This is a genomic window from Cohnella kolymensis (assembly GCF_000829465.1).
GTDB lineage: Bacteria > Bacillota > Bacilli > Paenibacillales > Paenibacillaceae > Cohnella > Cohnella kolymensis.
The window spans coordinates 115,344-173,014 of record NZ_JXAL01000034.1 but is presented as its reverse complement, the minus strand read 5'-3'; the positions used below and the strand labels follow the sequence as shown (position 1 = coordinate 173,014).

General features: G+C 46.7%; 60 protein-coding genes, 6 pseudogenes and 1 riboswitch (2 of these 67 cut by a window edge). Of the genes and pseudogenes, 12 read left to right on the top strand and 54 right to left on the bottom strand.

Annotated features, from left to right (window positions below; translation table 11 throughout):
- The 12 genes and pseudogenes from SD71_RS21610 to SD71_RS21565 form a co-directional block, all read right to left on the bottom strand.
- A protein-coding gene (locus tag SD71_RS21610) for an NUDIX hydrolase (protein WP_041067957.1) crosses the window boundary here: on the bottom strand, positions 1-149 show its 5' portion. It extends 259 nt beyond the left edge of the window; only the first 149 of its 408 coding nucleotides appear in the window; it begins with the start codon at positions 147-149; its stop codon lies off the left edge, out of view.
- A gap of 394 nt (positions 150-543) precedes the next feature.
- Positions 544-927, bottom strand: coding sequence for a DinB family protein (locus tag SD71_RS21605; RefSeq protein WP_326998803.1), 384 nt, complete (start codon positions 925-927; stop codon positions 544-546).
- A 132-nt stretch (positions 928-1,059) separates the two neighbouring features.
- Positions 1,060-1,458, bottom strand: coding sequence for a tyrosine-type recombinase/integrase (locus tag SD71_RS23385; protein ID WP_407637565.1), 399 nt, complete (start codon positions 1,456-1,458; stop codon positions 1,060-1,062).
- Positions 1,385-1,852, bottom strand: a complete 468-nt coding sequence (locus SD71_RS26350; RefSeq protein ID WP_407637564.1) for a phage integrase N-terminal SAM-like domain-containing protein — start codon at positions 1,850-1,852, stop codon at positions 1,385-1,387. The genes SD71_RS23385 and SD71_RS26350 overlap by 74 nt, the downstream gene beginning before the upstream one ends.
- Positions 1,761-2,081, bottom strand: a complete 321-nt coding sequence (locus SD71_RS24280; protein ID WP_165418328.1) for a hypothetical protein — start codon at positions 2,079-2,081, stop codon at positions 1,761-1,763. The genes SD71_RS26350 and SD71_RS24280 overlap by 92 nt, the downstream gene beginning before the upstream one ends.
- A gap of 80 nt (positions 2,082-2,161) precedes the next feature.
- Positions 2,162-2,869, bottom strand: a complete 708-nt coding sequence (locus tag SD71_RS21595) for a DNA alkylation repair protein (protein WP_041067951.1) — start codon at positions 2,867-2,869, stop codon at positions 2,162-2,164.
- A gap of 72 nt (positions 2,870-2,941) precedes the next feature.
- Positions 2,942-4,440, bottom strand: a pseudogene (locus SD71_RS21590) (Lsa family ABC-F type ribosomal protection protein).
- Between the two features lie 436 nt (positions 4,441-4,876).
- A pseudogene (locus tag SD71_RS23375) lies at positions 4,877-5,176 on the bottom strand (HAMP domain-containing protein); the annotation flags it as partial.
- 88 nt (positions 5,177-5,264) lie between these two features.
- Positions 5,265-6,092 carry a hypothetical protein gene (locus SD71_RS25335; protein WP_235427314.1) on the bottom strand — a complete coding sequence of 276 codons (828 nt, stop codon included), beginning with the start codon at positions 6,090-6,092 and terminating at the stop codon, positions 5,265-5,267.
- The gene (locus SD71_RS21575) at positions 6,085-7,839 is read right to left on the bottom strand and encodes a sensor histidine kinase (RefSeq protein WP_041067944.1); all 1,755 of its coding nucleotides are present in this window, start codon (positions 7,837-7,839) and stop codon (positions 6,085-6,087) included. Before SD71_RS21575 ends, SD71_RS25335 begins: the two co-directional genes overlap by 8 nt.
- Positions 7,836-8,517 (bottom strand): annotated as a pseudogene (locus tag SD71_RS21570) (response regulator transcription factor). Before SD71_RS21570 ends, SD71_RS21575 begins: the two are co-directional and overlap by 4 nt.
- Before the next feature lie 273 nt (positions 8,518-8,790).
- Entirely contained in the window at positions 8,791-9,711 is a 921-nt protein-coding gene (locus SD71_RS21565; RefSeq protein WP_041067940.1) for an AraC family transcriptional regulator, read from the bottom strand.
- A gap of 164 nt (positions 9,712-9,875) precedes the next feature.
- Between SD71_RS21565 and SD71_RS21560 the strand changes: the two genes are divergently transcribed.
- Both SD71_RS21560 and SD71_RS21555 read left to right on the top strand, forming a co-directional pair.
- Entirely contained in the window at positions 9,876-10,133 is a 258-nt protein-coding gene (locus tag SD71_RS21560) for an Atu4866 domain-containing protein (RefSeq protein WP_041067937.1), read from the top strand.
- A gap of 25 nt (positions 10,134-10,158) precedes the next feature.
- A complete protein-coding gene (locus tag SD71_RS21555) occupies positions 10,159-11,349 on the top strand; it encodes an MFS transporter (protein ID WP_041068114.1) in 1,191 nt (396 codons plus the stop codon).
- Positions 11,350-11,612: 263 nt separating this feature from the next.
- Here SD71_RS21555 and SD71_RS24275 read toward each other — a convergent pair whose 3' ends face one another.
- The 10 genes and pseudogenes from SD71_RS24275 to SD71_RS25310 form a co-directional block, all read right to left on the bottom strand.
- Positions 11,613-11,795: a zinc-binding dehydrogenase gene (locus SD71_RS24275; protein ID WP_268747781.1), complete on the bottom strand. Its 183-nt coding sequence runs from the start codon at positions 11,793-11,795 to the stop codon at positions 11,613-11,615.
- 24 nt (positions 11,796-11,819) lie between these two features.
- Positions 11,820-12,684 (bottom strand): annotated as a pseudogene (locus SD71_RS21550) (IS30 family transposase); the annotation flags it as partial.
- A 185-nt stretch (positions 12,685-12,869) separates the two neighbouring features.
- Positions 12,870-13,682: a response regulator gene (locus SD71_RS26345; RefSeq protein ID WP_082034405.1), complete on the bottom strand. Its 813-nt coding sequence runs from the start codon at positions 13,680-13,682 to the stop codon at positions 12,870-12,872.
- A gap of 18 nt (positions 13,683-13,700) precedes the next feature.
- Positions 13,701-15,344, bottom strand: coding sequence for a GspE/PulE family protein (locus SD71_RS21540; RefSeq protein ID WP_041067933.1), 1,644 nt, complete (start codon positions 15,342-15,344; stop codon positions 13,701-13,703).
- A 64-nt stretch (positions 15,345-15,408) separates the two neighbouring features.
- A riboswitch (cyclic di-GMP riboswitch) is annotated at positions 15,409-15,500 on the bottom strand.
- Positions 15,501-15,999: 499 nt separating this feature from the next.
- A complete protein-coding gene (locus SD71_RS21535) occupies positions 16,000-16,254 on the bottom strand; it encodes a BsuPI-related putative proteinase inhibitor (protein WP_041067931.1) in 255 nt (84 codons plus the stop codon).
- Positions 16,255-16,256: 2 nt separating this feature from the next.
- Complete coding sequence (locus SD71_RS21530) at positions 16,257-16,670, bottom strand: stalk domain-containing protein (protein WP_041067928.1); 414 nt, start codon at positions 16,668-16,670, stop codon at positions 16,257-16,259.
- A gap of 105 nt (positions 16,671-16,775) precedes the next feature.
- Positions 16,776-17,159, bottom strand: a complete 384-nt coding sequence (locus SD71_RS25325) for a VOC family protein (RefSeq protein ID WP_235427325.1) — start codon at positions 17,157-17,159, stop codon at positions 16,776-16,778.
- Between the two features lie 78 nt (positions 17,160-17,237).
- A pseudogene (locus SD71_RS25320) lies at positions 17,238-17,942 on the bottom strand (NYN domain-containing protein); the annotation flags it as partial.
- A gap of 1,436 nt (positions 17,943-19,378) precedes the next feature.
- Complete coding sequence (locus SD71_RS25315; protein WP_235427311.1) at positions 19,379-19,819, bottom strand: hypothetical protein; 441 nt, start codon at positions 19,817-19,819, stop codon at positions 19,379-19,381.
- The gene (locus tag SD71_RS25310; RefSeq protein WP_235427309.1) at positions 19,749-20,156 is read right to left on the bottom strand and encodes a class I SAM-dependent methyltransferase; all 408 of its coding nucleotides are present in this window, start codon (positions 20,154-20,156) and stop codon (positions 19,749-19,751) included. The genes SD71_RS25315 and SD71_RS25310 overlap by 71 nt, the downstream gene beginning before the upstream one ends.
- 463 nt (positions 20,157-20,619) lie before the next feature.
- On the opposite strand from SD71_RS25310, the gene SD71_RS21515 reads away from it, so the two are divergent.
- Positions 20,620-20,991, top strand: coding sequence for a hypothetical protein (locus SD71_RS21515; RefSeq protein WP_041067926.1), 372 nt, complete (start codon positions 20,620-20,622; stop codon positions 20,989-20,991).
- Position 20,992: 1 nt separating this feature from the next.
- Positions 20,993-21,166 carry a hypothetical protein gene (locus tag SD71_RS24110; RefSeq protein WP_161793431.1) on the top strand — a complete coding sequence of 58 codons (174 nt, stop codon included), beginning with the start codon at positions 20,993-20,995 and terminating at the stop codon, positions 21,164-21,166.
- Between the two features lie 483 nt (positions 21,167-21,649).
- Here the strand turns inward: SD71_RS24110 and SD71_RS21510 are convergent, their stop codons facing one another.
- Both SD71_RS21510 and SD71_RS21505 read right to left on the bottom strand, forming a co-directional pair.
- A complete protein-coding gene (locus SD71_RS21510) occupies positions 21,650-22,111 on the bottom strand; it encodes an SDR family oxidoreductase (protein WP_041067923.1) in 462 nt (153 codons plus the stop codon).
- Positions 22,112-22,127: 16 nt separating this feature from the next.
- Complete coding sequence (locus SD71_RS21505; RefSeq protein ID WP_052476514.1) at positions 22,128-23,255, bottom strand: YheC/YheD family endospore coat-associated protein; 1,128 nt, start codon at positions 23,253-23,255, stop codon at positions 22,128-22,130.
- Positions 23,256-23,372: 117 nt separating this feature from the next.
- On the opposite strand from SD71_RS21505, the gene SD71_RS21500 reads away from it, so the two are divergent.
- On the top strand, positions 23,373-23,975 hold the full coding sequence (locus SD71_RS21500) for a YheC/YheD family protein (RefSeq protein WP_041067920.1): 603 nt from the start codon (positions 23,373-23,375) through the stop codon (positions 23,973-23,975).
- Positions 23,976-23,994: 19 nt separating this feature from the next.
- Here the strand turns inward: SD71_RS21500 and SD71_RS21495 are convergent.
- The 9 genes and pseudogenes from SD71_RS21495 to SD71_RS21465 all read right to left on the bottom strand — a co-directional run bounded on the left by SD71_RS21495 (position 23,995) and on the right by SD71_RS21465 (position 32,357).
- Positions 23,995-25,473 (bottom strand): annotated as a pseudogene (locus SD71_RS21495) (protein adenylyltransferase SelO).
- Positions 25,474-25,533: 60 nt separating this feature from the next.
- Positions 25,534-25,962, bottom strand: coding sequence for a dihydrofolate reductase family protein (locus SD71_RS21490; RefSeq protein WP_052476513.1), 429 nt, complete (start codon positions 25,960-25,962; stop codon positions 25,534-25,536).
- 11 nt (positions 25,963-25,973) lie between these two features.
- Complete coding sequence (locus SD71_RS21485; RefSeq protein WP_041067917.1) at positions 25,974-26,456, bottom strand: SRPBCC family protein; 483 nt, start codon at positions 26,454-26,456, stop codon at positions 25,974-25,976.
- Positions 26,457-26,617: 161 nt separating this feature from the next.
- A complete protein-coding gene (locus SD71_RS21480; RefSeq protein ID WP_041067915.1) occupies positions 26,618-28,813 on the bottom strand; it encodes a S8 family serine peptidase in 2,196 nt (731 codons plus the stop codon).
- A 242-nt stretch (positions 28,814-29,055) separates the two neighbouring features.
- Entirely contained in the window at positions 29,056-29,319 is a 264-nt protein-coding gene (locus SD71_RS25305) for a hypothetical protein (protein WP_235427308.1), read from the bottom strand.
- The gene (locus SD71_RS25300; protein WP_235427324.1) at positions 29,282-29,689 is read right to left on the bottom strand and encodes a Gfo/Idh/MocA family protein; all 408 of its coding nucleotides are present in this window, start codon (positions 29,687-29,689) and stop codon (positions 29,282-29,284) included. Before SD71_RS25300 ends, SD71_RS25305 begins: the two co-directional genes overlap by 38 nt.
- Positions 29,664-29,969, bottom strand: a complete 306-nt coding sequence (locus SD71_RS25295) for a Gfo/Idh/MocA family oxidoreductase (RefSeq protein WP_052476511.1) — start codon at positions 29,967-29,969, stop codon at positions 29,664-29,666. The genes SD71_RS25300 and SD71_RS25295 overlap by 26 nt, the downstream gene beginning before the upstream one ends.
- A gap of 15 nt (positions 29,970-29,984) precedes the next feature.
- On the bottom strand, positions 29,985-30,779 hold the full coding sequence (locus SD71_RS21470) for a helix-turn-helix transcriptional regulator (RefSeq protein ID WP_041068104.1): 795 nt from the start codon (positions 30,777-30,779) through the stop codon (positions 29,985-29,987).
- 42 nt (positions 30,780-30,821) lie between these two features.
- Entirely contained in the window at positions 30,822-32,357 is a 1,536-nt protein-coding gene (locus SD71_RS21465; RefSeq protein WP_407637563.1) for a carboxypeptidase M32, read from the bottom strand.
- Between the two features lie 287 nt (positions 32,358-32,644).
- Between SD71_RS21465 and trhO the strand changes: the two genes are divergently transcribed.
- Complete coding sequence (trhO, locus tag SD71_RS21460; RefSeq protein ID WP_407637562.1) at positions 32,645-33,553, top strand: oxygen-dependent tRNA uridine(34) hydroxylase TrhO; 909 nt, start codon at positions 32,645-32,647, stop codon at positions 33,551-33,553.
- Between the two features lie 21 nt (positions 33,554-33,574).
- Positions 33,575-34,213: a helix-turn-helix transcriptional regulator gene (locus SD71_RS21455; protein WP_041067911.1), complete on the top strand. Its 639-nt coding sequence runs from the start codon at positions 33,575-33,577 to the stop codon at positions 34,211-34,213.
- Here the strand turns inward: SD71_RS21455 and SD71_RS21450 are convergent.
- The 4 genes from SD71_RS21450 to SD71_RS21435 form a co-directional block, all read right to left on the bottom strand.
- A complete protein-coding gene (locus SD71_RS21450) occupies positions 34,183-34,482 on the bottom strand; it encodes a nitroreductase family protein (RefSeq protein WP_082034402.1) in 300 nt (99 codons plus the stop codon). The two genes, SD71_RS21455 and SD71_RS21450, sit on opposite strands and share 31 nt — an antisense overlap.
- Positions 34,483-34,531: 49 nt before the next feature.
- Complete coding sequence (locus SD71_RS21445) at positions 34,532-35,848, bottom strand: NAD(P)-binding domain-containing protein (RefSeq protein WP_082034401.1); 1,317 nt, start codon at positions 35,846-35,848, stop codon at positions 34,532-34,534.
- A 54-nt stretch (positions 35,849-35,902) separates the two neighbouring features.
- Positions 35,903-36,106 (bottom strand): hypothetical protein, encoded by a 204-nt coding sequence (locus SD71_RS21440; RefSeq protein WP_041067909.1) that lies wholly within the window; start codon positions 36,104-36,106, stop codon positions 35,903-35,905.
- Positions 36,107-36,211: 105 nt separating this feature from the next.
- Positions 36,212-36,559: an ArsR/SmtB family transcription factor gene (locus SD71_RS21435; protein WP_041067907.1), complete on the bottom strand. Its 348-nt coding sequence runs from the start codon at positions 36,557-36,559 to the stop codon at positions 36,212-36,214.
- 196 nt (positions 36,560-36,755) lie between these two features.
- Between SD71_RS21435 and SD71_RS21430 the strand changes: the two genes are divergently transcribed.
- Genes SD71_RS21430 through arsC form a run of 3 tightly spaced genes read left to right on the top strand, consistent with a single transcriptional unit; the run spans position 36,756 to position 38,827 of the window.
- A complete protein-coding gene (locus SD71_RS21430) occupies positions 36,756-37,070 on the top strand; it encodes an ArsR/SmtB family transcription factor (protein ID WP_041067905.1) in 315 nt (104 codons plus the stop codon).
- A 13-nt stretch (positions 37,071-37,083) separates the two neighbouring features.
- Positions 37,084-38,376, top strand: coding sequence for an arsenic transporter (locus SD71_RS21425; RefSeq protein WP_041067903.1), 1,293 nt, complete (start codon positions 37,084-37,086; stop codon positions 38,374-38,376).
- Positions 38,377-38,404: 28 nt separating this feature from the next.
- A complete protein-coding gene (gene arsC, locus SD71_RS21420) occupies positions 38,405-38,827 on the top strand; it encodes an arsenate reductase (thioredoxin) (RefSeq protein ID WP_041067901.1) in 423 nt (140 codons plus the stop codon).
- A gap of 39 nt (positions 38,828-38,866) precedes the next feature.
- On the opposite strand, the gene SD71_RS21415 is transcribed toward arsC, so the two are convergent.
- The 3 genes from SD71_RS21415 to SD71_RS21405 form a co-directional block, all read right to left on the bottom strand.
- Positions 38,867-39,058 carry a hypothetical protein gene (locus SD71_RS21415; RefSeq protein WP_041067898.1) on the bottom strand — a complete coding sequence of 64 codons (192 nt, stop codon included), beginning with the start codon at positions 39,056-39,058 and terminating at the stop codon, positions 38,867-38,869.
- 79 nt (positions 39,059-39,137) lie between these two features.
- A complete protein-coding gene (locus tag SD71_RS21410) occupies positions 39,138-40,016 on the bottom strand; it encodes a DUF5667 domain-containing protein (RefSeq protein ID WP_041067896.1) in 879 nt (292 codons plus the stop codon).
- A gap of 106 nt (positions 40,017-40,122) precedes the next feature.
- Positions 40,123-40,563, bottom strand: coding sequence for a kanamycin nucleotidyltransferase C-terminal domain-containing protein (locus SD71_RS21405; protein ID WP_268747779.1), 441 nt, complete (start codon positions 40,561-40,563; stop codon positions 40,123-40,125).
- 253 nt (positions 40,564-40,816) lie between these two features.
- Between SD71_RS21405 and SD71_RS21400 the strand changes: the two genes are divergently transcribed.
- Complete coding sequence (locus SD71_RS21400) at positions 40,817-41,461, top strand: metal-dependent hydrolase (RefSeq protein ID WP_041067894.1); 645 nt, start codon at positions 40,817-40,819, stop codon at positions 41,459-41,461.
- Between the two features lie 110 nt (positions 41,462-41,571).
- Positions 41,572-41,988, top strand: coding sequence for a hypothetical protein (locus SD71_RS21395; protein WP_041067892.1), 417 nt, complete (start codon positions 41,572-41,574; stop codon positions 41,986-41,988).
- Positions 41,989-41,998: 10 nt separating this feature from the next.
- Here the strand turns inward: SD71_RS21395 and SD71_RS21390 are convergent, their stop codons facing one another.
- The 14 genes from SD71_RS21390 to SD71_RS21330 form a co-directional block, all read right to left on the bottom strand.
- Positions 41,999-42,982, bottom strand: coding sequence for a VPS10 domain-containing protein (locus SD71_RS21390; RefSeq protein WP_041067890.1), 984 nt, complete (start codon positions 42,980-42,982; stop codon positions 41,999-42,001).
- A gap of 93 nt (positions 42,983-43,075) precedes the next feature.
- On the bottom strand, positions 43,076-44,692 hold the full coding sequence (locus tag SD71_RS21385) for a glycoside hydrolase family 13 protein (RefSeq protein ID WP_041067888.1): 1,617 nt from the start codon (positions 44,690-44,692) through the stop codon (positions 43,076-43,078).
- Between the two features lie 12 nt (positions 44,693-44,704).
- Positions 44,705-46,789 carry an amylo-alpha-1,6-glucosidase gene (locus SD71_RS21380; RefSeq protein ID WP_041067886.1) on the bottom strand — a complete coding sequence of 695 codons (2,085 nt, stop codon included), beginning with the start codon at positions 46,787-46,789 and terminating at the stop codon, positions 44,705-44,707.
- 55 nt (positions 46,790-46,844) lie between these two features.
- Positions 46,845-47,669 carry a carbohydrate ABC transporter permease gene (locus SD71_RS21375; RefSeq protein WP_052476507.1) on the bottom strand — a complete coding sequence of 275 codons (825 nt, stop codon included), beginning with the start codon at positions 47,667-47,669 and terminating at the stop codon, positions 46,845-46,847.
- A gap of 6 nt (positions 47,670-47,675) precedes the next feature.
- On the bottom strand, positions 47,676-48,626 hold the full coding sequence (locus SD71_RS21370; RefSeq protein ID WP_235427303.1) for a carbohydrate ABC transporter permease: 951 nt from the start codon (positions 48,624-48,626) through the stop codon (positions 47,676-47,678).
- Positions 48,627-48,704: 78 nt separating this feature from the next.
- Positions 48,705-49,949, bottom strand: coding sequence for an ABC transporter substrate-binding protein (locus tag SD71_RS21365; protein ID WP_041067880.1), 1,245 nt, complete (start codon positions 49,947-49,949; stop codon positions 48,705-48,707).
- 171 nt (positions 49,950-50,120) lie between these two features.
- Positions 50,121-51,452 (bottom strand): response regulator transcription factor, encoded by a 1,332-nt coding sequence (locus SD71_RS25715; RefSeq protein WP_268747776.1) that lies wholly within the window; start codon positions 51,450-51,452, stop codon positions 50,121-50,123.
- Complete coding sequence (locus SD71_RS25285; protein ID WP_268747775.1) at positions 51,434-51,655, bottom strand: response regulator; 222 nt, start codon at positions 51,653-51,655, stop codon at positions 51,434-51,436. Before SD71_RS25285 ends, SD71_RS25715 begins: the two co-directional genes overlap by 19 nt.
- Positions 51,652-53,463, bottom strand: a complete 1,812-nt coding sequence (locus tag SD71_RS21355; protein ID WP_041067877.1) for a sensor histidine kinase — start codon at positions 53,461-53,463, stop codon at positions 51,652-51,654. Before SD71_RS21355 ends, SD71_RS25285 begins: the two co-directional genes overlap by 4 nt.
- A gap of 317 nt (positions 53,464-53,780) precedes the next feature.
- Complete coding sequence (locus tag SD71_RS21350; protein WP_052476506.1) at positions 53,781-55,001, bottom strand: YeeE/YedE family protein; 1,221 nt, start codon at positions 54,999-55,001, stop codon at positions 53,781-53,783.
- 171 nt (positions 55,002-55,172) lie between these two features.
- Complete coding sequence (locus SD71_RS21345) at positions 55,173-55,871, bottom strand: PepSY domain-containing protein (RefSeq protein ID WP_041067874.1); 699 nt, start codon at positions 55,869-55,871, stop codon at positions 55,173-55,175.
- A gap of 106 nt (positions 55,872-55,977) precedes the next feature.
- Positions 55,978-56,250 (bottom strand): PepSY domain-containing protein, encoded by a 273-nt coding sequence (locus SD71_RS21340; protein ID WP_052476505.1) that lies wholly within the window; start codon positions 56,248-56,250, stop codon positions 55,978-55,980.
- A complete protein-coding gene (locus SD71_RS21335; RefSeq protein ID WP_041067871.1) occupies positions 56,244-56,771 on the bottom strand; it encodes a PepSY domain-containing protein in 528 nt (175 codons plus the stop codon). The genes SD71_RS21340 and SD71_RS21335 overlap by 7 nt, the downstream gene beginning before the upstream one ends.
- Before the next feature lie 74 nt (positions 56,772-56,845).
- A protein-coding gene (locus SD71_RS21330; RefSeq protein ID WP_041067868.1) for a sensor histidine kinase crosses the window boundary here: on the bottom strand, positions 56,846-57,671 show its 3' portion. It continues 530 nt past the right edge of the window; 826 of the gene's 1,356 nt are visible here — the last part of the coding sequence; its start codon lies beyond the right edge, outside the window; it ends in the stop codon at positions 56,846-56,848.

Here is a 57,671-nt window from a genome sequence, read left to right as displayed (position 1 = left end):
CTGATTGCTGCTTGAGCCAATGACTCGCCAACTTCAACATGTCCACCTGGCATTTCCCAACCTCTTTGCGGACCTCGAATAAGTAATATTTCATTTTGATCATTCAAAACAATTGCAGCAGCAGAAATAAAATGTTTAGGTGGGTTCATACTATTACTCCTTTGAATTAAATCTTAGTAAGATGTCTGCGTAGGTTTCGTATAACGTTCTGCATATTCACGAACTCGAGAACCTTAAGCCCCAACGGGGCGGCCGCGACGCGGTTAGGTTCGCAGGGTTGTCCGCCTGATTCAGCTTCCTTGAAATGCTCAGGCGGACCGAGCAGCCGTCAGGCTGCGAAGCGTGAAATCGGTGTTATGCGTAGTTACTGCCATCTCGAAATGCCTACAAATCTGCCGTATTCTTACCATCCTTTCCAGAGTATTAATGATTTTATTTGCGCAATATGGTGCCGGTTATGCCAAACAAATCTTTGGAGGGCAATATCAAGTGTGACAGCTCCTAACACTTCAGTCCTTAATTTTCTTTCAAAGTCACTCGGGTTTAAGCCATTAAGCAATATGAAAATCGACTGTGGAGTAATTCTAGAAGTGAAATCGAGGTTTCTATGGGGACATCTTTGTAATCACTTAGTTCTGCCCATAAATCTTCGCGATAAGAGTGGGCAAGGGGGTCGTCTTCGGTTAACGCCCGCTTGAACCGTAAATAAGCATTCATATCATTATCAGCCAAGTGATGTACTATTTGTTGAATTGTCCAAGCATCAGGGCGATAAGGGATTTGAAGTTTATCTGAATCTAATTTCTTTAAAATATTTCTAAGGGACTTTGATAACTCTGGGATCTGAAGAATGAAATTTCTCCGCTCCTCAACAGAAGGATTCGGTATTGGCACAAAATGACCTATAGGGTAACGTACTTTGTCCACTGAGTGATTAACCTCCTTATCCAATCTGCAGAAATTACGCATAACGTCTATTCTCTGTACTTATATAACGTCCTTCATATCCTTTTTATACGAACTCACAATAAATGCTCCATTAGTTGTTATGCGAACAACTCAAAAATTATCTGGTTCGATAATCCGATCTAATGGGCTTTTGATCCTCCTCACATCTTTGACACTCACATGTGTATATATTTCAGTTGTCTTTGAACTGGCATGACCCAATAACTCCTGAATGTAGCGCAGGTCCGTTCCTTCCTCTAAGAGATGTGTTGCAAAAGAATGCCTCAATGTATGCACAGTTGCTTGTTTAACTATGCCGGCGGCTCTCCTGGCTCTTTCGAACACCTGTTGAATCGTTCGGACATGAATGGGTTTGTGTGGTCCCTCCCCACTTGGGAACAGATAATGTTCACTGTGCGAACTTTTCAAATATTGTTCAAGTACCATGTAGGCAGATGACGACAGCACAGTATAACGGTCCTTTTTTCCCTTCGACTGTCGAACATTCAGTAGATAACACGGCAGGCAGCTTTTGTTCTCTCTTCGGCATGATCCAAATCTTCTGAAAACCGACACGGGTCTCCACTTCACATATCCAAAATCTTAAAGCACTTAATGTTTGGCTGATATACGTATTTGAGCGATGTTCTTGAAACAAGGCATCGATGTAACTTTGAACATGACAAGGCTCGACTTGGTTAAATGGAACAACCAATTGACGAAGAAATCGTAAGGCATGGCCTGTATATGCCCTCTCAGTGTTTGAGCTATAACCTTTTCTTTTGATGTGCGATGCTAAACGTTGAAGTGCCTCATGGTCGGACAGTCTTCTTAACTCGACGAACTGCGGGATCTCTGTGATCAGCTCCGGCGACACATGAACCGGAGTCTCTTTGAAAGTCATCGGATTTTTCAATGATTACAGTGTTCATTTTCGCTGCCTCCCCTTTATTTCCTTCTTTTCCACAACATAATACAAAAAGAGACAGCCGATAAAACCGACTGTCTCCGATGCTTGCGGATCTTTCAACCCATATTATCTCTTGCTCCACCAAAGCGTCTTCCAATACCTGCTTGCTAATAGTTTTTACATATATTCGACTTTTTTTTCCTTTTTCCAGCTTGTCCTTCACTTCTGAGTTCCCAATTAAGTTTTTTTGGGTATTAACATTATCGCTTGTCTGCCCAAATCTTTTAGTGGCAAAGCAATGGTCTAACACCTTACATATTTGCGCTTGAAACCATGTTGCCCTCTATCTACTGCCTTTTGAATATTTTCGGAAGCGAGCAGGAACTTGCTTTTTGCCTTGTCCCGGTTGACTTCTACTGGTCCTACTGCCTTTGCGGTCTCGACCGCCTTAACATGAAGCGGCAAATAGGATACCCCCACTGTATAAATAAAATTACTCATAGCATATTTAGTTCGTTCAGGAGAAACGTGAATCGTATTTTTCACAATTTCAAGCATATTGGCAATTTTGCTTTCAGAAAATTCACTGTCCGGCCGATTTCCCAAAAGCCAGCAGTAACAGCTCCAGCCCGCTGACATTCTCAGCTCTTCGCCGCTTGCGATCCATTTATCGGCAACTTCTTGTGCAATATCCGTTTCTGCCAAGGTTACTGCAACCACAAAATCGGACAGCATATAAAAATAAGCCCCATCCATCCAACGCTCGAAATCCGCTTCAGTCATTGATTCTGGGTCTGCAATTACGCCGGCAAAGTACATTGCATCGTAGTTCCCTGTGGTGTAAAGCTGCTCAGCCAAAGGTTGATTTTTTTTAATTTTCTTGGCAATGGGCTTCATATTGCCTGTAGCCACGCCAAAAAGCGGTTCGTGCGCGCCATTGGATCCGTAAATTTTCTTTGTTCGTTCTTTGCCGAGAGCTTCAAGCTCCTGCATAACCATTTCTAAATTCATTGTGTAACACTTCCTTTCAATCGCCTGGTTGTATGGATACTTTGAATTATAATATACGCTCCTTAACCCCTTCTAGTATTTTATGGAACAGTATTTTAGTTCCACGATTTTTGTTGCGATATTTTTGCAAAATTTGTTGTCATGCTCTACAAAAAGCATTGTTGGCGAATGTTGAAGCAGTAGTTCTTCGATTTGCATACGGGAAATGACATCGATAAAATTCAGCGGTTCGTCCCAAATATGCAAATGAACGTTCTCGCAAAGGCTCTTCGCAATCAGTACCTTCTTCTTTTGACCACCACTGAAAGTGGCCATGTCCTTTTCGAACTGAACGCGTGAAAAATCAAGTTTCCTTAAAATCGCTTTAAACAGGCTTTCGTCAATCCCGTTGCTTCCGGCGTAGTCTGACAAATTGCCTCGCAAATGCGAAGTGTCTTGCGAAACGTAGGAGATTTTCAGCTGGCTTCCTTTTCGGAAAGTCCCTGAAAAGGGAATCTCCTCGCCGTAAATCAGCTTGAGAAGGCTTGATTTTCCGGAGCCGTTCGGACCGACAAGCGCAATGCGGTCCCCTTGCTCGACGGTGAAACTGACGTCGCGGCACACCGTCTTCTCGCCGTACTGGATCGAAACGTGATCAACCTCGACCAGTTGGGATTTGTGGTAAGTCAGTTGCGAAATTTTAAGGCTTTCCGAGCTTTCGACATTTTTTAGAAGCTGGGATCTTTCTTCGATCGCGGATTTCTGCCTGTGCTCTATCGACTTGGACCGTTTCATCATTTTCGCAGCCTTGTGACCGATGTACCTTTGTCGATCTTGGATCCGGAATTACGGGTGCCGTTTTTTGTTTTCTCGACTTCGTGCGACCAGTTGCTCGTTCGTTTCGCCGCTTCGTTCAACCGTTTGATGTCTTTACGCAGCTTTTCGTTCTCGGCCATCTCATAGTCGTCCTGCTGTTGTTTATTCTCCCACCAATCAGAAAAATTTCCTTTCTGAATTTCGATAGTGGTCTTGTTAATCGAAAGGATATGATCCACGCAGTTATCAAGAAATGCCCGGTCGTGAGACACCAGAATAAATCCTCTCTTGGCGTGCAGATAGTCGCTGACTAGCTTCCGGGCATGGATGTCTAGATGGTTCGTCGGCTCGTCGATTAGCAGGAAGCTGTTTTCCTTTAGAAACAAAGCCGCAAGCTGTACCTTCGTTTGCTCGCCATTGGACAAGGAATTGTAGGGCCTGTACAAAATGTCCTCCGACACCTTCAGCAATGAAAGCTCGCGCAGGAGCTGCCAGTGCTGATAGTCCGGGCAAATGTCACCGATCACTTCTAGCGTATTGTTTTCCTTCCGTTCGACATGGAAAGGGAAATGTTCAAAGCTGACACTGGCCGAAATGCTTCCGCTGTATTCGTATTTGCCGAGCAACAGGTTGAGAAACGTCGTCTTTCCCCGGCCGTTTCTTCCCGTGAATCCCAATTTCCAGTCGGTGTCGATCTGAAAGCTTACATTCTCGAAGATGTTATCGTAGCTGCCGTCATGGGCAAACGTCAGATTCTTCACCTTGATCAATGACATAATCGGTCCCTCCTGTTAAAAAATAAAAAAAGCTACAAGAAAGTTACCTTTCTTGTAGCTCAAAGAAATACGTCAAATCCATCCATCCCAATGTGGTCGGATAAAGATATATTTTTTGAGTGAAAAGAATAAGTAACTTTCTTGCCGGTAAGAGCAAAACAGAGGTTGTTTTGATCTTTAAACCTTAAGCAAGAAATATTACATTATCCTCTTCATCTCCCATCGTTAAGTGTAGCGAAATTTTAACATACCCATTTTTTCATTGCAACCTATTGCGCAATATCGCTAAATCGCCCTAGAAGACGTTGTTGCAAGCGCTTTTCGTCTTGTTTGAGTTCCTGCATGACAGGAATACTCATGTCGGTGTTGGGGTTGTACTTGAGACCCCAGTGCATAATGGCAAACAACAGGCAACATATCTAACGCTTTTTGCGGTGAGCTCGTGGATCACATTGTCGAAAAACCGTTTGCGATGATGATTCAATTCTTCGAGCCGATCCCGATCCTTCTCGATGATCGCGAACTGTTCCCGAAGCTTCTCAATCATGCTGCTGAAGTTGGCCGCCAGCCTACCGATCTCATCCTTTCGTTTGAAAGCTATGCGAACGAAGAGGTTACCGTCCATCACCTCAGTGGAAGCTTGCGTCAGCTTTACTAGAGGAACGGTGATATGCCGCGAGAGGATGTAAGAGAACAAGAACGCAGCGGCAAAGACCGCCAGTGCAATCGAAAAAATGGGACGCTGCATAACTTGTAAACAAAATGTCTCTAAGACTGAGTTGAATAAAAAGCAGCCACAATCGGCTGCTCTATTTGTGCGTTCATTAGGCTTGATATGGAGGTAGTTCCATGATTTTCAGTTTATCGTCAACTCTTTTAACTGTGTAGGTAAACTTGTCGGTGATCTTGTCGAACTCCTTTGTTTGGAACAAGGTTCCATCTTCCTGCTTAAGCGAAATCACGAACTTATATTCGCCCTTGCTTCCTTCTGATTGACTAATAATCTCCTTAAGAGCAATTTTAGGCATCAGTTTTAGATACTGCTCAAATAATTTGTGCTTGTCACCAGCGTCCGTTTCGGGGAATAGATTGGACAAACCCTTGTAGCTGCCGCCGTATAACTCAACCATTTTTACAGCATCGCGATTGGTGACAGCCTGGATATATTGTTCTAATGTATTTTGCGGGTATTCAACCGAAATTCCACCGGCCAAAGTTAATTTCTTTTTCCAAGTTAAGTCTTTGCCTTGATCATTTTTGAAAATAAAAACAACCTGACCTACCTGGCCTTTCATGGTATCCGGATAGATGAAGCCTGAGTATTGTCCGTTTCCGCTAATGTAGAAACCATCTTCGCCGTTTGCTCCATGTTGAATGGCTTCTGCCGTCGTATTTATAATCTTGCTCTTGTCGGAAATCCACTGCATTTCAGTTAGGGAATATCCTTCCGGGATTTGCTTCACGACAAAATCGAAACTATTTCCCTCACTCGGTTTGGGTGTCTGATCGATCACAATCAATATTTGCTTTATTTCCGAAGGCTGAGTATCTATGGTAGGCGAGATTCCGGATTTTGAAGTTGTGCCGCACGCGCTGGTCAGAATCAGCACGAACAGAGCTGAAACGAGTAAGACGAATTTCATTTTATTCATTGGGTTTTCCTCTGCTTTCATTTAATGTAAAAGAAAATGCAACGCCTTGATTCGTGTTCACCACGCCATACTCGCTTTCATGAAGCTCCAAGATATGCTTGACGATCGCGAGTCCCAGACCGGTCCCTCCGGTTTTACGATCCCGGGAACGTTCCGCCCGGTAGAAGTGATCCCAGATCCGGCTCAGATCCTCCTCGGCAATGGGAGCTCCAACGTTTTCGATTACTGTGGCTACCTTTCCGTTAGAGGCTCGTTGGACGGTAATGGTAATGACACTGTTTTCCACTGCATGGCGAATGGCATTGCTCAATAAATTCATAACGACCTGCTCGATCCGTCTGGGGTCTGCCTTTACGAACAATTCTTCCACTTCACCTATGTTTATCCTGTATTGAAGGTGCTTGCTCTCTAACTGCTGTGAAAACGAATCCGCCGCCTTTTGAACAACGTCTGTGATGCATAGGCTCCTAGGCTGCAGCTGTATAGCTTTGGCTTCGAATTTGGAAAGCTCCAGCATATCCATGATTAATGCATTCATCCGATCCGTTTCATTCACGATTAAAGCAAGGTAACGCTCTTTTTTATCGTCCGCCACCCCGTCCTGCAGTCCTTCCGCGAAACCTTTTACAATCGCCAGAGGGGTTTTCAATTCATGGGAGATGTTGGCGATCAGCTCCTTGCGAAGCTGCTCGGACCGTCGCTTTTCCTCCATATCCTCCAGCAATTTCACATTCACGCCGCTAAGCTCCTTTAAAGCTGCATCCAAATTCCGAGATAACGCAACCATATTGCGTGACAGATCCCCGAATTCGTCCTTCGAATGGATCTCAGGCTGAACGGTAAAGTCTAACTTGGCTAACCGCGTTGCCGTGCGGCTTAACTTAACCAACGGACGGGAGACGATTCTGGAATAGATCAAGGACAGAACGATCACAAGTACAAAAATGATCGGCGCCATATAAACGAAATATTGCTTCAGGATCCCGACTGCTTCCCCGACAGGCTGCAAAGAGGTCATGACGAATAAATAATGATTACCACCGTTACCCTCTGAAAGCGGTCGAATGATTACCGCATATTGAACACCGCTCCATTTGTCGCTCCACTCCACCTGAACAGGCAAACCGTTCCGTAAACGAGACTGATCTTGTTCCGCATGCGGCATCCAGTCCCGAAGCGCATCATGAATTAGGGCATCTTGATAAAGAGGGTTGTATGATCGCCGCTCAGGGAGCATCAAATCCGTTATCTTCCCTTTTACTCGTATCAATCCTTTTTCGAGGTCCTTGTTTTTCTGCTGTATGACCACAGGATTCATGATGGTATCTTCCTGATCCATGAAGATCCCATCTATCACCAGCATATCGCCGATTCCTATCCCTTGCGGTATTTCATCCATTGTCGTTCCATCAGTTGAAATGCGAATTTCAATGGTCTTGCCATTCGCTTGCAGCTCCAGGAAATAAGGATTTAGGCTTGTTCGTTCAAACCGGTTATTTAAGATGGAGGTACTTGCATCATTATCATTCATAAATGCGCCGAGCAGCCCCGATCTCTTCCGCTCATTTGCCGTCTGATTGAATTCATTCGCGAAATGATCCATATTCCGTTCCAGGGCGTTGATCTTCGACGCCCGGTAAAATCGCTCGAAATACAATCCTTCTGCAAACAGCACCAAGGAAAAAACAATCAAAATCAGTATGGAGGTTACCATGAAAAGTTTGAGGACTACACTATGCCTTCTCATGCTTCCATCTCAAATTTATAGCCTGAACGAATGACCGTGCATATAGATCGGCCTTCATCTCCGAGCTTGGCTCTTAATTTTTTTGATATGGGTGTCTACTGTACGCAGATCCCCAAAATAATCGTAGCCCCAGACCGAATCCAGAATATATTCGCGTGATAACACCTTGCCGTAATGTTTAATTAGAAAAACTAGCAGATCGTACTCTTTTGGTGAGAGATTAATAGCAGTACCCGCCACGGATACCGTATGGGCATTCCTATTCAGCGATAGCCCGCCATAGATTAGCAGGTCGCCTTCACGCCCAATCGTCCCTTCGGTTCTCTTCAATAATGCGGTAGCCCGAGCGACCAACACCCTTGGGCTTAAGGGCTTTGTCACGTATTCATCGGCTCCAAGCTCGAACCCCAGAACTTGATCATCGTCATCCGACCTTGCCGTAATGATGATAATCGGTACATCCGACTTCTCGCGAATGCGCCTGCATACCGACCATCCATCCATTTCCGGCATCATAATGTCAAGAACAACCAGGTCAACGGAGGTCTGATCAAAAATATCAAGCGCGATTCTTCCGTTGTCCGCCTCATAGACTTTCCATTGTTCTTTGTTGAAATAATCCGTGATAAATTCACGCATAAGCATATCATCTTCGACCAACAATATACTTCTTTTCAATACAGCACACTCCACACGTATCCACATCTTTTGTACTTGCTTCAAGTTGTGACATGGATTCTCATTTACCCTCATGTTATCACAACTGCGGCCATCTTCCCGCCGATTGATCCGATCCACATTTCACCATCACCTCCGTTTGTTCTTTCAAGACCAAGCATAGAATACTCCTGTGTACATCGTGTGTACGTTGTATGGCCAACAACACAAAAAGCAATAAGCCTAATCCCCCGCGGGACTGCGCTTATTGCTTTTCCATTTATCGACTCTCTACTAAGCTAAAGACTCACGAAGACGCTTGATATCGCTTAGCGGGGGCAGACCAAACATTCGACCGTATTCACGGCTGAACTGCGAAGGACTTTCATAGCCGACTTGGAATCCGGCATTCGCGGCTTCCGGCATATCCTGCAGCAATAGACGTCGAGCTTCTTGCAATCTGACTTGCTTTTGATATTGCAGGGGGCTCATTGCGGTAACCTCTTTGAAATGAAAGTGCAAGGAAGATGGGCTCATGTTTGCCGCTGCTGCCAGGTCATCGATCCGCAGAGGCTTAGCGAAATCGCGGTTGATGAGACTAATCACTTTCGCGATCCGCTGAGCATGACTGCCGGCCACGGCGAACTTTCGAATTGAAGCCCCTCCCTGTTCATCCTGCAAAATCCGGTAAAGAATTTCACGAATGATCAGAGGAGCAAGAACGGGAATATCCCGCTGCGTATCTAGAAGCCGAACTAATCTCAATACTGCGTCAAGAAGAGACGGGCTCGTTTGGCTCACCAACAGGCCGCGCTCCGAGCCATCCTTATGACCCCATTCCGAATGAGACGCTTTGATAATATCTACAATCTGATCCGTACTAAAATTCAGCTGAAGGCTTAAGTAAGGATGCTGCGGAGCAGCTTGAATGATTTGTCCGGTAATCGGCAGATTTACGGAGGCAACCAAGTAGGATGCTGGATTATAGTGATAGTATTCTTCTCCTAACATCACCAATTTCGATCCTTGCGCGACAATGCACAACGCAGGATCATAGACCGAATAGATCGGCTGCGATTCTCCGTCATAACGAAACAACTTTAAAGAAGATATAGGTGTATCATACGTTCCTGCGCTTGGTGTATGGCGATCGATAAGACTTGCCAATTCCTGTTGTTGTCTCGTGATTTCGTCATTCATTTTCATAGTCATCATTATACACTCCTTACATTACCTCCGATAGCTCGTAGCTACATTTTATACGTTTTGGAGGATTGTGCAATAACTCTTCACGAATCGGCTACCGTATCAGCCTCTGTATGCCCCATACTTGGTTCAAGGAGACGATCACAATCTACTGGAAAAAGGAGCAAACCGAGATGGAGCAAACAAACAAGGCAAAACAAACATCTTATGTAGGCATGTGGGTGACTAAGGATGGATATATCCGCCATGAGCTACTGCCTAACGGGCGTTACGATGAGGCGCGCGGTAATCGAAAAAGCGCCTATCAAGGCCGCTATATTCTGAATGGAGATCATATCGACTATGTCGACGATACCGGATTTACGGCTGACGGTGATTTTCGTAATGGCGTTCTCTACCACGCAGGCATGATTTTATATCGAGAAGAATAAAGGAATGGGAAAGGAATTGAACAGCATGTCGAGCACCTTAAAAATCTACACCTTAGCGGTTCTAAGTTTTCTAGTCGGCACATCGGAATATATCATCGCAGGTATTCTAGATAAGATTGCGGAGTCAACGGGAGTCACCTTGGTGACGGCGGGTCAGTTAATTACCATTTTTTCGCTCTCTTATGCTTTCGGCACTCAGATTGTTATGGCTTTAACAGCACGTATGGAACGACGGAAACTGTTGCTTTCTGCTCTAACCATATTTGTAATCAGCAATGTATTCGCCTGTACGTTACCGGGATATGAGCTTCTTATCGCATCTCGGATCCTCATGGGGTTAAGCGCAGGGGTCACGATTGTTGCATCCCTTTCGATCGCGACCAAGGTCGCCCTGCCAGGCAGGCAAGGAAGCGCCATTGCGGCGGTCCTTATGGGCTTCACGGCTTCCTTAATTCTCGGCGTTCCGATTGGGAGAGTGATTTCCTCGGCTTACGAATGGGAGGCCATTTTCGGGGGAATCGCTGTAGTCGGGCTATTAGCCATATTCATTATTGCCCTCACCATTCCGAGAATGGACGGGGAAGAGCCGGTACCCTTCCGTAGTCAGCTCGCATTACTGAAGCAGCCCAAAATGGCGATTGGCTTATCTATATCTTTCTTCTGGATCGCGGGATACTCTATTTTCTACTCCTACATTTCACCGTTCCTTCTTACCGTAACCGGAATGAGCGATAAAATCTTGAGTATCACGTTATTCGCGGTTGGTATCGCAAGCTTGATCGGGTCTAAGTTCGGAGGTTTCAGCACGGACAGATGGGGTATTCACCGTACCCTGATCGGAGGATTATCGCTGAATGTCGCGGCATTACTTCTGATCACGCTCTTCGCCCAATCTCCAGTGATTTTGCTCCCGATGTTGATGCTATGGTCTTGCGCAACGTGGTCTCCGGGTCCTCCGCAGCAATTACACTTAATCACGCTCGCACCTGAATCTTCGGGAATCATGCTTAGCTTGAACAATTCGACCATTCAGCTTGCTATGGCGGCTGGCGCTGCAATCGGCGGCGGCGCCGTAGAGCAAATATCGCTGTCCTCTATTACCTGGGTCGCGGCGGTGGGAACCGCTTTGGCGGTGGGAGCAGTAATCTTATCTCGTCGATATGCGAGGTCTTCTTCCCGCCAAGCGCTGAGTGGACAAGCCATTATAGACGCATAAGAATCTGTAGAAACGAAAAAGCGTCGAAGAACTGGCTGTTCTTCGACGCTTCTTATTATATATTTTGAGCTTACGACATCCAGTGATTTAATAGAAGGTTTAACATTTTGCTGTTTCGCTGCTATGAATTCACGGCGATGATTACATTTCCCTTTTTATGTCCTCTTCTACATATCGATGAGCTTCGGCAATATGTTCAAGCGAATAGCACCTGCATATCATCGCTTTCATGGGTTTCCTCCCATTCTCATGGTCGCCAGCAATCAAGCATCCATACGGATGACGATTTTCCCTTTGGCGCGCCCTTCTCCAAGATACCTGATCGCTTCCGCGGTCTCACCTAACGGGTAACGCCGATCTATGACAGGTGTTACTTTGCCGGCTTTGAAAAGCTCCTTCAGAACATCTTGATCCACACGGTTTGCTTTATGTATGAGGAGCGTTATTTTCTTACTCTTAATCAGGTTAACTAGGCATTTACGGGGGCGGTTGTTAATGAGTTGAACGGCCTGAGCTAGTTCTTCGTCCGTGACGGATGCTAGGTCATGTCTCATTGGAACCGCGCTGCCACGACGAATAAGGATCCGCAAAGTATACCTTTATGCCGAGCAGGTTCTCCACGTCGTTGAAACAAGCAAACTCCTTGCCGCGGTCTACGGTTGCACTTTGAAAGGCTGCATTCGGGTACTGGCTAGCTATGACTCCACATGCAATTTCCATGGAGTGTGCGGTTCGATCCGGGATCTTCAAAGCGATGTACATACGTGACTTGCGTTCGATAAATGTCGCAGCACAAGCCTTGCTTTTCCCGCGACTGGACACTACGGTATCTAACTCCCAATGGCCGAATGTGGTCCGTTTGCGCACGTCTTTAGGCCGCTGGCTGATGGGAGTGCCGACCATGAAGCGCCCACGTGTTTCAACGGGTTTACGGCGTTTGCCCTTGTGCCGCAGAACCTGTACATCTCCAGCAACAAGCAAACCAGCGTAAATCCATCGGTAGATGGTTTTGAAACAAACGAAGGGTTTACCCTCGGTTCTCCGCTTCTCTGCAATTTGCTCGGGAGACCAGGTATGACAGAGCTTCTCCTGAATGGCATTCGCCATTTCCTGCGTGTACTTGCCACGAGATGCGTTTGCCTTTCTGCGGCATTGATACGCCAGCTCAGACGATAATGCTTCGTACCCGTTGCTTGCCTGTCCCCGCTTTATTTCTCGGGAGATGGTTGCGTGATGCCGTCCTAGGTGAAGCGCTATGGCCCTCGCTGACCAGCCTAGCTTGTACAGCATTTCTAGTTGTCCTCGCTCAATTATGCTAAGATGGGAGTAGCTCATGTTGGGTTCTCCTGTGATAAATGGTGTTGTGGTGACTTCCATTTTACACGAAACCAGCATGGGCTTTTTTTGTGTTTCTAGGTGTCGCACTTCATATTACAATCCGTCAAATAGAAAAGAACCGGCTTAAGCTGCCGGTCCGAGTTCAACACTATGTTCGGAGTATCCTTTCAAATTGTCGCAGGTTAGACATTCGTTGTATTTTTATCCAGCCGGGCTTCCAGCCAATCTGCCAATTGGCGGAAACCGTCAATTGAGAATTGAACGATTTGTTTTTCACTGCTTGGCCCTGTAACTTCAATCATCAATTTATTTTCGTTTTCAGTGCAAATCACGATATAGTTTGTAGTCTCGCCGTTTATCTCTTCCTGCCAATTGCATAAGAGGCTGCTGACAAAGGATCTCATTTTTTTGTCTCCCCTTTCAAGTAGGATCGGCTTACTCTCCAATTCTTCTTCCGTCTGCACAAGTTGCACTGTGTCCGGCTCTTGCTCTTCCTCTGCTGTATCCGTTTCTACATGTATTTCTGTATCCGTTTCTAACTCTATTTCTGTATCCGTTTCTGCAACTATTTCGGACTGATTTGATTGAATCTCCTCTGCCGGGTGTTCTTCGGGCTCAGTCGGATTGATATGCGGTTCGGCATATTTTTTGATGATCTCCTCCAACCGCTTCGGGTTGAAAGGCTTCATAATATAACCTTTTGCACCGGCCTCCATGGCGTCGAAGATCATATCCTGCTGATTACTTGCGGAACAGACTAATATGACCGCTTTCGGATGGATTGCGAGTATTTCCTTAATCGCATCGATCCCATTCATTTCCGGCATGGTGAGATCCATGACAACGAAATCAGGCCGCAATTGCTCGTACATTTGAATGGCCTCTCTGCCGTTCGCTGCTTCGCCGGCTACGACATGACCGGATTGATTCAAGCAATCGGCCATCATTTTACGCATGAAATTCGTATCATCCACTACAAGAACTCGATAGGACATAGGGTTTTCTCCTCCTGTTTAGTTGATCGCTTTCAATACTTCTTCTACTGAAGTTACGCCTTCCCGGGCTTTTAACAACCCGTCATACAGAAGAGTTCTATGACCCGTTTCTTCCAAATGTTTCTCAAGCTCTTGTACGGGGCGATCTTGGTAAATCATTTCGCGAAGCTTATCGTCAACAATGAGCACCTCGTGAATTGCCGCATAACCCCGATAACCGGTATTCCCGCATATGGAGCAGCCGTTGCCTTTCGTCAGTGTGATTTTCCCGCTAATATGCGAAGATACGAAGGAACGGAAATTACCCATCATTCCTTTACTGCCTTTATTCTGATCCTCGGATTGCAGCAGTCCATGGTAATCCAACAGTTTGAGCTCTTCCTCGGTTGCCGGCACGGATTGGGTGCAATGGCGGCATATGCGTTGTACCATTCGCTGAGCCACAACACACGAGAGAGATGCAGCGATTAAATAGCGATCCATTCCCATATCCACCAGCCTTCGGATGCCTTTCACCGCACTCTCCTCGTGAATGGCGCCGAGTACAAAAATTCCCGAAACCGATGCCCTGCCCGCTATCTCAGCGGTCTTCAAGTCGTGGATGTCCCCGATCATAACCGCGTTGGGATCCTGACGGAGCACCGTTTGCAGCACGTAAGGAAACGTCAGCCCGTTTCGTTCATTCACTTCAACCTGCACAATACCGGGAATCCTCCGCTCGGCAGGATCTTCTACCGCAATTATCTTTGCATCCTCTTTATTCAGCAACTGGATGACGGAGTAAAGGGTCGATGTTTTGCCGCTATGCGGCGGACCGGAGAAAAGAATCGTTCCCTTCCTCTTCTCGATCACTTCCTGGAGCGTGCTTAAATTTGTTTCGCTCAACCCGAGATCTTCCAATTTGGAGATAGATTCGGACATATCCACTAGTCGCAAAGTAAGACTCTCACCATTCACATTCGGCAATACAGAGACGCGAATATCGAACGTTTTGGAGTTAATTTCAACCTGCATTCGACCGTCCTGGGGCAGCAATTTCTCGTTCGTTCTCAAATTGGATAGCAGTTTAATCCGCTCGATAATGGATGTCTTCAGGTTTTTAGGAATGTTTCTTTCTGTTTTAAGTTGGTTGTTGATGCGGTATTTGATGACTAGTCCATAATCCAAAGGATCGATATGTATGACAGTGGCGTTCAGCTGAACGGCGGATTCCAGAATGGCATTCATCTCTTCAACAGACTCTTCCAACCCGTAACAGTCGATGATTACCTGTTGAATCTCAGTATGAGTGGCTAGAACAGGCTGAACAGTCATTCCTGTTTCCTTCTGGACTTCCATGATCGCTTCGCTATTTAGCGGATCCATCATAGCTACCCTCAATTTTCCGCTTTTACGGTCAACAGGTATGAGTCCATACTTTCTTGCTATGGCTTCGGAGACAAGTTCAACCGTTTCCCGATCGAGAACGGTTTCGTTCATATTCATAACCGGAACTCCAAGCTGGAATTCAAGAGCTTCCACCAGCTGACGCTCAGTTATGAAACCTTGCTCAATCAGGATCTCGCCTATCTTTTTTGGAGTTTCTTTCTGTAGTGCCAATGCTTGATCAAGCTGTTCTTGAGAGAGAAAACCATTCATAATCAGGAGTTCGCCTAATCGCATATATAATCCACCTTTTCCCTCAATAAAAGAGGCAATCTATATTAAGACAGAAAAAGCCAAGCTGCTGAGCAACCCGGCTGTCATACCATCCTGATGGATGGGTTAGACCCGTGGCTTTGCGCCCCCACCTTTCGCGTGGTTTTGCCTTTTTTCGTTCACTTGACCTACTATCTGATAAGATTCTCCGAATTGTGGCAAATCCCTTCGGTCAATTAGCCTTATTTATTCGCCATATTTCTAGCCGTAACAAGCCTTTAGCGTTAGTTCAATAAGCATAAGTAGTTAGGTTTGTGATAGGTCTTTAAACCCAGTGTTCAACTGCGAACAGGCTTCCTTATATACAAACAGCCAAAGCGTGATGCTTTATAACGTTCTCTGTCTTTCATCATCTGGTTTGATTCATAATTTCTTTGTGTTATCATATTAGTTAAGAAGCCGAGTGCTGCGAACACTCGGCGACACAATTGGCTTGGATGGGTTTATCCCTACTAGGTCCTAGACGGCAAAAACCCACCTCGGCGGACAACCTTGGGGTGGGTTTTTACTTTCTCTTGTAGTTATTTCCGATGTACGTTAAAAGAGCAATTACAGGCCAACCCAAGATTCAAATGTATTTTAATTATACCATTCAGTTCCAGTGAAAACTTAAAAAACGTTAGGCAACAACAAATGGTACTTCTACGCTACTGGATTTCCCTTCTTTAGGTGTGAGCCAAATCTCAAGAGTATACTCCCCTTTTTCAAGACCGAGCCCGGTTACATCAATTTCATACGACAGTGATTCACCTTGTTTAACAATTTCCTCCTCCATGACTGTGAGAAAAGAAGTAACAGAAGAGTACAAGTAGACAGTTTCCCCTTTGCTGTTTTTGACTGCAAAATCATAAACGTTGTGAAGAACTGAATACAAGTTTAACTTTCATGTTCTGTCTGATTTTGCACTGAGTAAGTATACTTACCCTTTGACGTTTCAGTTAAGCTTGGCTGCATTTGACCTTCCCATATACCCCGTGGATTATCGGTAAGCGCAATTGTTCGAGTTGAACCTTCCCATGCGACATTTTTGTTGAGTTCCTTCGCTATCAAGCTGAGCGGTACATAAGTTGTGCCTTTGTATTGGAATGTGGTAGGTACATACACCTTACCATTATGATACTGGTCTGCCTGAGAGCCTGACACTATAGACTCACCATTTAACGTAATCGTTAGCGGCTTTGTATAAACGTCGATCTTTTCCCAAAAATCGCTGGCATACCCGACACCCCCCGTTAAGACGCTGCCGAGAATCATTCCGCCAACTAACATTTTTGCCATGTGTTTTTTCATCTGATCTCCTCCATTACCTCTTTTGTCTAATCAGACATTCATCATTAGGAAAATGTTGCAATGGAATAAAAAAAGATGCTATTACAGCATCTCATCGTCGATTTCTTATAACGGTTCCAGTTCACGATGTAATGGTTTGATACACTCTACTCTGTTGCCAAATGGATCTCTGAATTCAAATCTCTCGTATCCTGGAATAGGTACTGATTCAAGTATTTCTATACCATTCTCTATTAGAAGTTTTTGAATGGCTTTTACGTCCGTTACTTCATAAGCTAAGTGTGCTTTAGTTCGTAATCGATCTACTCCATCTTCTGTTCCAATATGTAATTGTTGATTTCCGACTTGAACCCATAAACCGCCTCTGCCGAGCAATGATACTGGTTTGGCAATCTCCGTCAACTGCAAAAGCCCACAATAGAAATCTCGCGCCTCTGCCTCTTTTCCTTTAGGTATAGTGATTTGAGCATGATGAAATCCAATAATCATACCAATTCTCCTTTTCCATTTTATTTCGGTTTTTTTCTTTTTCGTACATATAAGAGTTTTTTTTGAATTACCTGTTTCTCGCTCTTGAATGTCAAATTGTTTCATACTTTTTATAAGAAGTGTCAACTTCTGATATCCATAATTTCTTGAATCGAAATCGGGTTTCTTTTTAATAATTATATTTCCAACTTTTGAAAGAGAGGCCCACCCATTTTCATCAGCATCATCAATAGACGTTGAGATTAAGTTAATAATATCTTTGTTTAGTTTATCTGTTGGTTCCTTCTTCTTTAATATTGGTTGAAGATTCGGCTGGTTATTCTGTTCTTCCTGAGAAGCAGATACATGTAATATTTCGAAGTAAGTGAACTTGTCGCAAGCAGCTATAAAAGGATGAGGAGTCTTCCTTTCACCAAAGCCAAACACTGTCATCCCAGCTTCGCGGAGTCTGGTTGCTAATCTGGTAAAATCACTATCGCTAGATAATAGGCAAAAGCCTTCTACTTTTTGTGAATACAAAATGTCCATCGCATCAATGATCATTGCTGAGTCCGTTGAATTCTTGCCAGCTGTATAACTGTATTGTTGAATTGGTGTAATGGCATTCTTAAGGAGAAGAGACTTCCAGCCTGAAACTGTAGGCTTCGTCCAATCGGCATAAATTCTTTTTATCGTGGGAGTTCCATATTTTGCAATTTCCTCTAATACTCCTTTTATATTTTTGTAAGGAACATTATCTGCGTCTATTAGAACAGCAAGCCTGAGTTCGTTGTTCTCCGACATCCATCTCATCCTCCAAATATAATCCGTGGTGATTATCAAATACAGTAATGGCGCAAAACGTTCATATATTCACGGCGCCCCACCTAAAAACTAATTCAATATCTAAGCTTAATTTCCTTTTCTTGACCTGATGTTAAACTGACAAAGTTCAACAAAAAGGTCGCAATGCATGCGACCATGTGAAATGACGATTTTAATCAGCACTGCAGCAAGTGCTCATAACGTTTTTTTTATTCACGAACCCGAGAACCTTAAGCCCCAACGGTAGGCGCGCCGCGATTAGGTTCGCAGGGCTAGTCCCCGTGGATCAGCAGTTTTGAAATGCCCCGCGCGGACCGAGGGACGGATTGCAAGATGCGTGAAAACGGTGTTATCGGAAGTTCCCACTCCTTACTACCTCAGATCTTTAATCCAATCATTTATAAAGTTCTGGGTACTTGCGATTTCTAGGAAATTACTAATTGAGTATTGTGATCTGTAGCTCACGGACATTTCTTTCTAAGGTTTTTTAGTGACTGCACCTATTGATCCGAATGTCCAAATAAATGCCATTAAAAAAATAATCTTAGGGTCATCATGATATATCATTAATGCTAGGACTAAGACTATTCCTGCAAATACTTGTAGCTCAGATAATATACGTCTTATAATCTAGGAATAAGAAATAGAAGGATGCAAGCTAGAAAAATAAATGGTTCTTCAGCCATAATAACCTTCATGTAATCATCTCTTTAAAAAACACTCGGCAATTTCACCAAACGTTCTGTGTATTCACGAAACCGAAAACCTTAAGCCCCAACAGGCGGCCGAAGCGCGGTTGGGTTCGCAGGGTTGCCGGCCTGCGCTCACTCGTCGCAAATGCTGAGGGCCGAATGGCCCAATGCGTGAATAGGTTGTTAGATGAAGTGACTACCTCTTTGAATTGCTTACAAAATAGGTTCTAGCCGTCTTTCCAATATGAGTAGCCTCCACCTGAGGTGGAGACTACTAAAAATTGTCCTGGTCCTTGAAGTTGCCATCCTTCATACCACGAACTGTCATGAAACAAATCAAGAAACACCTCCCCTTCAAATGCCACAGAAAGATCTGAAATAATGTATTACGTCTTTTATTGTGTTACCGAGTAGAGTCTTTTCAAATTCTAAAAATGCCTTGTCCTTTTTGTCCTCTATTTCTGTTTCTGTTTGTCCGACAATTACTCTATTTGCCTTCCTTAATCTCCAAGGGCACTCAATAGTTAAATGTCTTTCCAAGAATAAGTATTGGATACATTCGATTTATCTCAGTAATTTTCTGTCCAATTATTGGAGAAAAATTTACGCTGCTTGTGCTTCTTTGCATGATGTCACCTTCTCTCTTTCAACATATTCAGCCATCTCATCTAACGTTATGCGAGAATACGATGTTAGATGGAGTCAATGACATCGGTGAACAGCTTACACATATCTTAATACAACTACTGAAAACCTATGTGGTACATTTAATACTTCTTCAAGGTTCTCTAGGCTCTTCATTAGTTCATTAGTGATCTTTATTTTTATATGGTTAGAAGCATTTGTCATCCATGAAACAGATCTAATTTTTCCACACCATTCTTCGTGTGTGAACTGAAGATAATAATCATATTGCCACTCATCTATCACTTGAAATGAATTTTCTTCCCATTCATCAAACCAATTAACGGGAAACCCGTTTCTACGTTCCTTCACCTCAGCATTTGAGCCAGCCGGTTTTAGTTCAATATTATTATCTGTTAACACAGAGAATGTTAGCTGTGCTACTTCAGAATTTGGAATAAATATTGAGTTAATAACAATTAGGTACCCCTTGTGTTCTAAATATTTTTTTAATATTCTGAATTGTTCTGTTTCGTTCAAACCAATGCCAAGATCTCACCGCAGTGAAAACTGGATAAGTGTCGTTCAATGTAAATTCTTCTGCCTTTGCTTGAAAATACTTATTCGAACTGATACCAGATAAATGATCAAGCCTCAGTGCTTCTTTGATTAATTCCGAAGAAGGTTCTATTCCGATAACATTGGCACCCTGTATTGCTAAATCCCTGCTAAATATCCCACTTCCGGAACCAAGATCAATTACATTTAAACCATAAAAATTAATACCCCTATCCTTCAATTGATCAAAAAGTATTACTGGTAAATGATCACGGTACTTTGCATAATCATCGGATACATTCCCAAAATTAATGGTCATTATTATCACCTCTAAAGTGAGATTACAACAATAACCAATTGAGGTAAAAACGAATTTAATTAATCATAAGAATAATGATTTTCTATCTGGCTCTGCATTGATTTCATCTAATGTCTCTTGTATTAAATTTACTATATTGCTGTTCTGAAAACTCATTGAAGATACAATTCTTTATTATTGATGCCAAGCATACGCTATTGTATCTAGCAAAAGGGTGGTGTATGTGTAATGAAGAAAGAACAAAGACTATATGAGCTATTAACAGAAGAAGAGTATAAGGAATATACAGAACTTAGGAGAAAATTAAATAAAGCAAAAAAATAACTTAGAGGCTGATTCCTATTACACACAAGCAAAAGACATATTAAATAATGCGATTCAGCGAAAAAACAAAGAGTCATGATCCTATCTATTTATTTCCACCTCTCTTATGCTATAATACAGGAAACAAAGGATGTGCTTCATGATTGAATTTGCATGGTTGCTACTCTCAATTTTTTTAGGATCGATCGGTGGATATCTAAATATATTATTGAGCAATGAAGGGTATTTAAAACCATACAAATTTAAAGACAAAGACGGTAGAGAAAGAACTTCCCGAGGGTCTCAAAGAGAAATTATTCTCGGTGCAGCGGCTGGTTGTATTTCTTGTGTAATTGCAATATCCACTTCAGAGCCTACTATATGGACCATTATCCTGTATTCCTTACTGGCAGGAATAAGTGGTGGTTCATATCTTAATAAACTGGTTGAGAGAAATACTCAAGCTAGAATCAATGAATATAATAAACAGTTAGATGAAGCAGAAGAAAAAATTAGTGAAAGGGGAAATTAATATGCTTGGAATCGGATTGAAGGAAAAAAGAGAAGCCATTCATATTGAAACTCCAATTACTTTGACCAAGAGTAAAATGAATACCTATCGTGCCTTACGCAAGAAGTTAAATCTTGCAAAGTCAGTTCAAGAGGCAGATGCAATTTATGAAGAAATCAGGAAGCTATTAAAATAAGAGCCAATTGGCTCTTTTTTATTTTTACGGTGTTTTGTCACTGATTGACGGGTCATCTCAAGGTGGTCACAGAGTTCACATAATGCTTTAATATCGGCAGCCTTTATAAGCCTTGGACTATGCCCAATCATCGGTTTTCTCCGTCACATATCATGATCCCAATAGAGGGGACGATCGATGAGTAAAAAGAGCGCTGAATTGAATCATATAGCCGCCGCTCTTGCCTTAATCGGAACAGGTATATTACTATTGGAACTGCTTTCAGGTTTAAGGCCACATCAATTGAGGTCAAAAGGTTTCGGTGATCTCGGTTACTCTTTTATCGTCCCATCCAATTATGTTTAGATAAGCGGTCAGGAAACTTATGATAAAAAACTTGATCAATATGATTTTTTTCATGACGTTCCCCTCCTATCTTTACTTTGAATATTTTAAATAAAAATGACGGCCAATTTGGCCGTCATTTTACTAGCTTGTACCGGTTTAGTCCATGATTGAGCCGCAGGTCAGGTTCGCGATCGTACCGGTCATCGCGCTGGCCCGATCGGAGGCCATGAAGACGGCTGCATTGGCAACCTCATTCAGTGTTGGGAGACGTCCAAGTACGGTGCCGTTTTCCATGAACATCTTCACGGCATCAGCTTCCCCAGCCCACGTCTCCGGAATGGCGTCGGATCGCAGACAGACGACGCGGATCCCCTGCGGACCAAGCTCGCCCGCCAAGCTGCGGGACAGTCCTTCAATGGCCGCGCATGCTGTAGCGAAGCCTCCAGTCAGATGGTATTTGCGATCACGGGACAGTCCGGCCGAGGATGCAGAAAGAGTAAGAATGACGCCAGATCTATGTCGCACCATGTGTCTGGCTGCTGCCGTCGCTGTAAGGAAGTGCGTTGTGACGCCTGCTCCTGCCCCATAGATGACAGCGTTCTTGTCCTTGAGCAGCATATGTACTCCTCCTCCTTCATGTTTGCGCTTTTTTTTCGCTGCTTTTGATTGATAATAACCCTAATATATAGCGTAAAGGTGACGAAACAGCTTTGCGGTAAAGATTCATTCGATCCATTTGCTTGAAAATTTGGCGGCCGGGCATGCCATTGACCTCAATCAGCCACACCTTTCCTCTTGTATCTATACCAATGTCCAGACCCATCTCTACCATTTGACCGCAGTGCTTCTCAATAGTTCGGCCAACCCGATAAGCCAGTTTAAGAAAACGTTGGCGGATACGCTTCGAGCGCTTCTTGCCAAATCTTGAATATAAGAGCTGTACAGGCTTCCCTATTCCACCGCCGTGTAAATTCGAAGTTGGGCTGTTCTTTGCGCCTACACGCATACCGTAACCCGTAACCGACCATTCCCCGTTTTCAGTTTTTTGCAGCAATAACCGCATATCCGTAACCCGATTTTCAACAAGACTGAGATCAAGCCCTTGTTGGACCAAGTAGGCATGACCCAGCGTAATCTTTTGGATACGAGCAAGTAATTCCTCCAGGCTGGTCACCCGGCTATATGACTGGACACGGTGTAAATCCCTTGCATACAATGAGTATCCCTTTCGTTTGTGAGTAATCTTTATAATTCCACGCCCCCCTGTTTCATGCAGAGGCTTCATGTAGACCGTCTCGTACCTCTTGATCATCTGCCGCAAGGTTTTGGATGAATATAGCCGTGTTGTCGGCAGATTCTTTACGACCGTCGGTTTTGCTTTAAGAATCTGATACACGTTCCATTTGTCAGGAAGACAGGAGTTGACTATACGGAACGCCGGATTCTGCCGGATTTCTTGGTACTTTTGGAGCTCATCGAATGATTTGCGGTATGGGAGGTACCGGTCCAGAATGAGATTCGGATTTGTAAATGTATCCTCCTGATAAGTTAAGGTTATAGGGTCGGGGATGAAGCCCCGAATACTGCCGTCAGACAACTCTACATCATCGGGCGAAAACAGAAACAGCTGCGCTCCCAAAGCGGCAGCCGCTATCGCAAGGTCTTGAAAAAACACCGGCGTATCGAACTTAAGTTCTTTACGTGCAGTTAAAACCCCGATGGTCGGACGTTCACTCGGTGAAACGGTTTCGGATTCTTTCACAGTACCACTACCTTATGAGATCCATTTGATACAAGCAAAATATTCTTGTTGATCAAAGTTGGACACCTGCAAATACACTTTCATATGTTTGACGAGATCATGGATTGAGGTGCTTGCATGAAGAAGACTTCAGGCATCATGACATCTCAACTGGGTTCCCTCAGACGGTTTTGCCCTTATGTGAGAGCTGCCGAAATCGAAGGCTTTGACAAGGTCTTTGTTTTCACTCCAGATCACGTAGATTTACGAAGCCGTCGAATAAATACACAAACAAATAGAGGCGGTAAATGGGTGCCTGCGGCAGCAGTCTACCCGTCCCTCGTCTACGACATCGGTTATTACAGAAACATCCGCAATTTTAGAAAAGCTGAAAAATTCAAGTCCACATCAGGTGTCCCTTTTGCAAGTGATTGGCTGGGAAACAAGTGGGTCGTACATCAAGCATTAAAGGCTTCTCCAACTCTTTCGCCCTACCTAATAGATACGCGCCCTTTATTAAGTGACACTGATATATCCGCAATGATCTCCGAATACGACAATGAAATGAAAGAAGGTATTGAGCGAGTCGGGCACGTCGGCATCTATTGCGCAGATGAGAAGTTTCTCCACGCCTGCAGAGCGGAAGGAGTTACCATAATGGATTTATCACATCCGCGATGGGGTCCCTTTTATATGCATGCCTGCAGAATTGTATCCGACGACGAACCCCGTGAACATTAGATGGTCCAATGCTTCTAGATCAAGTACCGCAAAAGGTTCGGAAAGGACGGGACGATGGCGCCGGAAGTACGGCGTAATCTGCTTGTTCTGGGGAATGCGCGTAGGGGCTCGAAACGAACATGAAGAAGCCGCTCCATCACGCTGTAGTCTCCTTCTTTTACCGCTGCTTCTAGTGCCTCTTCCACCCGGTGGTTGCGGGGGATTACAGCCGGATTGCTGTTCCTCATCAACTCATGCGAGGAGGCTTTCGGCTCCTGCTGCCTGCCTAGTCTCTCCTGCCACCGCTCATGCCACTGAGCAAATTCCGTGCTGCCGTAAAGGTCCGTATCCTCGGGCTTATCGAAAGTTAATGCGCGGAAGGTATTGGTGTAATCCGCACGATACTTCTGCATCATACTGAGCAGGTCTTCGATAAAGGATTCATCCTGCGGCTCCTCGTTCAAGATTCCGAGCTTCTCCCTCATTCCCGCGAGCCAATTACGGTGATATAACTCGGTAAAATCAGATATCGCATCCTCGGCCAGTTTCACAGCCTGTTCCTCGTTGTCGTGCAGCAGCGGCAATAGTGTTTCAGCGAATCTCGCGAGATTCCACGCGGCAATATGCGGCTGATTGCCATAGGCATAGCGGCGGCTTTGAATGTCAATCGAACTGAATACCGTTGCCGGATCATAGACATCCATGAAGGCGCAAGGACCGTAATCAATCGTTTCTCCGCTAAGGGCCATATTGTCGGTGTTCATCACGCCATGAATAAAGCCAACGAGCTGCCATTTGGCAATCAGTACGGCCTGACGCTTGATCACTTCCCTAAGTAGGACAAGATAGCGGTTCTCAACAGCGTCAATTTCTGGAAAATGTCTGTGCAATGTGTAATCCGCCAGAGCCCGGAGATCTTCAATAGTGCCCCAATTTGCAGCATATTGAAAAGTGCCGACGCGCAGATGACTGGCAGCCACACGTGTCAGAACCGCACCAGGCAGCTCCGTCTCACGCATTACTGACTGACCGGTAGCCACCACTGCCAGACTGCGTGTGGTAGGAATACCGAGCGCATGCATGGCTTCGCTGATGATGTATTCGCGCAGCATCGGCCCGAGTGCCGCTCGACCATCTCCTCCGCGGGAGTATGGCGTTCTGCCTGAACCTTTAAGCTGAATATCAACCCGCTCACCTTGGGGAGTGATCTGCTCTCCAAGCAGCAGAGCCCGTCCGTCCCCTAACATGGTAAAATGACCGAATTGATGCCCCGCGTAAGCTTGAGCGAGAGGCAAAGCGCCTTCGGCAATCCGGTTGCCGGCAAGCACCTCTATGCCATCATGCTTTGCAGAGCTTGGACGTGCAGTCCCAGGGATGCTGCCAACCGTTCATTAAGAATGATCAACTTCGGTGAGCGTACAGGGGTCGGGTCCAGCTTCGTAAAAAGTGATTTCGGCAGACGTGCATAACTGTTGTCGAAGTTCCATCCTGTTTCAATTGTTGCCTGTTCCTCTGTCATCGTAATCTCCTTTATTTGTTTCTTTGTTTTTTCTATTACATTAAACAAAAATCATAGCCATTATACGGACATCTCCGATCGACGATATCTCTCGTAGTGCAGAGCAACCACACCGTTCCCGAATCGCTTGCAGTCGAGCAACTCCAAGCGGCAGGCCGTCCCGGCATCATGAAAAAGCTTGTCCCCTCTTGCGGCGATAACCGGATGAATAAGCAACCTCAGCTCGTCGAACAGCTCATGCCGTATGAATGATTGCCATGTTCGCACGCCGCTCTCCACCGAAATCTTCTTGCCATCCCTTTGCTTGCGAGCTTTCACTTCACGCGACAAGGAGTCGCTGTCCCGCACGATGATCTGCCTTGAATTTCGCCAGTCAAGCTCCAACTCCTTGTTCGTCAGCACCACTTTCTCGATCTCGTTGATTCTTGCTGCGAAGGTACGTTCGAGAGCTGTCGTCAAGTGATACCTGTAAATAACATTTCGGGTCATAGTACCTTCCTTCATTCGTTATTATTTATGTGGGCGTCAGGATATTTATCCGAAACAAGATTCAAGATGATGTTGTGCTCGAGAAGCGCCTTAAGCCCGCAGAGCACGATCGTAAATCCTTCCGTTGAATCTATGGCTTGCTTTACGATGTCGTCCCCATCTCCCTGAAACCCTGAGTTCGTCACCGTGACGTAAGTTTCGTGATCTGCTCGCGGAGTAAAAATCCATTCGACAGTGGTGTAGCCATATGACGCCTCCCATTCTATGAGTATTCGCTTGTTTTCCTCGATTTCTTTTACGTTAACGTTGGTGGATACACCGTACATCTCCCAATCCCACCGGACAGACTTTCCAGGTTCTAATCTTCCGCTGCTTTTGGTGAACCAGAACCTTGTAGTGACCGCAGGTTCGATAAAAGCTTCAAAAACCTCTTCAACCGGTTTGCGAATAAGCATTTCTGCCTTTGCAGCCGGTATATGATTAAAGGTCGTCATCGCAAAATTCTCCTTTCGTTAAACGCAAGTTCTTCAAATATAACATGTCTCATATGTTAGGATTTCTTATTAACTGCGATTTTACGATCGAATGCGATAATGTGGACAACAAAAACCTTGCGATCGCATTCATCGCAAGGTTTTTGTTCTGTCAGTGAGTCTTAACGATTGTAATCGATAACGTACAGGTACGGAACCCGGATATCACCGGCATCGGACTTAACCATGATGTATCCGCGGATCAGTTGAGGAGTGCCGCCTTGCCCCGGGGATTGAACTCCACGGTTCACCACTGTTACGGTAATATCGGTACTTGAGCCTTTGTCAATGTCAACACTATTCTGGCTCAGTTGTATATTAGCGTCAGCTTGCAATTCATAATTTTGTGCATCCTCTGTCGGATTCTTTAAAGAGAAAGTCATTTGATAGGTTTGGTTTCCTACAGGTCTGACTAAGCCGAAGCTGAGCGATGATGGGAAAGCCATTGCCGGCGGGTTCATAGCACGGGTGAGATTAATGATTCCTGCCCCTACTTTCAGTGGGTCCTTTACATCTCCTCCAAGAACGCTACCTGCAGCATCGTGCGCTGTCGCCATGAGTGCTGCTTTTACCTCTGCCGGTCCCCATCCCAGGTTTTGTGCACGGCTGTTTGCAAGAAGTATCGCGGCAGAACCCGCCACATGAGGCGCAGCCATAGAAGTACCTTGGAAGAGTTCAAAACCGCCGCCCACGACGGACGAATAAATATTCACCCCTGGTGCGGCAACGTCAGGCTTCAGCGTATAGTTTGGCGTCGGACCCCAAGACGTAAAGTCTGCAGCCAGATTCGATTGCTCCACCGTCTCGCTCGGTGGATACGTGATCGATACTTTATGATCTTGGGTATCGTTCAGTTCACTCAAGGTCACACCGGCAGCTTTGCCGATCATTACGGCCGGAATCGTTACTCCGTCAGTAGACATCGGGATCGGATTGCTGTCTACGTTCTGATAGAGTATAGCCGCAGTTGCGCCAGCCGCTGCAGCGTTACTAATTTTTTGCGAAAACGTGCATGATCCACGTTGGATAAGAGCAATTTTTCCTTCAAGCGGCTTACCGGAAATTGCGGAGCAAGCCAGTTTGTCGCCGCCGGCGAAATTGGACCATACAGCGAATTCACCGGTTAACGGTCCGGTCACTTTACCGTTACCGTCGCCCGTAGTGGCCATTGTACGACCTTCCGCCCCCAGGGCGGGATTTTCTAAAAAGATGGCAAAGGTATGGCCGTTTGTCGTTGCAGCTACGGTGATCACATTGTCTGAGGTACCGGGAGATCCGACTGTGTAGTTGCCTGGGCCTTCGTTGCCTGCTGAGATTACGACCACAACGCCTGCATCCACTGCTGCGTTGACGGTCATATCAAGCAGACTGGCACCCTTATGCGGTGTTCCGCCAAGGCTCAAGTTCAGAACGTCCATTCCGTCGGCCACTGCTTCTTCAACGGCCTTCGCAATAAAGAGGCTCTTCGCATCCTCGACATGGCCAGGGAAGACGTTATAGTTACCCAGATAAGCCCCCGGAGCCACACCGCTTAACGGAGAATTGCCCAGTGTCGGCATCGTTCCGGCTTTACCGGCAATGGTTCCTGATACGTGGCTGCCATGGCTCTCAATAGCTTGAGCGGTTTGCCGCGGTTCCTGATGAAACACTTTCGCAACGATTACCTTATTGGAAGTGAATCTCTCATCGCCTTTAGGGAATCCTTCGGGCATCGCCATTCCGTCATTCGGCTGCAAGAATGGGTGGGTGTTATCAATACCGCTGTCAATCACCCCGACCTTCATTCCGGCACCAGCGTTTGCTTGGCCGCCAAGAACGTCCCACAAGCCTTGTGCTTCGATTAAGCCTGTGCTGCTGCTCATTGCCTTATGATAAGTCTCACTATAACCGCTGTCCGCTGCGCCCGGACCCGACTTGATATCTTTCAGAGAGGCGCCGTTCAGCTTCAAGCCGAGACCGTTATAAGTCACACTATACTCGGTGACTACCTCTACCTGTGGAAGATGCTTTGCGAGCCACTTGATGTAGTTTTCCCTCTGGGCTTGCAAGCGGTTACCATATTTCTTAGCAGATGGGGAGTTTAGCTCTAGCTTCTGTCCCTTAGCGGGTTTTGTTTGTTCATAACCGCTGACTGTTCCGTCATAGGAAGCGATCGGCGCGTCGGAAAAACGCACATAAGCATATTCACTATCCTGTTGGTCAACGGTTAAGCTGTCATCCGTTACTTTCACCATGCCCTGAACAGGATTGACTGCTGCTAAAAGGAGCATCAAGGAAAATAGAATGCTGATCATATTCCGGCGTTTAAGTAAATTCATTTGTATCCCTCCATGGACATATTAATCTTGCTGACTAAAGACCGGCCTCCTTTATGAACGATGTGAACTGCTTGGGTTTTACATGTATTTTCCATTCGACCCAAAGCTATTAGATTCCTTCATCCGGCAGTCAGATCGACAAAAGATGTTAAAAATCTAATATAAAAGACAAAAATCCCTCTGCTGTCACAGCAGAAGGACTTGGCGGTTCTCGATTGATATTCATGATGTTGTCGAGCTTTTCATGCATTTCGTATATTATCTAGTTCAACCTTGCATCCTGAACGATGAGATTCAGCTGCCGCCTCGTTAATCAGAGTCAGCAGTACTGCGTCTCGCTTCCCTATGGAAGGTTGATAGCCTTCTTCGATTGCCGAAGCCCACTGTTCCATCGGCATAGAGAGCCGTTCCGGCAGCTTCACTTCTTCCCACTCACCGCCTGCCGGCTTTTGACGGACACGCCCGTCTTCAATTAGAATGCTGGCTTTCGTTCCGTGAAGTTCCATCAGAAACAGGCCGACACCTGATGTAAATGCCGAGCGCACCGGATTCATACTCTACGACTGCGAGAGCATGAACATCTACGTTGTAACCTTCCGGGATGACGAAATGCGCGGATACGGATTTCGCTTTACCGCCCAACCGGTTGCTCAAATATATGGGATGGGCTCCTAAGTCGATAAACGCCCCGCCGCCGCAAGTAACAGGATCATAAAAATGCTCGGGGAGCCAGCCCCTTGGGTCTTTGTTTGTAGACACGGAACCGTTGTGAGCCACCCGACAACGAACGGTGTTAAGCCTGCCTAGCATTCCTTGATCGATCGCCGCTTGAGCGTACAAATAATAGGGTTCAACCAGACGAGGAAGTGAGATCATCAGCTGCACATTGTTTCTTTTGACAGCCTCGTAAATCTACAATGACATCTTTGTGCATGTTGGTAGGCGTAGTAACGATAACTCCATCAATGGTCGGGTCCGCCAGAAGCCGTTCCAAATCCGGCTCGAAGCCGACACCGAGATCTTTGGCCCATGCTGCGCCCCGCTCGGGTTGTTCGTCCCAAATTCGCACAATCTGGATGTTCGGATTTTGCTGCGCTTCCTTCATATAGTCAATCCAATGAACATGCCATTTGCTTAGCAATGCAACGGATATCATGGAATACCTCCCGTCTTATCGATTGCTATATTGCATCTTCCGTTTGAGGAAATTGTTCATCAGTAAGGGCAGAGAAATCAGAATCGGAGGGTCGTCCGGTCGAGGTTCGTGGAGAGTGACTTGCTGATGCGGGACGGTGGAGTAAGGTTCGACGATGATGGGCTCTTTCGAGCGGGTGCGTAAGGTTGCGTGCGGAAGCAGCACATCTAAGGCATTCATTTCCCAAGACACTGATGTGGCCATCAAATAATAAGTGCCTGGTTTAACACCTGTGAAACAGAAATCGCCCAAGCAAGAAAGCAGCGTTCCATGCAAGGGAAGTCCTTCCGGAATCGGCTTGGCGAACAATCCGATGAGAATGACGCCTTCGAATGGAACTTCCGCTTGGACGGTTCCTTCTATTCTGGCGTGGCGAGTTGAAGTCGGTATTTCTCTCGGCCAATCATCAAGCTTTTGCAGTGAACGCAAATGATTGTCGGCTTGGAGTGCTGAATCCCGAAACTCGGAGGGAGACACCCCTACCCGTTCGGTGAAACGGGTGGTGAACGTTCCGAGACTTTGTTGTCCGATTTCAAGTCCGATATCGCGAACGTTCCAATTGGTACGCAGGAGAAAATCCTTCGCTTTTTGCAATCTAAGGGAAGAAACATAATAGAGCGGCGGCAGACCGATTCTTTCTTTGAAAATTCGCGTGAAGTGGTAAGGGCTGTAGGCGACATGATCGGCCAATCGGGCAAGAGGAAGAGGATCGTAAATATGTTTATGAATATAGGCGATCACTTCGTCAATTTCGGAATACCGCTCCGTCATCATTCCACAGCACCTTCCTTCCGCACATGCTTCATTAGGAACTCAGTCCTGCAGACGATAAACGTCAGAATACTTTTCTTGCAAATACCGGACGAGATACTCCGGATTTAACGGCTCGCCGGTGACGCGCTCAATCAGATCCGACGGCAAATACACACTGCCATGCGTGTGAATCTGCTCCCGAAGCCATTCGCGGATCGTTGCAAATTCTCCTCGACGTATGATGTCGTAGAAATCCGGGAACTGCTTCAGAATCGTGTTGCGAAGCTGCGCCGAATACAGATTTCCCAGCGAGTACGTAGGGAAATAGCCGAATGCCCCATATGACCAATGGACATCCTGCAGGACGCCTGACGAATCCGATGGAGGTTCGACACCGAGATACTCGCGCATCTTTTCGTTCCACAGCTTCGGTAAATCCTTCACTTCAACTGTGCCGTCCACCAAACCTTTTTCAATTTCGTAGCGAATCATGACATGCAGGTTATAAGTCACTTCGTCTGCTTCGACACGGATAAACGATGGCGAGACGATATTCACCGACCTGTAAAAATCGCGCAGCGAGACGTTATCGAATTTGCCCGGAAAAAAGCTCTTGTAGTCGTCCAGGTATCGCTCCCAGAACGCCTCGCTCCGGCCTACCATATTCTCGAGGAACCGGGATTGGGATTCATGGATGCCCAGAGATACTCCCCCGCTGATAACAGACCCTTCGTAGTCTGGATTTACGCCCTGTTCGTATATCGCATGGCCTGCTTCGTGTATCGTGGCGAACAGCGAGCTTTTCGGATCGTTGTCAAAATACCGTGTCGTAATTCGCACATCTCCAACATTTATTGTGCATGCGAAAGGATGAGCCGTGACGTCGAGCCGACCGGCATCCAAATCGTAACCCAGCAGCGGGAGCAGGAATAAGTTAAACTTCTCCTGTTGAACCACGTCAAAACTGCCTTCGAACACATCGCGGGGCTGATCCGAAGAATTACGGATTCGCTGCAGCAATTTCACCGTCTTGGCCCGTAAGGTGGAGAAAATTCCATCAAGCTGTTCTACAGTCAATCCGGGTTCGTAATTGTCCAGTAACGCATCGTAAGGATGCTTTTCATATCCATAAAGCTCTGCATATTGGCGAATAAAATTCACGGTTCGCTCCAGCGTCGGCCGGAATTTCTCGAAATTGTTGTCTTTCCGCGCTTCTTCCCACACGTTGCGTGCGTTGGCGGTATGGATTGTGAACTCTTTATGTAAGGTTTCCGGGATTTTCTTGTTTTTATCGTATTCGCGTTTATGCTCACGAACTGCGGCTTTGGTCGGTTCATCCAATTGCCCTTGAATCTCCGGCTGTGAGAGCGCATCCAACAAACGCCGCATCTGATCCGACGTTCCGAGCCGGAACAGTTCGGTGGAAAGCGTACCGCGAACCTTTGAAAAATAAGCTTTTCCTTTTGACGGCGCTTTGACTTGCTGGTCCCAGCCTGCCAAGCTGAGCATATCGGAATAATGCGTCATCGTCTCGTCGAGATCTTTGAATTGCTTTAGAATCGTTTGCAAATTTTCGAGCTGGTCGATTTTGGACACGGTCATCATCCTTTTCTATTTTTTTTCTAATTCTATCATAACGGAAAGCGAAAAGAGAGACGACCCCCATTCATGTGAGATCGTCCCTCGTAACCAATCAATTTTATGTTCGGATCTGGGCGTTTCAGCTGCTCACACTTTTTAAACAAATATATTGACTAAGTAGACTTAACACGCTAAAATACAACTTACGTAAGTAAGTTAGCAGTGCCCTCTGTGGCGGAAGAAAAAGGCGTCCCCTTTTTCTTCCGCTGTTCTTTGTTCTAAACCATAACGAAAGGTGAACTATGATGAACAACGAATATCGAATTTTACTTTTTTACAAATATATCGAAATACCCGATCCTGAAGCTTTCACCGCCGAACACCTGCAATTTTGCAAGGATCTTGGAGTTAAAGGACGAATTTTGATCGCCTCCGAAGGCATTAACGGTACACTGTCGGGAACAGTCGAGCAAACGGAAGAGTACATGAAACATATGCATTCCAATCCTCTGTTCTCGGATCTGTTCTTTAAAATCGATGAATCCGATCGTCATGCCTTTAAGAAGATTTTTGTGCGTCACAAGGAAGAACTGGTCACGCTCCGTTACGACAAAAAGCTCGATCCCAATGTGGATGGCGGCAAACGATTGCAGCCAAAAGAGTTTTATGAGTATCTGCAAAGGGACGATGTGATTGTTCTTGACGGCAGAAGCGATTATGAATACGCGCTCGGCCATTTTAGAAATGCGGTTAAACCTGATGTGGAGACTTTTCGCGAATTTCCGGAATGGATACGGGAGAACTTGGCGGAGTTGAAAGATAAACCTATTCTCACGTACTGCACCGGCGGGATCCGATGCGAAATGTTAACCTCTGTTCTGCAAAAGGAAGGATTTAAAGACGTTTATCAGTTGGATGGCGGAATTGTAACCTACGGAAAAGATTCTGAGGTGCAAGGACGAGGTTTCGACGGCAACTGTTACGTGTTCGACGAACGTATTTCCGTTCGGATCAATCAGACCGATGAACACGTTGTTGTGGGCAAATGCCATCATTGCGGGGAAGCAACGGACCGTTACATTAATTGCGCGGATGATACTTGTCATCTTCAGCATTTGGTCTGCGAAGAATGTGAGACGACCCGCCGCGGATATTGTTCGACGGCTTGTGAGGAGCATGACCTTGCAGCGGCCGCTTCCGGCAAAAATTAAGGCGTCAGGCGGTGGTCTACAATGAAGTCTGACTTAGATCTGTCTACCCGCGAAAAAATTGTGCAGATGTTAAAAACAACCGGCCCTCTAACCGCGAAAGAAATAACGGAACCGCTTGGAATTACAGGTATGGCGGTGCGGCGGCATATCATCAAGCTGGAGCAAGATCTTCTCATTGAATCCACCACACTCCGTAAGCCGATGGGACGGCCGGTTGCGGTGTACAGATTGACTAAGCAAGCGCAAGATCTATTCCCGACAAGATACGGTTCGGTAGCCCTCGACCTTCTGGGTGAACTTGAACTTGAATCAGGATCAGTCGTGGTGAACGGTTTGTTCGACCGTCGAAAGGATTCCCTTGTCAGAAGGTATCAAGGCAGAATGCAAGGGAAGGATCTTGAGGCTAAAGTCGCGGTTCTTACGGAAATTCAAAATGAAAATGGCTACATGGCAGCTTTTGAAAAGGTTGATGATGAGGAGTATGTGCTGACAGAAAATAACTGCCCTATTCTTCAGATCGCCGATAAATATAACCATGCCTGCAGTTGTGAGTTAAAGCTGTTCGAAACCTTGTTGGGCGCCGACGTTAAACGTACCGATTGTTTGGCCGAAGGCGGCGGTAAATGTATCTACAGGATAAAAGCAGCCGGCATCAATTGATGCCGGCTGCTTTTTATTTGGATTTTTTTAACGACGTCTTCCATATCGCACGCCACCATAATCACGACCGGCGCGGATGTTACCTGCTTTTGACCGTAGGCGGCCTGCTGCAAGCGTTCCTTCATCTGCTTGTCCGTGGCAATGTGGAATCTCCATGGCTGTAAATTCCAAGCACTCGGGGCAAGACCGGCTAAGCGGATGATTTCAGTAATCTGATCCTTATGAATGCTCTCTTGCACAAACTGCCTTATGCTGTGACGTGCCTCGATTGCGTCGGATCAGGAAGTTATTCCTGCGGTTCACCCGAAGCAAGCTTACTTAGCAGCACGTACTCTTGGTTTTTAGCTGGATCTGTACGGGGATGCCGCAACACGAAGAATCAGATGCCGGCCCACCTACTTTGCAGACGCCTGTTTCCGGTAATTTAAGTTCAACTTGTCGGGCAGCATTCCAATCGCCGGCTAGAGCCGCTGCAACGCTGCGAACTTGCTCGTATCCCGTGGCCATTAAGAAAGTCGGCGCTCGCCCGTAGCTCTTGGAGCCGACGATATAAAGGTTCTTTTCTGGCTGACGCAGCTCGAACTCGCCATGCGGTCTCACGGTGCCGCAGCTATGGATGTTGGGATCGATCAGATCAGCCAGGGCAGGCACGCTTTCCAAGGCCGGATCGGCCTGATATCTAAGTTCCCTGAGGAAGGTAAAGTCAGGTCTTGCGCCCGTATTCACCACGATTTCATCAATTCCCGGCAACGTGTATTCCACACCGTTCAATGTGCCGATCAGGCTGACTTGATTGCCGGCTTGCTGCAGTTTCTGAACCAGGAACGGAGTATGAACCCGCACCTTACCCTGCTCAACCAGAGTTTTGACTCTCTGTCCCAGCTCGCCTCGTGCCGGTAAATCGTCTGCCTCCCCGCCTCCGTAAGTTTCCGAAGCGGATTTTCTCAGTATCCAATGTATTTCAGTGTCCGGATTAAGGAGCTGAAGCTGATGCAGTTCCAAAATGGTGTTGATCGCAGAATGACCGCTGCCCACTACAGCAATTGATTTACCGACATAGCGCCCGTCCTGGGCGTTACTCGTATCTTGAATGCCGTAATACACATGAGCAGACAGCTGCTGTTCCCCTTCGGCGAAGTCTCCGCTCGCACCGATCGGATTTGGCGTGTTCCATGTTCCTGTTGAATCGATGATGGCAGACGCCTCGATCCTCCGCATTTCACCGGATGTCTCGAATACAATTTCAAAAGGTACAGAATCTCTGCCGAGAGTTTTCATTTTATCCATATCTTTGCGGTGAATGGATTTAACATCCGCTCCCGTTATGATGAACGGCTTGATCTGGGGAAGACGGGAAAGCGGCAATAAATATTCCGTGATCAAGGCCTCGCCGGTTGGAAGCACATTTTTGTCGGGAAACTGCCAACCGCTTTGGGTTAACAACTCAGCTGCAGCACGGTCGACATTGAATTCCCAAGCTGAAAACAATCTGACGTGGCGCCACTTCCACACCGATGCGCCGACTGAATCCCCTTTTTCCAGCAAAATAAACGGTTGTTGTCTTTGCGCTAAATGCGCGGCAGCAGCCATACCTACCGGGCCGCCGCCTATGATCGCAATCGGTAAACTGTTCATAGTTTTTTCTCCTCAACTATTAATCAAAATATTTTGATTTATTGCACAAAAAAATTAACAGGTCGCGCAGCAGCATTCCTGGTTAATGGTGTTCCGCTTGCTGATCGTCTTATGGCTGAATTTTGCAGCAAGGCGATCGAATAACGAAGGCGTATGCGCTTTTGTTTTTGCAAGAACCCATGCGTTCCGTAATTTTTTGTCAAGTTGTGATTGCTTCTGCCTCATCAGTTGTTCCGCCGCGTAAGGATTGATGTTCATTTTTCATCTTCCCCTAACTTAATCAATTTTTTTTGATTTATCTCTCGCATTAAAATTACCATGATTTTCAAGTGCTGTCAATCACTTTATCAAAAAAAATTTGATTTAACAACAATCCTTATTATTCACTTCATCTTTTCGGAAAATACAGCACAACTCCGGCGACAGCAAACCGTTCACTTCCGCTTGATTCAATTCATAATAGCTCCAGGTGCCTTTAGTCTCGCGACGGATCAGGCCGGCATCAAGTAAGATCTTGAGATGATACGAAAGCTTGGATTGAGGCATATCCACAATGTCGGACAAATCGCACACACAGGTATTCCCTCTTTGCGTGAGTTCATGCATGATTTGCAGCCTCTTCTGGTCTGCCAGGGCTTTAAATTTCGCCTCATATTTAGAAAAATCAACCGACTTTGCGGGTTCAACTAATAGAGGAAGTTCTTTAATCATACAGTTGCACCTCCTGCATCAAATTCTTTTGATGAACACATCGTACCATGTTAAAGTTAACCAATCAATATTTAATCAATTATTTTTGATTAAATATTGAGATAAAATAATTCGTCACTAATATAATTGTTTACTTATTTTCACCGGCGTGTATAATACATATTGTTTACGCAGCTCATACAGAAAGGGATGAAACATGGCTACACTTACGGAGATGTCTGATTTATTGAAGATCATATCGGATAAGACCCGGTTGACCATCCTCGCGTTACTTAAAGAAAGGGAGATGTGTGTCTGCGACATCGTAGAGATTCTGCAAACCACACAGCCCAATGTCAGCCAACATTTAAAAAAGTTAAAAACCATCGGCCTTGTTAACGAGACACGCCGAAGTCACTGGATTTACTACTCTTTAAACGTAGAAGATAAACCTTATGTGAAACAGGTTTTATCGGAACTCCCTTCTATGAAAAAAGATGTCGACGATCTTAGTCCCGATAACTGCAACTAACACAGGAGGCATTATGCTAGCACTTGCATCGGTTATTTTCCTTATCACCCTGGTTTTTGTAATATGGCAGCCAAGAGGTCTGAACATCGGCTGGTCCGCTAGCGCGGGAGCGGTGATCGCACTGCTCTGCGGAGTCGTTAACTTTCATGATGTCTGGGAAGTGACGCAGATCGTCTGGAACGCCACATTGGCTTTCGTAGCTGTCATTCTCATTTCCTTGATCCTTGATGAAATCGGCTTTTTCGAATGGGCCGCGCTTCATATGGCACGTTTTGCAAAAGGCAACGGCAATCTGATGTTCGTATATGTCGTGCTGCTTGGTGCCGCTGTTGCCGCATTCTTCGCGAACGATGGCGCTGCACTCATATTGACACCCATTGTACTGGCGATGGTGCGTGCGCTTAAATTCGATGAGCGGATGATTCTCCCGTTTATTATGGCGAGCGGGTTTATTTCGGATACCGCTTCCTTGCCATTGGTCGTCAGCAACCTGGTGAATATCGTGTCTGCAGATTTCTTCGACATCGGTTTTGTCAAATATGCAAGCCGCATGATTATCCCCACCTTCTTCTCTGTTGCTGCAAGCTTGCTTGTCCTTTATCTATTTTTCCGGGGAAGCATTCCTAAACATTACGACTTGTCGCAATTGAAAAAGCCGGGTGAGGCGATCAAGGATCCGCGCTTATTCCGGATCTCATGGATCGTATTGGCCGTACTGCTGGCCGCATATCTTTCCAGCGAATTCATTAACCTGCCGGTGTCCATCATTGCAGGTGTTGTGGCGATTATCTTCTTGCTCCTGGCACGGCAAACTCCCGAGATTCACACCTGGAAAATAGTCAAAGGAGCGCCTTGGGCGGTTGTTGTCTTTTCCATCGGAATGTATGTTGTCGTATACGGTCTGCGCAATGTCGGATTGACCGATCGCCTGGGCGAGGTTTTCCAATGGACTGCTGATCAGGGGCTGTTTGCGGCAACGGTGGGATCGGGATTCATCGCTGCGATTCTCTCATCTATTATGAACAACATGCCTACCGTCATGATCGACGCCTTGGCGATTCATAACACGAACACCGGCGGTACTTTACGTGAAGCTTTGGTTTATGCGAATGTTATTGGCTCGGATTTAGGACCGAAAATCACTCCAATCGGCTCCCTGGCCACTCTCCTCTGGCTGCACGTGCTTTCAAGCAAAGGCGTAAAAATCAGCTGGGGCTATTACTTTAAAGTTGGGATTGTATTAACGGTGCCTGTATTGTTCATCACTTTAACCGGGCTTTACCTTTGGTTAAATATCATTGCCTGATCAATTGATAACGAAGGAGATTGAACAAATGGAAAAACCGCTTGTGTATTTCTTATGTACGGGGAATTCTTGCAGGAGCCAAATAGCTGACGGGTTTTTGAACACTTTAGGTGCAGATAAATACGAGGTGAAGAGCGCCGGACTGGAAGCACACGGATTGAACCCTCGAGCGGTCCAGGTTATGAGAGAAGCAGGCGTTGACATTTCTAACCACACATCGAATGTGATCGATCCGGACACACTGAACCGCGCAGCTTACGTGATTACCCTTTGCGGCCATGCCGACGAGCATTGTCCTGTCATTTCTAACAAGAACGTAATCAAATGGCACTGGGGCTTCGACGATCCGGCGAAAGCGACCGGTACTGAAGAAGAAATTATCACGCAGTTTCGCCAGGTTCGTGATTCCATCAAAGCGCGTATTGAAAAGTTCGTTCAAGAAGGCAAATGAGACAGAGAAAGACCTCAACGCGGAGTTGAGGTCTTTGTTTTATTTACGCAAGTTATGTTGGTCGATCAGCTTGTTCTGTTGATCCATAAAGTTGTTCGTTCCGGTTGCTTTGTCCTGTTTCCACTCCGGATGTCCTGCACCCTGCTTGCCTTCAACGAATGCTTTAAAATTGGCGGATCGTTCGTCTTTGCCATTATGCTTTGTCGGTATCTTCTTTTGGTCGGGAACCATTAAGCTTAGCCACCTCCTGATGGTTGGACGTAGCCTTTATTACCCGGATGAAGGCTGGCAAAAACATGCAGTTAACCGGTTACTTATTATCGCCTTTGGATTTCTCATGAGACTCTTTGCGTTCTTTTTTGGACTGTTCATGAGCCATTTTCCGATCATGCTTGTATTGCTCTTGCGCCGCTTTACGCTCGGACTTCATTTTTTCTTGCATCGCTTTCCGATCCTCGTCTTTATCGCCGGAATCCTCATCATCATTTTTATCTTCATCTTCGAATCGTTTTTGATCGTCATCATTTTCAACTTGTTCAGTCTTTACCGGCTTAGCTTGAAGCTGTACTTCTACTTCAGTTAACCCGGTTTTCTGTTCTTCCGGCTCACCCGGTTGTTCGATAATGATCAATAACTTTGCTTTGCTCTTCTTGATATTTTTGGCCAAAGCGGCTTTTGCTTTCGGATTCTTTACTTTTGCCATTACGATCGTCAAAGCTTCGATATTATGGCGAAGCTGATCCTGAATTTCCTCGTTGCTCTCATTTTCATCGGACTGCAAGCTTTCTTCAATTTCTTGGTCTTGCTCAGCAACAGATTGCTGCAACGTTTCCACAGCGAGGTCCGTTTTTCCTTTAATAATCAGAACCTCTGCTCTCTTGATGCGCTCTTGAGTGATAACGGAATGAAGCTTTGCTTGCTTCACCTGGTCATCTGTCAACACGATTTCTATCTTAATCACGATTGTTTTGAACAGATAGAAGAAATCGGCAGGCAATTCGGATAAGTTGGATTGTGGTGCGGTTGTCGTTACGGAACTCTCGGTGCTGCCTGTTACGGGTGCGGGAGCAGTCGATTCATGTGCTGCCGTTTGGGTCTCGTTGGCAAAAGCGCTTGTTGTGCCGATTCCCATCGCCAATACGGCGGACAAGATAGTGTTTGTGATAAGCTTGATCGATTTCGGCTTCATTTGAAGTCCCCTTTGCTGTGTGTTAGGTATGTATTCGAGTTGTCAGTCATACTATTCGGGGACATTCGTTGTTTTTTGTCGGTAGACGGGAAAAAAGACGGTTGGTTTAAAATGGAAGACTCTCGCTCTTATAGTTGATGCCAAGCTCCTCAAACCATTTGTTTAAGCCGAGCCACAGATTTTCACAGCATAAATAAACTCTCTCTTTATCGCTGAAGTTCCCATTGATCACATACATAACCATTTCTTTATAGCCTTCCGGCTGTAATGCCATGTGTAGAGACTCACTATAGGTTTTCGCCCTTGTGCTGAAGTATTTCTTGTTCGCCAGCCCGATCAGTTTCGCCGTCTGCCAGCTTAAGTCTCTCGCTCCGACGGACAAATAATCCACATTTCCGTTCGCCCGCGCGTTTCTTATTTTGCCCATCGTCTCATACGGTTCCCAGATCATAAATTCTCTCATGACGCTTTTGATCTCTTCTGACGTAAATGCTAAAGGCAAAACTTGCAGCTCTTCAAAAATATGTTCCGGATCGTATAAAGGCAAAATGTGAATAAAAGACCGCAATCGATTCTTTAAACCTGCTCAACAGCCTACTTGCAATTTCATTGGCCATTTTAAGCTTTTCTTCTCTCGTCGTGGCATAGGGATAGTCCAGCATTTCATACACCTCTCTCACGATAATACTCGCTATGAATCTACTCTTGTTTGCATACAGCGTTGCGTGCTAAAATTACGCAGCAAACGTATGTTTGCCTTTTAACCAACTTCAGTCAGTCAGCGGAGGGAACTTGGAACTATGAAAGGATCGACTCATTTTGCAATCGGAGCTGCGATAGGGGCGGCGGCCAGCTTGTATTACCCTTTCAGCTTCAACAATGCTGCTTTGTACCTGTCTGTGGCGAGCTTTTCTGCTTTATCCGCGGATCTGGATGGGACCAGTCTGCTTAGCAGCACGCTCGGCAAAGTCTCGAAATCTTTGCGAGACATTGTGCTTTGGGCGGGCGTTCTCCTGAGTGGAGTGACGGCATATCTCTACTTCATGGACGATCGCATCCATCTGACGGTATCCGTAGTGGCGGTGACGCTCTTGCTGCTCGGTTTTGTCAGCAAAGAAGGCATCATTCGCAATATCCTTGTAAGCATGGTTGGTTTGGGTTTGCTCTACGCGGGTTGGTATTCCGAGCTGAATTGGCTAATGGGACTGGGTGGTTTTGTCGCCTGGGTGCCTTGGTTGAAGCACCGCGGTTTGACGCATACGATTTGGGCCGTGATGCTGTGGGGAGCATTAGGGTGGGGTCTTCAGAACCACCTTCAAGTCCCTGGGATTATGTCGGTTTCCATTGCCGGTTACGTTTCGCATCTGTTGGCAGACACGTTCACTCCAGCCGGTGTGAAATGGTTATTTCCACTTTATAATCGATCAATCAAGTTTCGTGTCTGAAGAGTTTCAAACTCGATCGCTCGCAGGAGCAGGCCTATCACATTTAGGCTTGAATCTACATACGATATTGTTAGGCGTCTGCCGAGTATGGGGCGAGAAGGTGTTATTTGTTGAGGCAACAGCAGAGATGGCAGCCTGTTGTTACAGAGCTGTACGCGAGCTTATATGGCGAGCAAATGGTTTGTTCTTTCAGCACCCAGTTGTTCCACATCCCCGAAACAAAAGACTTAAAGGGAAATGCGGAAATGCATACGCATCTCGTCCCTGCATCCTATCATCGTGTGACAGCAATGGGATCCGCACAGAGGTTCATGAACGGGGAGACGGAGCATTCCATTCTGGAAACTTTGACTGGATGTATCCAAAAAGCAGAGTTAAGAGATCGCAATGTTCGTTCCGGTTTGGCTGTGATGAAGGATGCCGCTCCCGATCAGTACAAACCTGTTATTGATCACATCATACAGTGGCAGGATTACACAGAGCTGCATTTGCGAAACGCCAAACAATTGATAGCTTCCATCACTTAAACAAAATCATTTACAATGATGCTGCTTTCATACGCCATACCTTAGGCACCCGATCGGAAATCGGTGACCAAGTCATCCCTGCGTCATTACTGTAATAAATGATACTTTCACGGCTTGTAACATCGGCAGCGTAGAACAATACATCAGGCAGGCGGGGATGTAACGCTAAATTATCCGACGGTTTTGCTGCGAATAACCCTTTACCCACGGGCAGCCATACTGTACCTTCATCATCGCTGCGGTATAATGGGCTGTCGCCGTCATCTGCGTATATGTAAACTCTGCCGGGAGTAAACGGGTCGAAAGCAATGCCGTGAACATATTTGCCTTTCATGACCGGAACCATATGCCAAGTCATTCCGCCGTCCCGGCTCTCAAGCAATCCTTCCCCTGCGCCGGCAAGTACATGTGCGGCATTGTTCGGATTATATGAGATCCGGTGAAGGTCATAGCCGGCTAATGTATCTTGCCAACTCTCGCCGCCGTTCAAGCTATACACTAAGGCGCCTTGTTCAACGCCGGCGAGTACTTGCTGCACATTGTGCGGATGAAAGGCAATGCCGTGGATATGTCCGCTATAAAATGGAGGATGAAAAAACCTCCACGATTTTCGACTTGGAACTTGTCCGATACCGTTGAGCGCCGTAAAGGATACACCATCATCTGTCGATTTATAAATCATCGCCGGCTCAGTCCCGACCCAAATCACTTTCGGATCATTCGGTTGATGAACGACATCCCACACCCACTGTTCTGCAAAACCGACCTTCTCGACCTGTTGTCCATAATCATTCGTACGGTACAACCCCCAACCTCTCAGACCGCAGCCGATGTAGGCGTGATCAGACTGTGCAGGATGCACGGCGATCGCCCTCACTGCATTTCCTTGCAAGCCCCTGCCGACGAGTTTCAAGGACTGGCTTTGATCCACTCGATAGACGAGTAGCCCGTCTTCGGTGCCCAGGTACAATACGCAATTCGACGAAGCGTTCATACGATACCTCCCCTGAACGGTTTCCTATTAATGTAAATATAACAGAAAAAAAATCAAAAAATACAGACCGCTGAGCGCAGTCTGTATTTTTTGTCAGCGTATGCGATATACTCGGGCTTCGTACGGCTTCAGCAGTAACCCTTCACTGCCACCGGACGTTTCCGGATAATTCCGTATGATAACTTCCCCTAAGCTGGAGTTCACATTGTCCGGCAGGCGGCACTGTGCCTCCTCATCCGAAATGTTCAGAACAACGAGCCATCTTTCACTTTCTAAAGTACGATAATAAGCATAAATTTGGTCGTCTTCGTCCAGAATCGGCTCATAACTGCCGTACACCATCACTTCGTTGTCTTTACGCAGTCGGATCAACTTCTGATAGTGATAAAATACGGAGTCCGGATCCGCGAGCGCCTTCTCCACATTGATCTCGGAACAGTTCGGATTCACCTTCAACCATGGAGAGCCTTGGCTGAACCCGGCATTTGGCGTTTCGTCCCACTGCATCGGCGTTCTTGAGTTGTCCCTGGTCAGATGGAGCAAGCTTTCGAACACTTCCTGCGGGTCTCTTCCTTTGCCGACTTCTTCTTTATACTTGTTTTTCATCGCTATGTCATCGTAATCGTCAATCGAGGGAAAACGGACACCCGTCATCCCGATTTCTTCGCCCTGGTACACATAAGGCATGCCAGGCAGCGTATGCAGCATGGTGGCGAAGCATTTGGCGGATTCGACACGGTATTCCGAGTCGTTGCCGAAGCGGGTGACGAGCCTTGTATGATCATGGTTATTCAAAAATTGCGAATTCCAGCCTCTTCCCCACATGCCGTCATACCAGCGCTTCTGAATTTCCTTGAAACGCTGCATGTCCCAATGCGCCATGTAATCACAGACTTCGAAGTGAAACAATGTATGTAGCTCACCCCGATCTTCGCCTACATAGAGAAGCCCGTCCTCCGGCGTGACGAATGGAATTTCACCTACCGTAAACACGTCATAATGTCTCAATACTTGATCGTTCATCTCTTTGAGATATTCATGAATGCCGGGGTTGTTGCCAAGGTAAGAGATATTCTCGGGATTCTCCGCGTCCGGGAACCCTTCCTGCTTGGCCAGCAAGTTGATGACATCCATGCGGAAGCCGTCAATCCCTTTATCCAGCCAAAAACGCATCATCTCGTAGATTTCTTCCCGCACCTTCGGATTGCTCCAGTTCAAGTCGGGCTGCTCGACGGCAAAAGAGTGAAAATAGTACTCTCCTGTGCGTTCATCCCATTCCCATGTGGAAGTTGTAAAATAGGATCGCCAGTTATTCGTTTGCTGCGACCAGATGTAGTAATCCCTCTTCGGATTGTCTTTGGACGAACGGGACTCGATAAACCATGGATGCTGATCGGAGGTGTGATTCACGACCAGATCCATGATCAGCATCATACCTCGGGAATGAACTTCCTGCAAAAGCCGCTCGAAAGTTGCCATCGTTCCCGCCTTTTGCATGACGCCGCGGTAATCCGAGATATCGTAACCGTTGTCGACGTCAGGCGAACCGTAACAAGGATTGAGCCAGATGACGTCGGCACCGAGGGTGCGGATGTAATCCAACTTTTCGATAACACCTTGCAGGTCCCCGTATCCATCTCCGTTCGTGTCATAAAAACTGCGCCAATACACTTGATATACGACCGCTTTTTTCCACCATGTTTTGTTCATGATACTGCTCCTTTACGGCATGACGATAAGATTGAAACCCGTCGTATTGGAAATAACGTCCACATTCACGCTCTCTGAAGATTCGGCTGCTCGTGTTATCCTGACGGCTAAATGTCCGGATCCGATGGAGATGTTGGTGACCGTCAGTTCATTGAACGCTTCAGGCAGGAGCGGATTCAATACGATTGTTTGTTCCAGTGCGTCCGGTACGAGACCGAGCATCGCCTGTACAAAGACGATGGAAGTTGCAGCTGCCCATGCCTGCGGCGAGCACGTGGTCGGGTAAGGCACCGGTGAACCGACCGAAGAGTCATAGCCGCAGAACAGCTCCGGCAGCCGTTGGTATTCGAAAGATTCGGACGCTTTCAGCAACCCGGAGATCACTTGCCCGGCCTGCCTTTTCATCCCCGTTCGGCTCAGACCGAGCAGAATCATCCCGTTATCGTGAGGCCAGACGCTTCCGTTATGATAGCTCATCGGATAGTAGCCTGTGGAATCGGTGCTCATGGTGCGAATTCCATAGCCGTTAAACATGTCCTTCGCGGTTAAGCGCTTTGCCACAAGTTCAGCCCGGGACGTATCCGGAAGTCCGCTCATCAGCAGATGTCCCGGGTTGGAAGTGACAGAACGTACTTGCCGCCCGTTTTTGTCCAATGCCACGGCATAGAACCGTTCATCTTCCATCCAGAACGCCTTCTCGAATCGCTCCTTGAGTTCAAAGGCTTCCTTGTCCAGCCGCATGGCGAGCCGGGTGTCCCCAAGCTTGGTGAAGATCGGTGACAGACTTTTCTTCGCCTGATACACATACCCTTGTACTTCGGATAATGCAATCGGCGAAGAGGCGTATTCGCCGGATTCGTGCACGATGGAGTTGGGCGAATCTTTCCAGCCCTGATTCGGGAACCCCTTCTCGGCTTCCTGGCTGTATGTCAAGAACCCGGTTTCCGCTCTGCCGGCGTAGCTGTCGATCCATTCCAACGCGCGCACAATGTTGGATTTCAGTTCTTCCACCAATGATGCGTCGCCTGTCCAGCGAACATATTCGCCGATGAGCACTAAAAACAATGGTGTAGAGTCCGCTGATCCGTAATAAGGCGCAAATGGTGACTGATTCGTGTTTACCAGCTCGCCGAAGCGGATTTCATGCATGATTTTACCCGGCTCTTCATCTCTCTCGGGATCTACTTTCTCCCCTTGATAAGCGGCCAGCGTTCTGAGTGTGCTTTTGACTTGAGCAGGATTCAGCGGGAGCATGAATAGGGACGTTATAAGGCTGTCACGTCCGAAGGGAACCGCAAACCACGGGAGGCCGGCAACCGGCATCTCGCCACATCCGACATCCGTCATGAGCAGGCGTAAATCTTGTACGCCCCGGCGGTAAAAATCGTCAAACACCGGCACATCGGAGTTAGCTTGTGCGCCTTCGTTGTACCAGAGATCATAGGATTGTTCCAGTTTACGCAGGCCTTCATCGAAAGGCAATACAGACGATTTCTGTTCGTTCAGCAAAGGTCGAACCGTAAAACAAACCTGCTTCGACTCCTTAGGGTCCAAGCTAACCGCAAAGTGGACGCAGCCGTCCGCTCCGGCTTTCGTGCCTTCCTGCCAATCCCACTCGATTTGCGTCTCTCTCAGGATGTCGTCCTTTCCTTGGTAGCGGATGGACATGCCGCGCTCGCCGATCTCCCGCCCGATGATTTCTCCAACATCTCCGGTACGGTATTTGCGGACGATAAACATATCCTGAAAATCAGCATCGAAAGCGGCTGCAAAATCGCAGCTTACAGCCCTTGGAAAGTAGTTGGTCAGCGATACGCGCTCATATAGAATACCGTCGTAGATATAGCGTTCACGGAGGATTTCGATTGCGCCTTCATCCTTGCTTACTTTCATCAACCGAATGGATGCAAAATAGCTTTTATCGGCGTTCGATGCCAGAAGCGTCGGCTTTTCTCCGTCGATGAACAGCTCCATGCGGCTTAGAAAACGGGTATCTTTCGTATACAGCCCGTGTCCGGCATCGTCGTTGCCATTGATATCCCCATTCACGTCGGTGAGGAAAAACAAATCCCCTTCCTTGATTACGCGATAGTCCATGAATCCCGCCTCATTCCGCTTAGAGTAAATGTTTCGCCGAAGCGCCGGGCGCTTATCAGCCTTTGACTCCGGCGCTCGATACGCCTTCGATATACTGCCGTTGGAAAATAAAGAAGAAGATCAGGATCGGCAAAGTGGCGAGCACGACCCCTGCCATGATCAGCGGGGTGTTCTCGAAGAACATATCCTTGACGCTGTTCAAACCCACGACTAACACATACATTGAAGGATCGCTCGTCAGTGTAACGGGGATCAAGTAGCTGTTCCACGTTCCCGAGAATGCCAGGATCGACATCGTGATGAGCGAGGATCGAGCCAGCGGGTAGACGATCCGCCAGAACGCCCCTACTTTAGTCAAGCCGTCGAGTCTAGCCGCTTCAATGAATTCGGTCGGAATGCTGATGAAAAATTGACGCATCATGAAGATGTACAGCGCCTGATACAGAAACGGAACCGTTAACCCCGTAAAAGAGTTCAACCAGCCAAGCTCGGCCACGTTCACATATACAGGAATCAGAATCATGTGATACGGAACCATCATCGTACCGACGACGATCCAGTAGATGAGCTTTTTGCCCTTGAAGTCGAGTTTCGCTAGTGCGAATCCGACCATCGGGTTAATGATGAGGTTACCTAGAATGACGACTGCCGTCATGATGACGGTATTCATAAGCCATTTAGGCACGTTGTACGCGTCATTCGTGAAGAACATCTTGTAATTGTCGAACGTCCAGTTAGAAACTCCGGCCAGCTTGTTCACATCTTGCATGGTGATTAATGAAGTGTAAAGCGTATATATAAACGGCAGGGCGAACAGAGCGCCAAGAATAATGAGCAGCGTATAATTACCGAACTGTGCTATAGCTTTTCTCGTTTTCACCTGCGCTCACCCCTTTTCATCCAACAGTTTTTTCTGAAGGTACGTAATGATCATGATTATCAAGAAGAACAAGACAACGGCCGCACTTCCGTATCCGATGTTCATATAGCGAATACCGTGCTGATAGAAATAGGTAACAACCGTATTGGTGGCTCCCGCTGGGGAACCGAGCGCGCCGTATCTAGAGATGGCGGCGATCTGGTCGAAAATTTGGAAACCGAGAATCGTTGCCACTGACACAATGAAGAAGGTGATCGGTTTCAAGAACGGTACGGTAATGTAGCGGAATTGCGCCCATTTGGATGCGCCGTCGATTTGGCCCGCCTCATACAAATCTTTCGGAACTTCTTGAAGCCCGGAAAGATAGACGATCATGGTAAATCCGCATTGTTGGAAAATAAATAGAATAGCGACAAACATAAGCGCATAGTTCGTATCTGCGAACCAGGTCACATTGCCGAACCCGAAAAGTCCGAAGAATTCCGTGACGAACGTGCCCTGCTTGAACAACATCATGAATACCGTTGTGATGGCGATTTGGGATGTAATGTACGGAATGAAGAAGACAGTCCGGAAAATCCCCTTCCCTTTGATCTTTTGGTTGACCAGGATCGCCATTAGAAGACCGATCAGTGTTTGCACAGGGACCGCGATCAACACGATCTCAAGCGAGTGAAGGACCGCCCGGTAAAACTCGGGATCCTGCAGAATCCTTACATAGTTCTGAAATCCGATGAATTTCGCTTCATCCAATGCTGCGAAGTTGGCATCCTGGAAGCTGCGAATGAAAGACTGCAGGAAAGGATAGAAGAACCACCATGCCCACAAGATCAGAAACGGCAAGCTGAACAACCAGCCGACGGACATATCCGAATCGAACATTTTTCTGAACAAGGACTGACCGCCCTTGTTGTCGCGCCGCAATTCCGCGGCTGCTTTAGTGCCGTTGCTCATCATGACCCCTCCTTACTTGAATGTATTTAATGCCGTGAATAAAATCGTTCCCGTTTCACCAAGGAAACGGGAACGCAGCCATTACTTGAATTGCTGTTGAACGCTGTCCAAGATTTCTTGAGGAGTCTTGTTCCCGCCGCCCAGCAATGTGCTTTCCAGCTCATTTACCAGTTGGTCTTTAAATTTCTTCGATTCCGCCGGATAAGCGAAGTCCGTTGCCGTTTTGAGCGCAGGTTCAACCGCTTTGAATTCCGGATTCAATTCGAAATACTTCGGCGACAAGCTGACCAATGGAGAGCCGTTACCGATTTTCATGAATTCGGTTTGAGTCGTTTCGTTGGTCATGTGATAAGCCGCTTGAACAGCTGCTTGCTTGTCTTTCGCGTCTTTGAGAACCACGTAACCGTCTGCGATCATGTCACTGTTTTCTGTAGTTCCTTTCGGTACAGGAAGAACAACATATTTCATGTTCGGAGCGGCGTCTTTCAGGAAGCCTTTATACCAGTAACCGCCGGTTGTCATTGCTGCTTTGCCGTTGGCGAATACTTCTCCGTCCCAGCCGTATCCGAGAGATTTAGGTGTAACGGCTGAACCGTCTTTATACATGTCGAAGATCTTTTGCAGACCTTTAACGTTTTCAGGTGAGTTGATCGTCTTGCCGTTATCCCATCCACCGCCGTAGCTTTTCACATAGTTGGTGATATGGTAAGGATCGATGTTGATGACAATACCTTTTACGTCTTTCGTTGTAAGTGTCTTAGCGGCAGCTTGAACTTCATCCCAAGTAGTTGGGTAAGCGCCAAGACCCGCTTTTTTCCACATGTCTTCGTTGATGAAGAACATAGCCGGGCTTACGCTGTTCGGAATACCGTATTGCTTGCCGTCGATTTTCCAAATATCGTTCGCAGATGATTGGAAACGGTTCATGTCTACGCCTGCCGGTCCGATCAAGTCGTCCAGCGGAGCGAACATGCCTTTGCTGATGTATTCATAAGAGCCTTCGTTGGAAATCTTGATGAAATCAGGTGCCACGCCGGCTGCAATTTCACCGGGCAGCGTATTCCAGAACTGGTCGCTGCTTGGGTATTGCTTGATTTTGAGCGTGATGTTCGGGTATGTCTTGGAAATGGTGTTAGCGGCCTCCTGGTAAATCTTAAGGTCTTGCGCTGTACCCCAGAATCCCATAGTAACCGTTGTTTTTTTGCCTTTTCCGCCATCGGCTTGTCCTTCATCATTCGCGTTGTTTTTGCTTCCGCATGCAGCGAGCGCGAAAACCAAACATACGATGAGAAGCAGCGAAGCAGCTGTTTTCATTGTGTTCTTCATGTTGCATCCCCTTCTTGGTCGAATTTCTTGGTGCTCCTTCATGATAAAGTTTCACTAGGCAAAAAAAAATTAATCATATGATGATTAATTTAATGGGATGCACTAGTTTTGCTTTAGCCGTACGCATAGAGGAAGGATGTTTTTAATGAAACGCACTTTTCTTTAATGAAATTATCCTAGCTCCTTGCGGAAGTCTGTCGGAGACATTCCTTCATACTTGTTGAACACGATGGCAAAATGGACTTGGCTGTTGAAGCCGACCATTTCCGCGATTTCATAAATTTTGTACGTATAGTCCTTGAGCAGCTCCTTCGCCTTGCGGATGCGCACGACATTGAGATAGTCGAACAGTCCTCTGCCCACTTCCTGTTTGAAAAGTCTGCTGATATAGTTCGGGCTCGAATGCAGCATCTCCCCGAGCAGCTTTAACGAAATGTCCTCGTTGTAATGTTGATCGATGAATTGAACCACATTGCGGATTAGAGGGCTGTACTCTTTATTTTTACCTGTAATGCGGGCTTTCAGTTTTTCGTTAAAGGCGGCATGATAAAACGCCGAGCATTCCAGGAAATCATCCAGCTGCTGTGCCTGATTCCGGTCCGCGCCATACTCCTCGCCCTCGGCAATCATGAACAGCAAGCCTTCATACACCTTTTTGACATCCTTCTCCGTCATGCATTCTTCATTCTGAACAAACTCTTCCCATTCCGCCAAAGTGGTGGCAAACTCCTCGTACTTCTCCTCTTTCAAGCTGTTCTTCAATGCCAGGATATATCCGTTAACGCGCTCCTGCAGCTGCTCGTCATCGAGATTGCGGATGCGGTAATAAAACAAAGGGTCGTTAGGATGATAAAACTTGAGTTCCAGCGCTTGTTCCGCCTGGCCGACCGCTTGACCGAGATCGCGGAACGAATGAAAAGCGTCGCTGATGCCGAACACCGGCTCAACATTCAGAAATCTTTTTAACGAGCTGTGGATCAAGTACACAATATCGTTAACGTGTGAATAGGAAGCCTGTGAGCTATTGGAATCGCTATGCGATAAGAATACTGCGAATAGATTCTCTTCCAGCTGCGTCAGTTCGGTTTCTTTCTCTTTGGATAGCAGTTCGCCGACTATGTTGACGATCGTGGCCGGCAGGAATGCGGCGTTTTCCATCGTATATCGTTTCAGCATTTGCTCGAATTTCTTAATGGAGAAAAGTACGGCATACAGGTTGCTTTCTTTCAAGTCCGTTGCGCCGGCATGCTCAAGATTACCTTTGATCATATCCCGAAGTGCCGAATCTTTGCTTGCTCCTTGCATAGAAGGCTCTGTTCCGCTGTCGCCGCGGCTCCCGATTTCGAGCTTCAGCTGCTGCAGAACAGCTACAATCTCCTGCACGTTCATACTCGGTTTATGAAAATAGTCCGACGCTCCCAGCTTCATTGCTTTCTTGACGAGAGCAAAGTCATCGAAGCTGCTGAGGATGATCACTTTGGCATTCATGTGTTGTTCACGCATTTCGGAAAGCACTTGAATGCCGGTCTTTTCGGCATCTTGATGTCCAAGATGACCACGTCGGGCTTTAGCTCGGCAATGAGTCTTAACGTTTCCTCGCCATCGGCAGCCTCGCCGACGATTTCCATGCCGGCATCCTTCCATCCATATGAAGACTTGATTCCGATTCGAACGAGCGGTTCATCGTCCGCCACTAAAATTCTCACTTTGTCTCACCTGCATTCGGTTGATCTATGATGGGAACGACGATCACCGCTGTTGTTCCGGCGTTCTCTTCACTTTGAATCGTAAGCCCGTACCCTGGTCCGAAAAATAATTCAATGCGTCTGCGGATGTTATTCAGACCGATGGAGTTTAAGTGTTCGCCTGCTTCGTTTTGTGTCAGCGCCTCGCTTTGCTCTGCGGACATCCCTCTACCGTTATCGGCGACGGTCATGACCAGATGACCCGCCTCTTGGCGAATCCGGATTTCGAGCTTTCCTTTATAGGGGATTTCGTCAAAGCCATGGAAAATGGCGTTTTCGACTAAAGGCTGCAGCATGAATTTCAATATTTGGTATTCCCACACGCCGGGATCGATATCATAGGTCACATCGAACTTATTGAAATAACGGATGTCTAATATCTTGGTGTAGCTTTTGATAAATTCAATTTCTTCCCGTACCGTCACATAATCGGTTTGCGTTCTAGCCGTAAACCGGATCACTGACGAGAATGCCGTCAGCGCCTCCTCTATGCCTGCGGCTCCTTGCATCTTCGCCATCCACTTGATCGCATTAAGTGTGTTGTACATAAAATGAGGACGGATTTGAGATTGTAAGGCCAGTATCTCCATCTGCCTTTTCTCCTGCTCCTCGTGGTAGATCGTCCGGATCAGGCTTCTGATTTCCTGCAGCATCCGATCGATGGTCACGCTGATTCTGCCGATTTCACCATGTCCGGCTTCGAACGATACGTCCAGATTTCCTTGTGAAACAAGCTTCATTCGGCGTTCGAGCTGAAGCAGCGGCTTGGTGATGCTGGTCGCGATATAAATCGATGTGACGATGGATAAGCCCAGCAGGATGAACAAGGATATGGCAATCGTTCGTACAATGGTATTCACAAATCCGAACAGTTCATTTTTAGGCATGACGGTAACGGTTTTCCATCCCGTTAAGCTCGAGTCGGAGGAAATAAAATAATGATCCTCGTCCTCCTGAAGCTGCTCACTATGACCGTCGACGAGCTGCACGCTGCTGCCCAGGACGTCTGCTGCCGGCTTGCCGATTTCCGTTCCGTTGGTGCTGTATATCACATTTGAATTTTGGTCGAACAGATAAAACCGTGTATTGTCTGTAAAATGGATGTCGCTCCACAGCATTTGTAATCTCTCTACGCCGATATTGAACAGGATGAAGCCGAGTGTTTCTTTGGTGAACGGATCGATCACCGCACGTCCCATCGACACGACAGGAGCAGGCTTGAAGGACATCAGCTTTTCATCATGAATGCCGACCGGCACATAAATCCCGTTATTCCGTATGATCTCCCGGACGTAAGTCTCATTATAGAAACCGTTCTCGAGATAACGATGATTCATGTAATCGTCATTGCTTCTGCCTATAATCAACTGATTGGTGGATTGATAAATGATAGCCGAGCTGATCAGTTCCGAATAAGGCATTATACTGTTTCGGATAATGCTTCCAACCGTATCGAAATCTTGCTGCTTCTCATAAAACGGATACGAAACTGATTCATAGTCTTTTTGCATGATCTGAAACAAGGTGTGATTCTGTACCGGCAGCATCGATAACTGCAATAACGGATTAAGCGAGGTGTCGATGTTTTTGACGATTTGCCTGTTATTGGCTATGGCCGCATCGAGAAGCATGCTTTGATTGGACTTTACGTACAACCAGGAGAGTGTGCCGCCTATGATAAAAAACGGGACGACAATGAAACAGGCAAAAGCCAGAATCAACTTTTGCCTGAGTGTCATATTCGCCCAACGCTCTGTCATTCCCCTCATGGTGCGCCACTCATTTCCGCTTGCGAAGCAGCATTATGCTGTGAATAAGAATTCCCTAAACGGTCGGAAGTTAACCCGGACAAGCTCATGTAGAACTCTGCTCGACATTTTCCGACAAAATGAATGAGTTGTCAAATCGGCACCAAAGTCGGCGCTAAGGATTACCATTTCGCTTCCAATAACAGCCTAATGATTCGTATATCATAATCATGTATCATGAAGTACAGAGAGGGTTGCAGCACTGTTGCAGCTTTTCTTCATAACCTTTAATCTTCTTGGAGCCGGAGTAAGTGCGGCTCTTTTTTTTGTCCATCGTTTTACTTTGTTACAGGCAGGTCACATAGAGGACGAAGTTTGATGCCGATCATGCTGCCGATCATGGCTCCGATCATCCATTCCCAACCATGAAGGCTGAAGGAAGCAATTCCTCCGAAATAAGCACCGATATTGCAGCCAAAGGCAATTCGCGCGCCGTAACCCATCAGCACACCGCCTGCCAATAAACCCGTAATCATTCGCAAGGAAGTGTGCCGAAGAAAACGATTCGGTTTGCCGCTTAATCCGAGCGCCATCAATGCACCCAGTATAAGTCCGATATCCATTACCGATGTTACGTCTTTCAGAATACTGATGTTTAATGCCGCGGCATTGGCATCGGTCTGCCAATATGCCCATTCCGTAACGGGAATTCCAGCTGCCTGAGAAAGTTTGGCTCCCCACAAGGCGAAAGCGGATGTCACGCCCCACGGCTTGCCTGAAATATAGAGTACGACTGCATTTCCCACTGCAAGGACAATACTCCCCAGTATCAATGGCCAGGGACCCTTCAGCAGGCTCTTCCATCCAAACTGCCAGCTCGGGCGAAGTGATTCAACATCACCGTTTCGGCGTTTCTCAATATAATATACTGCACAGAACACGAGCGTAAGAATTGCAAGATTGACGGAGAAGCCTGGTAGAGGTCCCAAATGTTCGATAAACGAAACGGGACCGATATTAGGAGTGCCCATCCACCATGTAAAATGAGCGCTACCGATAACAGAACCCGCAATGAAGCCTACTAGCGTCAATATGCCTCGGGAGTCTCCGCCGCCGATGTGGTACAGTGTGCCTGAAGCGCAGCCGTCCCCCATTTGCATTCCTATACCAAAAATAAAAGAACCCATTAACACGGATAATCCGACGGGAGATACAAAGCCGGCAGCTTCATGGCCGCCTGCTCCTGACAAGAGCGGAAGGAATAAAACATTTGCAATCAGAAATAAAATCATTTGAGCCCGGATGCCGACCCCTCGTCCGGATACGAGAAAGCTGCGGAACGAACTCGTAAAGCCGTAGTGCGCATGATAAAGCGCCAGTCCTAAAACACCGGCGATCAAATATAACGATGCTTGCTTATAGGAAACGGTGCTGCCAAGGAACAAGAATCCAAACGCGAACAGCATCGATGTCAACAAGATGATGCGTAGATTGACAGTTGGCTTCCGAATAGCGGCAGACACGTTATCATTCAGTATATTTACCTTGGTGTTGCTCATAAATATCGATTCCTCCTTTCCTTCTCTCTTAATAATACAACTTATCCAATCGGATTTATAGTTGATAACAATTTTTGGCAGGCTATGGAGTCGATCCCAAGTCGGCATATAAAAAAAAAAGAGGGTGCCTCTCGGCATCCTCTTACCATTCGTATGGAATTCTTTTAAAGGTTAATGACGTCCCTTGTGGCCATCATTGTGATCGTCGTCATGACCGCGGCCGCTATTTTTGTGGTGGTCATTGTCATTGAAGCGGTACTCATTCTTATGGCGGTCATCATCATAATCGCGATCCCACACTACGGAAAGAACTTTTCCGGTCGACGCGAGAACATAGACCTTCACTTCACCTTGTTTGGTTTTCAATTCGATTACATATGCGAGCTTATCCTGATAATCATCGCGTTCGATTTTGACGACCTTGCCGCCTACCTTGGCTACGGCGATGGCAGCGGCTTGTTTGGACGATAATTTGGCTTTGACAAACGCTTTTTTACCTACGAGCATCCATTTGCCGGACGATACATGGTAAAAATAACGATAGCCGCTGCTATCCGTCGTTACGAACAATCTGTTCCCGCTGTAAGCATCGATAAGTACGTTATAGCTCCAGGTGACCTTTACGGTGATCGTGACTTTGTAATACGTTACTCCCTGCTCCATGTAAAGCTGAACATTCTGAACGGTGCCGGCAACGTTGGACAAAGCCAATTCTTTCGCTCTCTTGATCGTCAATTTTTGTCTGTAATCCGTGGCCACAATGGATGTCTTGCTTACTTCGTAATTGTTTGCCAATGCAGCTCCCGTTCCGGCGATTCCTCCCACCATAATAGCGGCAGACAATGCGGCGATCCCTATTTTCCGGTTCATGAAATGATGCCTCCTTCAGCTCTTATTGGTTACATATTGAATGTAAACCGCTTAGATGAGAGCCGATGAAGAGCTACATTAGAAGTTGATGAGAAAATGGAGTAGGTCACTCATTATCGTCATCACCGCTATGCTTGCCGGAGTCGTCCGATCCGCCGCGTTTGCCCGGTTGGCCGTCGCCGCGATCATGGTCGTCCCATGTTACGGACATAATCGCGCCGGTGATGGCGTTAATCTGCACGACCGCTTTTTTCTCCTTGCCGCCGCGAATTTCTACCAGATAGTAAGCTCCCGCTTTTGTTTGTCTTAAATCAACATCCTTAACCGTACCTTTCACCTGTTTGGCGGCAAGCAAGGATGCGTCTGCGGCGGTCAACAACGTTGGGGCCGATTCCTTAGGAGAGTCGTCCTTCGCAGCCTGCTGCTTCGGGTCATCCGGCTTCGGCTGCTGCTTTGAGCCAGGCGCTTCGGCGGCGGGTCCCCTGGCGTCGGCTCCGGCGGCAGGTCTATGTTTGGTTTTTGCTGAGTCGGCGCGTTATCTGGGGATGGTTCTGAAGCCGGAATTTGTGCAGTTGGAGTTGACGGGTTCGCTTCGACAGGCTCCGCTTGTTCTATTCCCGCAAACGCGTCCAATCGCTTTAATGACACGATCTCTCCGCTGCGTGCGTCCACCTTCATATCATACAGCCCTTTTTCCGTTTTAAGCAGCATCGAGTAAATGCCCTTGCTAAGCTTAGTGCCCGCCACTTCACCCGGATACAGTTGAAGAACCGCATCCTCCGCCGCTTCTCTCGTAAGCGCATCGGCATTGGTAATCCATGGTTTCCATGCTAACCCGATGATGATAATTGCGGCTGCCGGCACAACGATGCCCGTTATCCATCGCCAACGTTTGGTCATTCTCTTCACCCCGCCACGCTCGATATGCGATCATTATACAAGGTTAAAATGAGAATTTGATGAGAGAAAGCTTGTTACGCCGGTGGTTTACGCAAAATAATGACTGCTGTCGTACCCACGTTTTCCAGGCTGTCCAGTTCAATCCGTGCGCCAATCGCCTCCGCGATCTCCTTGGCAAGCGACAAGCCCAGGCCCGACCCGCCTCTTTGCCTGCTGCGGGCTTCATCGACCCGGTAGAAACGGTCGAACACTTTCGGCAGGTCCTCATTCGGAATACCGATACCCCGGTCGATTATACGAATCCAGCCTGAACCGTCCTCTGCCCCGACGTGCACTGTGATCGGTTCTTCACTGTATTTTCGCGCATTGTCGAGAAAAATGAACAGAAGCTGCTTTAACAAATGTTCGTCCGTATAACCTTGTGCGCTATGTTCGGCTTCTACATGAACGTCGCGGCGATAAGCGTTGTAGAACGCTTTGGCGGAATCCTGCGCTAATGCGGCGAGATCGACCGAAGTAAACTTCACATTCCTCTGTGACTTGTTCCTTGCAAGCAGAAGCAGCTGCTCCGTCATTTCTCTCATCCGGATCGCTTCCGAATGAATGGCGTCAATGGATTCGGCAAAAAGCTCAGGACGCTCGAGTCCTTTTCTCTTTAACAGGCTGGCGTAGCTTTCTATAACGGTAAGAGGCGTTTTCAGCTCATGGGAGGCGTTCGAGACGAATTGTTCCTGCTTATCGAAGTTCGTCTCAAGAAGATCGATCATATCGTTAAATGTGCGGCCCATCTCCACCAGTTCGTCGTTGGAGGACCGGCTAAGCTCGAGCCGTTTGAAGCGTCCGCTTTGCCGAATTTCCCGCATCGTGTTGGTCATCGAAGTAATCGGCTGAGTGATCAAT

Excerpts from the sequence above, each read along its gene's own strand:
- SD71_RS26350 (WP_407637564.1), bottom strand. The coding sequence starts at position 1,852 with ATGACTTTCAAAGAGACTCCGGTTCATGTGTCGCCGGAGCTGATCACA.
- SD71_RS21595 (WP_041067951.1), bottom strand. The coding sequence starts at position 2,869 with ATGAATTTAGAAATGGTTATGCAGGAGCTTGAAGCTCTCGGCAAAGAA.
- SD71_RS25335 (WP_235427314.1), bottom strand. The coding sequence starts at position 6,092 with ATGAATAAAATGAAATTCGTCTTACTCGTTTCAGCTCTGTTCGTGCTG.
- SD71_RS21575 (WP_041067944.1), bottom strand. The coding sequence starts at position 7,839 with ATGAGAAGGCATAGTGTAGTCCTCAAACTTTTCATGGTAACCTCCATA.
- SD71_RS21565 (WP_041067940.1), bottom strand. The coding sequence starts at position 9,711 with ATGATGACTATGAAAATGAATGACGAAATCACGAGACAACAACAGGAA.
- SD71_RS21560 (WP_041067937.1), top strand. The coding sequence starts at position 9,876 with ATGGAGCAAACAAACAAGGCAAAACAAACATCTTATGTAGGCATGTGG.
- SD71_RS21555 (WP_041068114.1), top strand. The coding sequence starts at position 10,159 with ATGTCGAGCACCTTAAAAATCTACACCTTAGCGGTTCTAAGTTTTCTA.
- SD71_RS26345 (WP_082034405.1), bottom strand. The coding sequence starts at position 13,682 with ATGTCCTATCGAGTTCTTGTAGTGGATGATACGAATTTCATGCGTAAA.
- SD71_RS21540 (WP_041067933.1), bottom strand. The coding sequence starts at position 15,344 with ATGCGATTAGGCGAACTCCTGATTATGAATGGTTTTCTCTCTCAAGAA.
- SD71_RS21530 (WP_041067928.1), bottom strand. The coding sequence starts at position 16,670 with ATGAAAAAACACATGGCAAAAATGTTAGTTGGCGGAATGATTCTCGGC.
- SD71_RS25325 (WP_235427325.1), bottom strand. The coding sequence starts at position 17,159 with ATGATTATTGGATTTCATCATGCTCAAATCACTATACCTAAAGGAAAA.
- SD71_RS25310 (WP_235427309.1), bottom strand. The coding sequence starts at position 20,156 with ATGACCATTAATTTTGGGAATGTATCCGATGATTATGCAAAGTACCGT.
- SD71_RS21515 (WP_041067926.1), top strand. The coding sequence starts at position 20,620 with ATGATTGAATTTGCATGGTTGCTACTCTCAATTTTTTTAGGATCGATC.
- SD71_RS24110 (WP_161793431.1), top strand. The coding sequence starts at position 20,993 with ATGCTTGGAATCGGATTGAAGGAAAAAAGAGAAGCCATTCATATTGAA.
- SD71_RS21510 (WP_041067923.1), bottom strand. The coding sequence starts at position 22,111 with ATGCTGCTCAAGGACAAGAACGCTGTCATCTATGGGGCAGGAGCAGGC.
- SD71_RS21500 (WP_041067920.1), top strand. The coding sequence starts at position 23,373 with ATGAAGAAGACTTCAGGCATCATGACATCTCAACTGGGTTCCCTCAGA.
- SD71_RS21490 (WP_052476513.1), bottom strand. The coding sequence starts at position 25,962 with ATGACCCGAAATGTTATTTACAGGTATCACTTGACGACAGCTCTCGAA.
- SD71_RS21485 (WP_041067917.1), bottom strand. The coding sequence starts at position 26,456 with ATGACGACCTTTAATCATATACCGGCTGCAAAGGCAGAAATGCTTATT.
- SD71_RS21480 (WP_041067915.1), bottom strand. The coding sequence starts at position 28,813 with ATGAATTTACTTAAACGCCGGAATATGATCAGCATTCTATTTTCCTTG.
- SD71_RS25305 (WP_235427308.1), bottom strand. The coding sequence starts at position 29,319 with ATGGAACTTCACGGAACGAAAGCCAGCATTCTAATTGAAGACGGGCGT.
- SD71_RS25300 (WP_235427324.1), bottom strand. The coding sequence starts at position 29,689 with ATGATCTCACTTCCTCGTCTGGTTGAACCCTATTATTTGTACGCTCAA.
- SD71_RS25295 (WP_052476511.1), bottom strand. The coding sequence starts at position 29,969 with ATGATATCCGTTGCATTGCTAAGCAAATGGCATGTTCATTGGATTGAC.
- SD71_RS21470 (WP_041068104.1), bottom strand. The coding sequence starts at position 30,779 with ATGACGGAGCGGTATTCCGAAATTGACGAAGTGATCGCCTATATTCAT.
- trhO (WP_407637562.1), top strand. The coding sequence starts at position 32,645 with ATGATGAACAACGAATATCGAATTTTACTTTTTTACAAATATATCGAA.
- SD71_RS21455 (WP_041067911.1), top strand. The coding sequence starts at position 33,575 with ATGAAGTCTGACTTAGATCTGTCTACCCGCGAAAAAATTGTGCAGATG.
- SD71_RS21445 (WP_082034401.1), bottom strand. The coding sequence starts at position 35,848 with ATGAACAGTTTACCGATTGCGATCATAGGCGGCGGCCCGGTAGGTATG.
- SD71_RS21440 (WP_041067909.1), bottom strand. The coding sequence starts at position 36,106 with ATGAACATCAATCCTTACGCGGCGGAACAACTGATGAGGCAGAAGCAA.
- SD71_RS21435 (WP_041067907.1), bottom strand. The coding sequence starts at position 36,559 with ATGATTAAAGAACTTCCTCTATTAGTTGAACCCGCAAAGTCGGTTGAT.
- SD71_RS21430 (WP_041067905.1), top strand. The coding sequence starts at position 36,756 with ATGGCTACACTTACGGAGATGTCTGATTTATTGAAGATCATATCGGAT.
- SD71_RS21425 (WP_041067903.1), top strand. The coding sequence starts at position 37,084 with ATGCTAGCACTTGCATCGGTTATTTTCCTTATCACCCTGGTTTTTGTA.
- arsC (WP_041067901.1), top strand. The coding sequence starts at position 38,405 with ATGGAAAAACCGCTTGTGTATTTCTTATGTACGGGGAATTCTTGCAGG.
- SD71_RS21415 (WP_041067898.1), bottom strand. The coding sequence starts at position 39,058 with ATGGTTCCCGACCAAAAGAAGATACCGACAAAGCATAATGGCAAAGAC.
- SD71_RS21410 (WP_041067896.1), bottom strand. The coding sequence starts at position 40,016 with ATGAAGCCGAAATCGATCAAGCTTATCACAAACACTATCTTGTCCGCC.
- SD71_RS21400 (WP_041067894.1), top strand. The coding sequence starts at position 40,817 with ATGAAAGGATCGACTCATTTTGCAATCGGAGCTGCGATAGGGGCGGCG.
- SD71_RS21390 (WP_041067890.1), bottom strand. The coding sequence starts at position 42,982 with ATGAACGCTTCGTCGAATTGCGTATTGTACCTGGGCACCGAAGACGGG.
- SD71_RS21385 (WP_041067888.1), bottom strand. The coding sequence starts at position 44,692 with ATGAACAAAACATGGTGGAAAAAAGCGGTCGTATATCAAGTGTATTGG.
- SD71_RS21380 (WP_041067886.1), bottom strand. The coding sequence starts at position 46,789 with ATGGACTATCGCGTAATCAAGGAAGGGGATTTGTTTTTCCTCACCGAC.
- SD71_RS21370 (WP_235427303.1), bottom strand. The coding sequence starts at position 48,626 with ATGATGAGCAACGGCACTAAAGCAGCCGCGGAATTGCGGCGCGACAAC.
- SD71_RS21365 (WP_041067880.1), bottom strand. The coding sequence starts at position 49,949 with ATGAAGAACACAATGAAAACAGCTGCTTCGCTGCTTCTCATCGTATGT.
- SD71_RS25715 (WP_268747776.1), bottom strand. The coding sequence starts at position 51,452 with ATGCGTGAACAACACATGAATGCCAAAGTGATCATCCTCAGCAGCTTC.
- SD71_RS21355 (WP_041067877.1), bottom strand. The coding sequence starts at position 53,463 with ATGAGGGGAATGACAGAGCGTTGGGCGAATATGACACTCAGGCAAAAG.
- SD71_RS21350 (WP_052476506.1), bottom strand. The coding sequence starts at position 55,001 with ATGAGCAACACCAAGGTAAATATACTGAATGATAACGTGTCTGCCGCT.
- SD71_RS21345 (WP_041067874.1), bottom strand. The coding sequence starts at position 55,871 with ATGAACCGGAAAATAGGGATCGCCGCATTGTCTGCCGCTATTATGGTG.
- SD71_RS21335 (WP_041067871.1), bottom strand. The coding sequence starts at position 56,771 with ATGACCAAACGTTGGCGATGGATAACGGGCATCGTTGTGCCGGCAGCC.